Genomic DNA, 49,692 nt, shown 5'->3' with positions numbered 1-49,692 from the left:
GATACAAGCCTCCCGCGCCAGAGGTCTTCATCCCCGCCATGACCGCGAGGGCGGCTGCGCAACCCGGACCAGCTACGCCGCCCGCGCTGGTGTCGAGACCAACCGTCCACTAACAATCACCTTGGACCAGCCGGCGGGGGCGGATCAGTAGCATCCGCCCTTTGTAAGCTCGGGATGCCAAAGAATTATTTTAAAACGGCAGCCATTAAATGTCGTAACTCCTGTACCGTGTTGACTTGGCCATGATTTTAAGCAAACATATCGCTAATTAATAATAGATGTTACAGGGAGGATATTATGCCGGATGCTCTAATTATAATGAAACATAATTCATCTTCTCGCGAAAATTATTCGCAAGAGGATGAATTTGAGAGAGACGCCGAAGCAATCAACTTTTACATATTGATATGGCGCTCGACGCTTGCCGTAGCCCTCATCGGTCTTGTTTATATTCTTCTAAAACAGTGACTCGACGAAACGAAGCCCAAGCCCCATTTCTCTGAGCAATCATAGGAGGGCGCCGTTCAGCCTACTATTGGACAGCCTTCGGCCGGCGTATTGGTCGCCTTGTACTCTCCACTTCGTTGTTAGTGGGGAGGATGACTCTCGCGAATTCATGGGACATTCTCAGCAAGCTCGGCGCAATCGAGGCAAAATCCCTCGTTCCCGAGTTAGTCATGACCCGAACCAGTTCATCAACCAGTATCTCCAGAGCTCGTTGCGCACCGTCTTCACCTGCAGCGCCCACCCCAAACAATGTGGACTTGCCGGTCATGACAGCCTTGGCCCCTAGGGCCAAAGCCTTCAGAATGTCACTGCCGCGCGAGATTCCGCTGTCCAGGAGGATCGTTGTCTTGTGACCCACCTTATCGGCAATCTCCGGCAGCATACGAATGGGCGCAATCGCCGCGTCTAGGTTGCGCCCGCCGTGGTTCGAGACAATGATCCCGTCACAGCCAGCGTCGACGGCGAGGGCTGCATCTTCGGGATGCAGAATGCCCTTCAGGATGAGCGGCCCATCCCAGAGCTTGCGGAACTCCTTAATGTCCTCCCAGCTGACGTTATCGCAAAACGGCAGATTGAATTTTCCTGGTTTCGCGGCCGATACCGGGACGCGCAGCTGCTCCGGATAGTTCTCCGCGACCATAGGCCCGGATTTCATATATCGGCGGAAGACGACGTTATACAGCCACCGCGGATGGGATGCGATGTCCAGAAAGTTCCGACTAGACACCTTGAAGGGGATGCTGAAGCCGTTTTTCAGGTTGTACGGCCGGAACGGGGCCACAGGCGTGTCGACGGTAATGATCAGGGCCTCATATCGAGCACGCTTCGCTCTCGCGATCAGTTCTCGCGTCATTTCACGCTGAGGCCAGACGTATAGTTGCAGCCACAGGCGACCGTCGACCGCGTCCCTAATTTGCTCCATGGGGGTTATGGATCCCGTCGATAAAGCAAATGGTACTCCGGCCCGGGCCGCAGCCCGGGCCGAGCCTACTTCACCATCCAGCCAGAGCAGACTGGCGAAGCCCGTCGGCGACACCGCGATGGGTGCCGCGCTCGGTTGGCCGAACAAGGTGCACGATGTATCGGGCGCGGACACGTCTCGAACGACCCGAGGAACTATGTCGATCTCGTCAAAAGCGTGGGAATTTCCAGTGAGGCTCCGATCCTCATCGATCCCCCGCGCGACGTATTCGAAAATGCCTCGCGGCAGGTGCTCACGAGCCATTTCACGCAAATCAGCGATCGACAGAGCCTTAGCGCGAAGCTTCTCGATACTCATGCTGGCCAACCCCGGAATCAAAAACCGGAAAACATGCGCTTGCCGGGGTGTGGCATTTCAGCCTTGAGGATCACCCCTGCATCGCACTCCGTGAAGTACGCAGTTTTGCGCTCAGGCCCGCCATAGGCGACGTTTGTCACCTGGCGCCCAGTTCCGGCATCGACGCGCAAGATGGGTTCGCCTTGAGGGTTGAACAGCCACAAGGCTCCGAGGCCAATTTGGCAGACGACAAGGTTGCCCGCCTCGTCAATGGTGATGCCGTCTGGACCGCCACCACCAGTCATCTGGATGAAGTTGCCGACCTTCGCGACAGTGCCGTCGTCGGAGAACGGGACGCGCCAAATGGCATTGGCCCGTGTAACGGCGACGTAAAGCACCCGTTCGTCGAGCGACAGCACCAGCCCGTTCGGGCTTGGAACATTGTCGAGCAGGCAATCCACCTGCCCGTTCTGCCGGACGCGGAAGACGCGCCCGGTCGGGTCATGAAGGCCAGTTAGCCCCTGGTCGGTGAAATACAGATCGCCGTTCTGGCCAAAATAGAGATCGTTGACTGCCTTGAGGTGCTCAAGCCGCACGCGCTCCAGGAAGGGCGTGATCTTGCCTGTGTCCGGGTCGAGCGTGACGATCCCGTATTTGTGGTCCGCGACAAAGATCCGGCCATCCTGGTGGACGCGAAGGCCATTCGGCCAACCGTCATACTCCGCGATCACCTTGAAATTGCCCTTCGGGTCGATCCTGAAGATCCGGCCCCAAGGGATGTCGACGCAATAGAGATTCCCGTCGCCGTCGAAAGACAATCCCTCTAGCACCGAATGGTGGTTCCCCATCGCGGGCTGATGCCCAAACCACTCGCCGCCACGATCGGACTTACGAAGATCGTCGGGAAGACGGGCAAAAACCTCAGCGGTCACTCTCGGAGGAGCAGCGTACATTTTATTCTCCAGCGCGGATTATCGCATCGTCTTTGGCAGCCACAGGACGATGTCCGGCACCAAATAGATCAGGAAAGCGAAGGCGATGATGATGAAGCAGTAGGGCAACGACGACCACGCAATCGTCGCCAGGCTCGTTTGCGGCGATATCGATTGTATGGCGAAGAGATTGAGGCCGACTGGCGGGTGAATTTGTCCCAACTCGATGAAGAGGATCAGAAGGATCCCCAGCCAGACCCCGTCAAACCCCATCGCGATCATCGGCGCGTAGATCAATGGCACTGTCACGAGCATCATGGACAAGCCTTCCATCAGCATCCCGAGCACGATGTAGATACCGAGCAGAATAAGAAAGAAGACGAACGGGCTTAGATGCAGACCGGTGATGAATTTGGCGACGCCGGCGCCAAAACCCGTGATGACGATGCCGTATTGCAGGATTTGAGCGCAGATGGTGATGAACATGATCACTGCGCTCGAAATCACGGTGTTCTCGAAAGAGACCTTGACCGCGTTCCAGGTCAACCCGCCATAGTAGTAGGCAATGATTGCCGCGAGAACGACGCCCGTGGCAGAGGCCTCGGTGGCCGTAAACGCCCCCGTGTACATTCCGAGAATGACACCGCCGACAAGGATAATGATCGGCAGGGAGTCCCTTACTGGGTTTCCGGCTACCTCATCAGTAAAGCTATCCTTGGCGGGCACCAGGCCCGGGTTCAGGGTCGCCTTGATTGCCACATACAGGCAGAAGAAGAAGGCCAGTAGAATGCCTGGGATGATGCCGGCCATGAGAAGGTCGATGACCGATTCATGGGTCATCGACGCATAGACGATCATCGGAATGCTCGGCGGGATCAGAATGCCCAAGCTGCCGCCGGCGGTCAGAGTGCCCATGGTGAGGCTATCTTTGTAGCCGCGCTTCCGCATCTCGCCGACTGCCACGGAACCCACCGTCATGGCCGTGGCCACCGAAGAACCACTGACTGCAGAAAAGACAGCGCAACCAGCGATGTTAGTCTGCGCGAGGCCCCCCGGCACATGCCGAAACACTCGGGCTAATCCGGTGTAAAATCGTGAGGCCACCCCGCCTTGGAGAATGATCTCTCCCATCAAAATGAAGAGCGGAATTGCGACCAGGGTGAAGTTGGTCGAGTTGTTCCAGACGATGCCGCCGATCGATTCCCAGAGGTTGGTGCCTGAGACCGCCGTGATGCCGACGAGACCGGTCAATCCCATTGCTACGCCGATGTAGACGCCACCAGCAAGGCAACCGACGACGACCAGCGAGTAAAGGATGACGAGTTCATTCCATGACATTTTCTTCCTCCTTCACCAGCGAGGCGTCGCCGTGCCAGAGGGATTTTCCAACGATCACAGCTCGGTAAAGCATCCCGAAGGTGAGAAGCGCCCAGGCAGCCGGTAGAAGGATTTGCGGATACATGAGGGGCGTGGCCGAGTACTGCTCGGAGACGCTCCCGAATTCCCAGCTGGTCGTGAACAGAGCCCAGGTCTGGAGCGTGACGATGCCGCAAAAAATGGCTGACAATATTCCGATGGCAAGTTCCCAGACCGCGCGGGGCTTGAGCGGAATGCGCGAGACCAGGGCCGAAATGCGCAGGAATCGTCCTCGCATCAGAGCGGGGTAAAATCCGAGCATGGTCGCGGCGGCGAATAGGTATCCCGAATACTCCTCGGAAATCTTGATCGATATCGAGAACGTATAGCGAAGAAAGACCTCGACGTTCATGAGAACGACCATCGCGGCAATCAGCATGGACGCGAGTCCGACGAATATTTTCTCAAGGCTGCTCATCAACTCGGATCCAGTTGCACACGGCAGATCACGCCCACAGGGCAATTCCTGTGGGCGTAGACGTCGTCAGTTGCAGCCTTCGGTAAGCCCCGCGAGGATCTTCTGACCGACCTCGCCGTTGGCCTTCGCCCACTTCACGCCGATTTCCGACGTGACGTCGCGCAGCTTCTTCGCATCGTCGGGGGTCGGCTCAGTTAGAGTCATGCCCTTACCGACCAGCGCTGACTTTGCCTCGCCATCCAGCTTGAAGACCTCCTCACGGAACTTCTTTTCCCAGCGGGCAGAAACCTCGGTGAATGCGTTCCGGACGTCGGCGGGAAGCTCGGCAAGCGCCTGGTTGTTCACGGAGATGATTTCATGGGAGAGCGTGATGTTGAACATGTAGCCGTTCTTGAGGATGCGCACCCAATCCCAGTAGTTCACGTTGATCGCGGCGGTGATCGCCCCGTCAACGGTGCCCAGCTGGAGCGCTTGCGTTACCTCTGCGGTCGTAATGGACGCGCTGGTGGCGCCCAGCTTGTCGAGCGTTTCGACCTGCTCGCGATTCCAGGTCCGGATCTTCTTGCCCTTCAGATCGGCCAGGGCCTTGATCGGCGGAACGGACCAGATCTGCTGGCCAGGCATAGCCCAATGCATGATGGGCGTGGCCTTGAACTTGTCCACGATAGCCTTGTCCATCAGCGCCTGCACCTTGGGCAGCCCACCGCTGAAGAACTTCGTCATATCAGTGCATACGAACGGCATTGCTGTTGCGCCGACGACTGGCAGATCGGAAGCAATGAAGCCAGAGGGAGAATGACCGATCTCAATCTGACGGCGGCTGATTGCGCGGTAGACGTCCACGCCCTTGTAGGGAAGCTCGCTGCCAGCGAACACACGAATGTTCAGACGCCCCTTCGTCGCCTCCGCCACGTCCTTCGCGAAGCCGCGCGCCCACTCCGTTTGCTTGTCGGCAACGTCGTAAATCGTGAACATTTTCCATTCGAAGTCGGCAGCCAAAGCCGTGCATTGGCCGGCGGCCCAGATCGCAGCAATTGACGCAAAGCGGCCCAGTGACTTGAGCATGTCTTCCTCCCTTGTGTTTCCATCTGCGATCTCCGCGCTTTCGAGTCTGAGGACCTGAACCGCTCGAAGTACCGCCCTATCGGCCCCGCATTTGTCAGCGAAGCTCAATTATTCTCTGTGTGAATTCTTATTTCAGCAGCTGAGAAATTACTGACTCCTCTCGGGGGTGTCAATCGGCGCCAGCACAGAACCGTGCCGGTTTGATCGGATCAAAATGGTGCCGCCGCCGAGAGGGTATTCAGCCCACTGACTTCGGGGCTTCCTTCGGTTGGTTGGCTGTGGCGGCTGCCCGAAATGCACGCGAAAGCGCGCCTTAGCCCGGCCGGCTTAGGCGGCTCGATCTTATGAAGGGTGATTGTTGCGCGCCGAGCTTAGACGGCGTCTTCGACGGCCTTAGCTCGTCGTCCCCCACGGCCCGCCGATGTAGAACGACGTGGTGCACTATCCAGCATACCAGCGTCCTCAGCCAAACGATCCGCAATAGCCTGCGTAGCCCGCTTGAGCGGCGGCAGCACCTTCGCCATCATCCGGCTCTGTGGCCCCGCGCTGCTCAGGATCAAGCTGCTCAAACAGGCAATCACTTTGTCCCCGACAATCACGGGGACGGCTACGGCCCAAATCCTCGAATGGTAGATCTCGTCGAGATAAGCCTGTTCGGCGAGCGCGTAACCATTCCTCCGGACTTCATCGAGGCGTTCGTCCAAGCCCTCCAACATCCGCGGGTTTGTGTCCCACCGACTGTCTGACGTGCTGAGTTGTGTCAGCACACGCTTGAGCTCGTCCGGCGGCAGATGCGCGAGGTAGGCTATTCCGACGCCGGTCACGAGAACGGGAATGCGCGCACCGAGTCGGCTTGAGATGGACATGCCATGCTCACTTCGATTGGTGTACGCGATGGACATCTGGCCCTGCTCATAGGTGGCAAGGTTGGATGGCCAGCCTATCTCCGTCCGCAGTTCCTCGATGATCGGCGTGGCCAGCTGAACGAGACGAGACGTTGCGGCGAAGCCTTTGCTGAGCGTCAAAGTTCTGGCCGTGACTCCATATAGCGCCGACCGTTCGAGACGATAGATGTAGCCGGCGCTGGTGAGCGTCTCCAAAATTCTAACGATTGTCGGCTGAGGGAGATGTACCCGCTTGCCGATATCAAGCGCCGCGAGTGGCCCATCCTCGCTAATGACCCTCAGAACCTGCAATCCGCGAATAATCGCGCGAACGGGTTCGAACGATGGCATTCAACAGCTCTCCCAACCGCTTTTAGCTTCCTGCTCACGGCAGTCCCGTGGTGACGACCCTTCGTCACCACGGCCCGCATATATGCATTTATTTCAGCAGGTGAATGCAAGCGAATTCGCGGCGGCTCACAGAATTGACCTCATGGGGGTCGGAAAGGAAACTAGATTCAATCCTGCAAGAGGCGCTCAAAGAGCTCCTTCTGCTCCCGTTCGTGCCGTTCGATCGAACCGGCTGCGGTGACCGCCATGGACGGGCGCGCAACGAGCTTCACTCCTTGCGAATCAAAGCCCAGAGTGGCGGCCAGTTGATCGCGTAGATATGGCCAACCGCCTTGATTCTCTGCTTCCTCCTGAAGCCAGAACACTCGCTCGACGTTACTGTATTGGTCGATCGCGTTCTTCAATTCCGGGGCGGGGAAAGGATAGATCTGCTCGATTCGGATGACCTGGAACCGGTCCTTGTGGGGATGCCCTTCAAGTTCGCTCTGGAGGGCATAGAAGATTTTGCCAGAGCACATGATGACCGTTCTGACAGCGTCCGGATTTCCGATGGGCTCGACTATGACGGGCTTGAAGCTCGTTCCCGCAACCATATCATCAAGGCGAGAGACCGCGGCTTTTGCTCTCAACAATGATTTCGGAGCGATCAGGAACAGCGGCTTTCGCCACGGAGCGATTACCTGGCGCCGGAGCAGATGGAACAGATTTGACGGCGTGCTGGGCTGAGCGACGATCAGATTGCCGCCGGCGCAGAGTTGTGTCAGTCGCTCTATCCGCGCGGAGGAATGGTCCGGCCCCTGCCCCTCCAGGCCATGAGGCAGCATGATCGTCAGACCGGATTTCAGCCTCCACTTGGCTTCGGCCGACGCGATATATTGATCGACGACAATCTGGGCCCCGTTCACGAAGTCGCCGAACTGAGCCTCCCACATTGTCAACTGACGGGGATCGACCAGACTAAACCCGTATTCGAAGGCCAGCACGCCATACTCTGAAAGCGGGCTGTTGACGATTTCGAGGCGCCCAGCTGCTTCGAGACCGTCCCGAAGGGGCACATAGCGCGCCCCGCTGACTGTGTCGTGGACGGCCAGATGGCGTTGAGTGAAGGTACCACGCTCAGAATCCTGGCCGGAAAGGCGGACACCGGCCCCCTCCGCAAGCAGCGATGCGAAAGCCAGGGCCTCTGCGGTGGCAAAGTTGATGCCCTCACCCCGGGAAATGGTCGTTGCTCGTGCTTCATAGAACTGCCGAACTTTAGGATTTGCGGTGATAGTTTCCGGGATGGCACTTGTCTGAAGGCCGATTTTTGCTAGCGCAACCTGATCAACGCCGGTCTCCACAGAGCGCAGAATGTCAGCTTCATCGCTCTGCTGGACGTGATTCCAGGCATCGCTCTGCATGGGTTCGTCATTTGGCGCGATATCGGCGGCAGACTCGAAGCCAGCCTGTAGCCTTGCTCGGAAATCCTTCGAGATCTCGGCGGCGTTCGCTTCAAATTCGGGATGCTCGGCAAGCACGTACTCAGAGAAGCTCTTGCGGATCGAAGGATGATTTTCGATCTTTTCCCAAGTCGACGGCTGCGTGAACCGCGGCTCGTCCAGCTCGTTGTGCCCGAACCGCCGATAGCACACGAGGTCGATCAGAATGTCGCGCTGGAAGGCGATCCTCCAATCGACAGCGAGGCGTGCTACGCGCGCAGCCGCGATAGGGTCATCGCCGTTCACATGCAGGATCGGCGCAGCGACCATCTTGCCCACGTCCGTGCAATATCGGGCACTCCGTCCTTCGGACGGCAGCGTCGTAAAGCCGATCTGGTTATTGACGATGAGGTGAATCGAACCAGATGCCGAATAGCTCTTCAGCCCCCCGAGCTGAAGGAGCTCTGCCGTCACGCCCTGACCGGAAAAGGCCGCGTCAGTATGCAACAGGAAGCAGAGCGTCTTACCCGCCTCGGTTCCATCGACCTTGCCAGTGGCGCGCGCGAGCCCGAGGGCTACCGGTGCGACTACCATCAGGTGCGAGGGATGAGGCAACAGGGTGAGATTGACGGTCTTGCCTTCGACCTCGAGGGCACTCGTATATCCTAGGTGGTAGGGCACGTCGCCGGTATAGATTGCGCCCTCGGAGAGGTCGCGGCCCATAAGTTCCGCAGCTAAGGTCGCCGGATTTTTCCGTAGAGCCGCAGCAAGGGTCGCGAGGCGACCGCGGTGCATGCCGCCCATAACGACGTTCTCGATCCCTTGTTTAGGGGCGGATCGAAGAACCTCCCGCAGAAGCGCGATAGCGCTTTCCGCGCCCTCGCTTCCAAACCGCTTTTTTGTTGGAAACTTGATCCTCATGAAGGATTCGAATTCGTCCACGAGGATAATTGACTCCAACGTGTCGATTTTGGTCTGGGGATCGATCTCGCTCGAAAAAGACCTTTCGAACACTTCGTACCACCAGCTACGCTCTTCCTCTTTTTCGAGATGCGCGACTTCCAGACCCACGGTCCTGGCGTATGTCGATTTCAGCAAGCTGCCGGCTTCTTCCGCGAGCATCCGCCGTGTCTCGCCACCGAATGAGAGATCAACCTGGTGCCCGGCGAATTCGGCCACCCGCGCCCGAAGTGCGTTCAGAGTCTCGACGTTCTCGGTTGGCTCAGTCGACAGTGGATCTGTCGTCGCCTCAAGGTGACCGTACCAGCGATAACCTTGCTGCAATGCCTCGATAGCCGCCTGGGCGGTAGATCGTGATCGAACGTTCTCGCCATCCTCCAGCCCTTCGAAATGGAACGCCCAGTCGGCTGGAACGGAACTCGGATCGCGCCGGTACCTGGAGTACAGGTGGATGAAGTAGGCGCTGTCGCCGCCAATCGGAAAATTCATGGAGATTAAGCCTCACAGCCCCTCAAGCGGCAGCGACCTCGTAACGCGGTCCGGTCCATGGATTTCTCTGCCGCGGCCGCCTTAGTGCGATTATTCTCTAGATGAATAATCATTTCAATACAGATTCGACAATCGTCCAACCCTTGCTCAGTTCGAAGAAACTGAAGGCGGGGTTGATCTGCGAGGGCCAGTGCACCCTCGCATTCAGGTTCGATGTCGAAAGACAGCTCTGCGGCTAGCGAGCGAACGACGCCTTCGCTTGAGCTCCCGCAGCCCACACGTCGGCAATTGACTTGCCGGCCTCGATAGCGGCAACGCACGCGTCATCGCGAGCGACAATGCCCTTGGCGATCTCCAAGATCTCTACAATGCGGCCTTTAGGAACAGCTACCGCACCGGTGTCATCGGCGAAAATGAGGTCGCCGGGATGCACCGTGACGCTACCCAGAGTGATGGGCTGCTGCGTGCTTTCCACGCCGATGCGATTCTTGCCCGTCCGCATAAAGGTACCCCGACTGAACATCGGGTAATTCAGCGACCTTGTTCCGTCGATGTCGCGGCAAACCCCATCGATAATGGTTCCGGCAAAGCCGTGCCGAACGGCAAAAAGGGACAGCGTGTCGCCCCACACGGAGCACTCGGTCCGGGCTCGATTGTTGATCGCGCAAATCGCGCCTTCTGGAACCTCGTCCAAAAAATCGGCGAACCGGCCAAGCGTCGATTCCGAGATTGAGTACTGGACCGTAAATGCCGGCCCACACATTTTCCTTCCAGGAACCTGTGAGACGAGATCGTTGATCGTTCCATGAATTCCGATCACGTCCAACGCATCGGAAATAATGGACGAGCTCAGCTCTTTGTACTGGTTCAGGACCGATTCTTTGATCGACTTGCTCGGCATATCCAACTCCCTAGATAGCGTTATTTTCATTCACCACATCTGCCAATCGGCTAGCCCAGGCAGACATTCCGTTTGGCGAAGTGCAACGCTTTTTCGCGCATTCCGCGCGAGCGTCCCACGCCGCTGTCCTACACTGAAACCTAGTCCCTCCCGGCTGAGACCATCGCATCCGCGGCGGTTCCCATCGAGCGAAAAGTGAACTCATTATTCTCTTGATGAATTCAGAATTCAAGAATAAAGATGCGCCCACTTCGCCAACGTCGAGACCGGCGCCAAGCCGGCAGGAAACGCAGCCAATCGAGAAGGCGCCGGGACCCAGGCTCACAAAGAGCGGCACCGCGCCCGGCAATGGGAGCAACGCGTGCACCGTTTGCAGCTGAACCGACGAACTACCTCCTATCTTCCACAGCCGTCTGTCCGCTCCGCAGCAGCTTTGGGAGCTGCAATGTCGATCTTCTCCCTCCCGAGGCTGTAATGCACTCGCTGCTGACTGATTTGAGGGTTGTCGAAGCGTCCTCGTTTGTCGCCGCTCCTTCATGCGGCCTGCACCTGGCCCAGCTCGGGGCGACCGTGATTCGCCTTGATATGATCGGCGGTGGCCCAGATTTTCGGCGTTGGCCGCAGTCGGACACCGGGACCAGCTTGTTCTGGGAAGGGCTGAACAAGGGAAAGAAGTCAGTCGCAATCGATCTGCGACAGCCGCAGGGTCGAGAACTGGCCGCCCGCATAGTAACCGCTCCCGGTGAGGGCGCCGGTCTCTTCGTTACGAACTTTCCCGTTTCCGGCTTTCTCGCGCATGATCGGTTGGCCGCGCATCGACCCGATCTCGTCACAGTGCGGGTCATGGGTCACGCGAGCGGGCAGCAGGCTGTCGATTACACGGTCAATAACGCCGTGGGGCTTCCGTCGATGACTGGCCCTGCCGATCCCGGAGCTGAGCCAGTCAACCACGTCTTGCCTGCATGGGATCTGCTCGCAGGATCCCACGCAACCTTTGCTCTGCTGGCCGCTGAGCGCCATCGCCAAGCCACGGGACAGGGACAGGAGGTTCGACTACCGCTTTACGACCTGGCCGCATCGACGTTGGGCCATCTGGGCCAGATTGCCGAGGTTACCGCGCAGCGAAGCAGCAGGCCTCGATACGGCAACGCTCTCTACGGAGCCTTCGGTCGTGACTTCCTCACCGCCGATGGCGAGCGGATTATGGCCGTAGCAATCACGGAGGGGCAATGGTCGAGCCTGATCCGGGCGCTCAAGATCGAGACCGAGGTCGCGCGGATTGAACAACTCCGAGGCGTTTCCTTCAAGTCCGACGAGGGCATTCGCTTCATTTATCGAGACGAGCTTTTCGCACTCGTCGAGTCGCAGATTCGGTCCCGCCCCTATTCCGAACTCGCCCGCGCTTTCGATGAGCTGGGTGTCTGCTGGTCTTTATACCGCGACCTGAAGGAGGCTCTGGACGAAGATCCGGAATTCTCCAGCGACAACCCGGTGTTCTCAATCATCAAACATCCCAGTGGCCTGACATACCTGACGCCGGGTAGTGCCACCGCTTTCTCCGGACTGACCAGGCAGGATCCGGTCCGTGCGCCGAAGCTCGGAGAGCACACCGAGGAGATTCTGGCGAACGTCCTCGGCCTCACCGGCGGCGAGATCGCAAAACTCCACGATCTCGGAACTGTCGCCTCCGCCTAAAATTCAGCAGTTCAGGAATTTTCTGATGTCCGTCGTAGATGTGGAACTCAGCTCCGAGGATCGCGAGCTTCGAGCCGTCGCTGAGGCGGCCAAGGCGGCCGCGTCGTTTCGGATGCGCGCCGTGCGTGCGGTGTCTGATCAACTGGCCCCGGATGGCAAGCTGGACACTGCAGCCGCCAATCGGGCCCAGCGCGCGATTCACGGACTCGCCTGGATTGCGACAGTCAGCGAATCCCTTACTCAGGTGGCGACCTGGGCCGTCGAGCTGAACACCCGGGGCGCCTTGACTGTGTTTGACCGGCTAGCGGTGCAAATTCTTTTCGGCGAGTACCTCAATCAATTGGTCCATGGCATTCCCATGAGCCAAAATGAGATCGTCCGCCCCGGTGAGCTCGGCCTCGAGGCATCGGTCTCGGAGCTCGTCTCGGTACCAGCCGTCGATGATTTGCTGAAGCGGGGCAATAATCGCGAGAATCGCGAGCAGCTGATCCTCGCATATCGCGAGGGTAGCTCGCTTACGGAAAGCCTTGGAGATGAGACGCTCGATCTAATCCGGGAACAGTATCGCCGGTTTGCAGCCGAGCGGATCACTCCGAACGCCCACGCCTGGCACCTGAAAGACGAACTAATTCCAGACGGCGTCGTCGCCGAGCTCGCGGAGATGGGGACGTTCGGCGTCTGCATCTCGCCCGATTTTGGCGGGTTGGGCCTAGGCAAGACGGCTATGTGCGTGGTCACGGAAGAGCTAAGCCGCGCCTGGATTGCCGCCGGTTCGCTTGGCACACGATCGGAGATCGCCGGTGAGCTGATCAGCATCGCAGGCACCCCCGAGCAAAAGCAGGAATGGCTTCCGGCAATCGCTTCCGGTTCTGTACTGCCCACGGCGGTCTTCACGGAGCCTGACACTGGTTCGGATCTGGCCAGCCTGAAAACGCGCGCCACCAAGTTGGTCGATGGGGGCTGGCGCCTTTCGGGCAACAAGACCTGGATTACACACGCATCCAGAAGCGATCTGATGACTGTCTTGGCGCGAAGCGACGCTTCAGCCCCAGGGTACAAGGGACTCTCCATGTTTCTCGTCCCCAAGACCCGGGGGACGGAGACGGACGCGTTCCCAGATCAGGGCTTGTCGGGCGGAGAAATCCCGGTTCTGGGCTATCGCGGCATGCGCGAATACGAGCTCTCCCTCAATGACGTGGCTGTACCTTCGACAGGCTTGCTCGGGGGAGTTGAAGGAGCCGGCTTTAAACAACTCATGCAGACGTTTGAAGGCGCGCGAATCCAGACCGCAGCGCGCGCACTCGGCGTCGCCTGGCGAGCGTTCGAGCTCGGCTGGAAATACTCGGAGGAGCGAAAGCAGTTCGGCGAGCCGCTCAACCGGTTCCCACGGGTCTCCGACAAGCTGGCTCTGATGATTGCCGAAATTCTGGCCGCCAGGTCGATCACGTATTACGCCGCGCAGCAAAAGGATCTCGATCGGCGTTGCGACGTCGAAGCAGGAATGGCGAAGCTCCTAGCCGCGCGAGTCGCTTGGGCAAACGCCGACAACAGCCTGCAGATCCATGGCGGCAACGGCTACGCTCTTGAGTATGAAATCAGTAGAGTTCTATGCGACGCGAGAATATTAAACATATTCGAAGGCGCAGCGGAAATTCAGGCTCACGTAATTGGTAGAGGCTTAATTTCGAAATCGGCCAATTAGATCAAGTCGTCGAACCAATTTCATTGATTGTAAATGGTCCCACGGACCGAGCTCCAGAGATTTTGCATGAGTGACGCTCCGATCGCCGAATTGGATCTGGCCCATCTGCGCAAATGGATCGGACAAACCTCGACTGTCGCTGACGTTTTGAGCGGCGGACTTGCTGAAAAATACCATGCGACGTTCGATCATCGTGGGCCGCCTCCGCAGATCGGCGAAAGCGTTCCGCCGCTCTTCCATTTTTGCCTGGCGCAGCCTGCTGCTCCAACGGCAAACCTCGGCTCGGACGGCCATCCTGGTCGTGGCGGCTTCCTACCTCCAGTTCCTCTTCCCCGTCGAATGTGGGCCGGTGGAAACCTGACCTTCCATCGTCCCCTGGGCGTGGGGGATCACGTCCGGCGCACGTCACGCGTTTCCGATGTCGCAATAAAAGAAGGGCGCTCAGGTCCGCTATGCTTCGTCACTGTCGACCACAAGATTGAGGCGAACAGCATGCTTGCGATCGAAGAGCGACAGGACATCGTGTACTTGGGAATCGATCCATCGCCACGGCCACCGGCTGCTCCAGCGTCGACCACTTCGAAGGGCGAGTTTGTCAGGCCGATGAAAGTCGGCGCCACGCATCTGTTTCGCTATTCCGCTCTCACCTTCAATAGCCACCGAATTCATTACGATCGGCAATATGCCGTGGAGGTCGAGGATTATCCCGGCCTCGTGGTCCACGGCCCCTTGCAGGCGGCCCTGCTCGGCGACTTTGCCCTTGAGATAAAGGGTTCCTGGCCGGCGCGCTTCAAGTTTCGCGGCCTTTCTCCCCTTTTGGACGAGGATTCGTTCTCGTTAAACGCAGCCTCTGACGGAGCTGGATTGAAGCTCTGGACAGCGAAAGAAAGCGGGGCCGTTTGCATGACCGCCGAGGCGCACTGGTCATGATCGAAGCGCTCGACTTCAACATTCCTCTTTTCGTGCCCGGGAATAGGCCTGAACGCTTTGCAAAGGCAGCTCGAAGCGGAGCCGATGCGATCATCATCGACCTTGAGGACGCGGTCGCTCCAGAGTTGAAGATCGGGGCTCGGGAGAGCCTTTCCGCGGTTAGCGCCGAAGTTCCGGCATTGGTACGGATTAATGCGCTTGGCACGCCCTGGAACCTTGAGGATCAGGCCGCTGTCAAGGATGGTTCATTCGCCGGCGTGGTCGTGCCTAAGGCGGAAGCGACAGAGCCCTTTGAAAACCTATGCAACAATCTTGGGATGCCCGTTGTCGCCTTGATCGAGTCGGCACAAGGCCTGGCGGATGCAAGGAAGCTGGCTGCGGTCCCCAACGTGCACCGCTTGGCGTTCGGAAGCATCGACTTCTGTGCCGACGTCGGCTGCGCCCATGATTATGATGCGTTGCTCCTCGCGCGCAGCGAGATCGTGTTGGCCTCCCGCCTGGCAGGTCTCTCCGCTCCCATCGATGGTGTCACGACCTCGATCGACGATTACGAAATGATCCGCGGCGATGCTCGGAATGCGCGCCGCTTGGGCTTCAGCGGCAAGCTATGCATCCATCCTCGTCAGATCCCCTCTATTCAGGCGGGCTTCGCACCTGACGAAGCCGAGCTGATTTGGGCGTGCAAGGTGCTCAATAGCGACGAAGGTGCTGTCGCTGTTGACGGCGCCATGGTCGACGAGCCTGTACGCCTAAGGGCGCGCGCCATCCTAAAGCGGGCGGGAGCGAACGCTCCCCTTCTGGTCATTCCAAGGGAGCGTACGCAATGAAGATCTTGGTGCCCGTAAAGCGGGTCGTCGACTACAACGTGAAGATCCGCGTGAAGGCGGACGGTTCGGGCGTCGAGCTCGCCAATGTGAAAATGTCGATGAACCCCTTCGACGAGATCGCGGTCGAAGAGGCACTGCGCCTGAAGGAAGCGGGCAAGGCGACCGAAGTGGTCGTGGTCTCGATCGGCCCGGCCCAGGCCGCCGAGACGATCCGCACCGGCCTCGCCATGGGCGCTGACCGCGGCATCCTCGTGAAAGTTGACGGCACGACCGAGCCGCTGGCCGTCGCCAAGCTGCTCAGGAAGGTCGTCGAGCAGGAGGCACCCGGCCTCGTCATCCTCGGCAAGCAGGCCATCGACGACGACTGCAACCAGACCGGCCAGATGCTCGCCGCCCTTCTCGGCTGGCCGCAGGGCACCTTCGCTTCCAAGGTCGCCATCGGTGACGGCTCTGTCGACGTCACCCGCGAGGTCGATGGCGGCCTGCAGACGGTCGCGCTGAAGCTGCCGGCGATCGTCACCACCGATCTGCGCCTCAACGAGCCGCGCTACGCCTCGCTGCCCAACATCATGAAGGCAAAGAAGAAGCCCCTCGACGAGACCACGGCCGAGACGCTCGGCGTCGATGTCACCCCGCGCCTCAAGGTGCTGAAGACGGCCGAGCCCACCGGCCGCTCCGCCGGCGTCAAGGTGGCCAACGCCGCCGAACTCGTCTCCAAGCTCAAGACCGCCGGGGTGATCTGATGACCACGCTGCTGATCGCCGAACACGACAACGCCTCGGTCAAGGACGCCACCGCCAAGGCGCTGAGCGCGGCGCAGGCGCTGGGCGCCCCCGTCCACATCCTCGTCGCCGGCCAGGGCGCCAAGGCTGCCGCCGATGCCGCAGCCTCGCTCGCCGGCGTCGAGAAGGTGCTGCTCGCGGATGACGCCGCTTACGGCCATGCGCTGGCGGAGCCGCTCGCGGCGCTGATCGTCAAGCTCGCGGACGGCTACGACGCCATCGTCGCGCCCTCCACCACCACGGGCAAGAATGTCCTGCCGCGCGTCGCCGCCCTGCTCGACGTGATGCAGGTCTCGGACGTCACCAAGGTCGTCTCGCCCGACACCTTCGAGCGCCCGGTCTATGCCGGAAACGCAATCCAGACCGTGCAGTCCGGCGACGCCAAGAAGCTGCTCACCATCCGCACGGCCTCCTTCCAGGCTGTCGGCGAAGGCGGCTCGGCCTCGGTCGAGAGCGTCTCTGCCGCCGAGAATCCCGGCTCCTCCAGCTTCAAGGGCGAGGAGGTCGCGAAGTCCGACCGCCCGGAACTGGCCTCCGCCAAGATAATCATTTCGGGCGGCCGCGCGCTGGCCTCGGCCGAGAACTTCACCAAGGTGATCGAGCCCGTCGCCGACAAACTCGGCGCCGCCATGGGCGCCTCACGCGCAGCCGTCGATGCCGGCTACGCCCCGAACGACTGGCAGGTCGGCCAGACCGGCAAGGTGGTCGCCCCCGAGCTTTACATCGCGGTCGGCATTTCCGGGGCGATCCAGCATCTGGCCGGCATGAAGGACTCCAAGGTCATCGTCGCCATCAACAAGGACGAGGAAGCCCCGATCTTCCAGGTGGCCGACTACGGCCTCGTCGGCGACCTCTTCTCGGTCCTGCCCGAGCTCGACGCCGAGCTCGATTGACGGCCCAAAATTAGCGCAGGCGAACTCCCGGAAAGCGAGCCCGCTTCCTGAACGAGAAAGCTGCAAGTCGCCGGGCCGCCGCATAGGCGGCCTGAACGAAGCTACCTGTGACGAGCCCATGACATGCCCACCATCAGCAAGATCCTGGTCGCCAATCGTTCGGAAATTGCGATCCGCATTTTCCGCGCCGCTAACGAGCTCGGCCTGAAGACCGTCGCGGTCTGGGCAGAGGAAGATAAACTGGCTCTACATCGCTTCAAGGCAGACGAAAGCTATCGCATTGGCCGAGGCCCGCAACTTGCCCGGGATCTGGGGCCAATCGAGAGTTATCTCTCGATTGACGAGGTCATGCGCGTCGCGAAGATCTCGGGCGCCGACGCGATTCATCCGGGTTACGGGCTGCTTTCGGAAAGCCCAGAATTTGCGGAAGCCTGCGCACAGAACGGCTTCACTTTCATCGGCCCGACCGCGGAGACGATGCGACAACTGGGAAACAAGGTCGCGGCCCGAAACCTGGCCGTTTCCCTAGGCGTTCCGGTTGTTCCCGCTACAGAGCCGCTCCCGGAGGATCTCGCCGAAATCGCCAAGATGGCGGAGACAATCGGCTACCCCGTTATGCTCAAGGCTTCATGGGGCGGCGGCGGCCGTGGCATGCGCGTCATCCGTGAGCGCGCTGATCTCGCTCGCGAGGTGACGGAGGCAAGGCGCGAAGCTAAGGCCGCCTTCGGCAAGGACGAAGTCTACCTCGAAAGGCTCGTCGAGCGGGCGCGCCATGTCGAAAGTCAGATTCTTGGCGACACCCATGGTCACGTCGTGCATCTCTTCGAGCGGGACTGCTCTATCCAGCGACGAAACCAGAAGGTCGTCGAGCGAGCACCGGCTCCATATCTGAGCGAGGCGCAGCGTGCCGAGCTCGCTGAATACTCACTGCGCATTGCCCAAGCGACGAGCTATGTCGGCGCCGGCACGGTCGAGTACCTAATGGATGCGGATAGCGGCAAATTCTACTTCATCGAGGTCAACCCGCGGATTCAAGTCGAGCACACCGTCACCGAACTCGTTACCGGTATCGATATCGTCAAGGCACAAATCCATATCCTTGAAGGCCACGCCATCGGCACCGAGGCCTCCGGCGTGCCTCATCAGGCAGCGATCCGTCTAAACGGCCATGCCCTGCAATGCCGGATCACCACGGAGGATCCCGAGCAGAATTTCATTCCGGATTACGGCCGCATTACCGGCTATCGCGCGGCTTCGGGCTTCGGCATTCGGCTTGATGGCGGCACAGCCTATCCTGGTGCCGTCATCACCCGCTGTTACGATCCACTGCTGGAGAAGGTCACGGCCTGGGCTCCTACGCCGAAGGAGGCGATCGCTCGCATGGACCGCGCGCTGCGCGAGTTCCGCATCCGCGGTGTCGCAACAAACCTAACCTTCCTCGAGGCGATCGTGGGTCACCCCACCTTCGCGGAGATGAGCTACACGACACGCTTCATCGATACCACACCGGAGCTGTTCCGGCAGGTGAAGCGGCAGGACCGCGCAACCAAGCTGCTGACTTATCTTGCGGATGTCACCGTCAATGGCCATCCCGAAACGCGTGACCGAACTCGACCACTTGCGAGCGCCGTCACGCCCGTTGTGCCTCTGGCGAACCTACCCGTTCCACCGGGCACCCGTCAGATGCTCGAAAAGCTTGGTCCGACTGGTTTCTCCCGCTGGGTGCGAGAGCAAAAGCCCGTCCTCTTCACAGACACGACCATGCGCGACGCACACCAGTCGCTCCTTGCGACGCGCATGCGAACATACGACCTTGCTCGCATCGCTCCGACCTATGCGCGCGCGCTGCCGAACTTGTTCTCGCTCGAATGCTGGGGTGGAGCGACATTCGACGTCGCGATGCGCTTCCTGACCGAAGACCCATGGGAACGCTTGGCGAAGATCCGGGAAGGCGCACCGAACATTTTGCTCCAGATGCTGCTGCGTGGGGCGAATGGCGTCGGGTACAGGAATTATCCCGACAATGTTGTGCGTCTCTTCATCCGCGAAGCCGCGAAGGGAGGTATTGATGTCTTTCGTGTCTTCGATTGCCTGAACTGGGTCGAGAACATGCGCGTCGCCATGGACGCGGTCGTGGCACAAGGCAAGCTCTGCGAGGCCGCGATCTGCTACACTGGCGATCTCTTCGACGCCGCGCGGTCGAAGTATGATCTCAAGTATTACGCCGACCTAGCAGCTCAGCTCGAAAAAGCCGGGGCCCATCTGATCGCCGTCAAGGACATGGCAGGTCTGCTCCGACCGGCGGCGGCCCGTCAGCTGTTTCGAGCTTTGCGCGACGCCACCGATCTGCCGATCCATTTCCACACCCACGATACGTCGGGCATTTCAGCCGCCACTGTCCTGGCAGCGGTGGAAGCGGGCGTCGACATCGTCGACGCTGCGATGGATGCCCTCTCCGGCGGCACGTCGCAGCCATGCCTCGGTTCGATCGTGGAGGCACTTAGCCGATCCGAGCGCGATCCAGGCCTTGACCCTGCTTGGATCAGGCGAATCTCATTCTATTGGGAGGCCGTGCGGTCCCAATACGCCGCCTTCGAGAGCGACCTGAAGGGGCCGGCGTCGGAAGTTTATCTTCACGAAATGCCGGGTGGGCAATTCACCAATCTCAAGGAGCAAGCCCGCTCGCTGGGATTGGAGTTGCGCTGGCATCAGGTGGCACAGGCCTACGCCGACGCCAACCGGATGTTCGGCGACATCGTCAAGGTTACGCCGTCCTCCAAGGTTGTTGGAGACATGGCGTTGATGATGGTCACCCAGGACCTTGCCGTCGCAGATGTCGAGAATCCGGAGAGGGATATTGCCTTCCCAGATTCGGTCGTATCGATGCTCAAGGGTGATCTGGGTCAGCCGCCCGGCGGTTGGCCAGCCGCGCTACAGAAGAAAGCGCTGAAGGGCGAGACGCCGTACGTCGAGCGCCCAGGCTCGCTTCTGTCGGACGCCGACCTTTCGGCCGAGCGCGTCACCGTCGAGGAAAAGCTCGCCCGTCCGGTGAGCGATGCGGAATTCGCTTCCTATCTCATGTACCCAAAGGTCTTCACCGACTTCGCCCTCGCGGCGGAGACCTATGGACCGGTCAGCACCTTACCTACACCCGCTTATTTCTATGGCTTAGCGGTTGGCGAAGAAGTGCTTCCTGAAATCGAGATCGGCAAGATGCTGGTTATCCAGCACCAGGCTACGTCCGAGCCCGACGAGCAGGCGATGGTAAAGGTCTTTTTCGAGCTCAACGGCCAACCTCGCATGGTGAAGGTACCTGACCGCAATCGCGTCGCCAGCCGCCCTGTGCGGCGTAAGGCCGAAACCGGCCAGCCTGGCCAGGTCGGTGCGCCAATGCCGGGAGTGGTCTCGACGATCGGCATCTCTGTCGGACAGATGGTCAAAGCGGGCGACGTCCTGCTCTCGATCGAAGCGATGAAGATGGAAACGGCACTTCACGCGGACCGCGATGGCACGATCAGCGAAATTCTCGTCAAAGCAGGCGATCAGATCGACACAAAGGATCTGCTTGTGTCGCTGATTTAAGGCTTTGCTTCATGCTGCCCACGCTTATCCTCATCCCAGGCCTCCTTAACGACGCAGAGCTGTGGCGCGACCAAGTGGACGCGCTATCCGATGTGGCCGACTGCCAGGTCGCCGACATCACAGCCGATGCCAGCCTTGAAGCGATGGCTCATAATGTGCTCGCCAAGGCTCCTGCACGTTTTGCCTTGGCCGGCTTCTCGCTGGGCGGCTTCGTGGCAATTGAGATCGCGCGTATGGCGCCGGAGAGAATCGACCGGCTGGCTCTTCTCGACACGTCGATCAAAGCTGATAGCCCAAGCCGGGCAGCCTCGAGGTCTGCGCTGAACGAAGTGGCAAGATCACCGGGCAAGTTCCATGGCTTCGGCCACGGACTCCTTAAGGCCTATCTCGCCCCTAAACATATAAATGATGAGAGGATCGTGGCCCGGATCCGCGGCATGACGGAAAGGTTGGGCCCGGAGGTCTTCGTCCGCCAGAACAATGTTATTCGCAAGGATGGCGCCGACGTTTTGGCAGCGCTTCGGTGCCCTCTGCTTATTCTCGCCGGAGAGTTCGACGAGATCACACGCTTGCGGGATCATGAGGCCATGGTGGCGATCGCGCCGGGTGCTCGGCTCGTAACGATTTCCAATGCCGGCCACATGACGCCGATCGAGAATGCCGATGCGGTATCCGCAGCCATGCGCGAATGGCTGACTGCCGCCTCCCCAATCTGAGGGCGTAGGCTCGTCAGCTGCCGGCAGAATTGCCGGGAGCGTCGGCCACTCGCTCCCGAACCAGACCGATGCAAACCAGTAAGCGCCCCAAGCCGTTCAGCTCGCCATTGACACGCATAGAAATTGCGTTTTGAATAAAACAATCACGAGGTGAATACAAATGCACCGCGATAACGTGGCCCAGCTTAAGGGCCAGCTTCAGGAAACGCTCGGCCCCAAGGGCATCGTCGAGGATCCAGGTCAGCTTGAGGGCATGACCACGCCTTGGCGCGACAAATGGACATCCGAACCTGCTCTCGTGGTGCAACCTGCGACGACGGGGGAGGTCCAGGCCGTTGTTCAGCTTTGCCGTAGCCTGGGTTTCCCGATCGTCCCCCAAGGGGGGAACACTGGCGTCACTGGCGCCGCGCTTTGTCGTGAAGGCGGCACCGAGGTCCTTCTCTCGTTGCGCCGGATGAATCAGATCCGCGAGCTCGATGTCGATGACGACATGCTGATTGCTGAAGCGGGCTGCGTTCTGAACGATGTGAAGGCCGCAGCTGCGAAAGTCGGACGGCTCTTTCCGCTCTCCCTGGGAGCTCAGGGCAGCTGCATGATCGGCGGCAACATCGCCACCAACGCGGGAGGGATCAACGCCCTCCGCTATGGGCCAATGCGCAATATGGTTGCCGGCCTCGAGGTCGTGACCGCCAACGGCGAACTTTGGAGTTCGCTGAAGCTGCTGCGCAAAGACAACTCCGGCTACGACCTCAAGCAACTCTTCATCGGTTCAGAAGGGACGCTTGGCATCATTACTGCCGCTGCGCTCAAGCTCTCCATGCTGCCTTCGCGTTCGGCGACGGCGATTGTCGCGGTCAAGAGCCCGACCGAAGCGATCGCCTGGTTCCGGAAGGTCAAGGAGGCGTTTGGTGGCCAATTGACCGCCTGCGAACTGATCGAACGTATTTGTATCGACGTAACGGTTCGGCGGATCCCCAATATCGTCGACCCGCTGCAGACGAAATACCCTTGGTACGTCCTGCTTGAAGTCGATTCTCTGGACCCTGAAGCTGACCTCGAAAGCCGCCTCGGATCGCTCTTCGAAGAGGCGTACCAGGAGGGCGTTGTTCTCGATGGCGCGATCGCGTCCTCAGGAGCTCAGGCCCAAGCTTTGTGGCATTTGCGCGAGTCGATCGGCGAAGCGCACCGGCACGAAGGCGTGTCGTTCAAACACGACATTTCTGTTCCAGTTTCCAAAGTTCCCGCCTTCATCGAAGAAGCGCAGGCACGGCTGTCCGAGCTTCATCCCGGCATTCGTTCGTTCGCCTTCGGGCACATAGGTGATGGCAACATCCACTTTAACCCCGTCCAGTCTGACAAGGAGCCGGCGGAAGCTTGGGCGGGGAGGCTCGCCGGCATCAATCGCATTGTCCACGACATCACCGTGAAGCTGGGTGGCTCGATCACCGCAGAACACGGAGTGGGCCAGCTGCGGCGCAGCGAGTTGGTTCACTATAAAGATCCGCTTGAAATCCGGATGATGCAGTCGATCAAGAACGTCCTTGACCCCACCGGCCTGTTTAACCCGGGGAAACTACTTCCATAAAATTCACTCGAAGCTAGGCGCGAGCACCCTGTTCGGACCTAAACCGGCCAAAAAATAAAATAAAATTGGCCTAAATCTTGGGAGGAAAAAGTGAATATGAATAATTCCGTAAGCGTTACTTCGCCTTCGCGCGAAGAAGTTCCCACGGAACTGACGCGTCGCTCTGTATTGGGCTATGCCGCTGCCGTCGGCACTGCGCTGGCTCTTCCGTCCGCGGGCGCCTTTGCTCAGGACGCAACGCCTGGCATCGACGCGGCTTCCAAAACGATCACGATTGGTGCCTTCACTCCGGTGACCGGCCCTGTTCCATTTTACGCTCTGATCTCTCACGGCGCGGATGCCTATTTCAAATACCTGAATGACAACGGCGGCATCCAGGGCTGGAAAATCAACTACATCCTGAAGGACGACGGCTACGAGCCTTCCCGGAGCGTGGCGGCGGCTCGACGTCTCGTCGAAGATGACAAGATCTTCGCTCTGGTTGCCAGCATCGGCACCGCCCAGAACATCGCAGTCATTCCTTATGCCAAGTCGGTCAACATTCCGATGGTTTCCCCGGTCGGGGGCTCTCCAAAGCTGGTCGCCGAGCCAAACATCTTTCCGCTATTGCCCGACTACGCCCTTTCGGGCTCCGCCAGCGCCGAGTTTGCGATCAATGATCTGAAGAAGAAAAAGATCGCTCTTCTTTGGGTGAATGACGAGGTCGGCCGGGGCGCCAAGCGCGGTATCGATCTCTATCTCGGTTCGCAGAAACTTGAGACGGCGGTAGCAACCTCCTTCGATTACTCCACGGCGGATTTTTCACCTCACGTGCGGCGCGCGGCCGAAGCGAATGCCGATGTGGTCATCCTATTCGGCTCGAATGCCAACCTAGCCGGCGCCTTGCGCGCAGCAGACAAGCAGGGCTTCAAGGCCGAGTGGATCGCCCCGTTCTTTACCGCCGATCCGGCTACCTACAGCCTGGCGAAATCGCTTCTGGACGGGGTCTATTTCTCCTCCTGGCTGCTGCCAGTCGATTCGGACGATGATTCCGTCAAGCAGTACCGCGCAGCTCTCCAGAAGTATTATCCACGTGACCCAATCGGCATCTTCGGCCTTAACGGTTGGACAAGCGCCGCGTTGTTCCGCGTAGCCTTCGAAAAAATGCTGAACTCGAAGGCCCCCTTGACCCGAGAGAGCCTAGTGGAGGCCCTTAACTCGATCAACAATGAGAAGGTGGGAGGGGTCAAGACGGTCACGTTTAGCAAGGACGACCATCGCGGGATCCGTCAGGAGACGATTATCCAGGCGAAGGACGGCAAGTATGTCGCGATCCGTGATTACACTCCCTATCCGGATGTAGTCTTCAACGCGAACCCGGGTTGATCGTATATGCTTTCGCTGATCTGGCAGGGCGCCATCACCGGCTTGTTGTACGCTATCGCGTCGCTCGGGCTGGTGATGGTATTCAAGAGCTCGCACATGGTGAACTTCGCACATGGAAGCATGGCGGGGTTCTGCGCCTTCATCGTTTATATGATCACGAGCGGTCTGGAGTGGCCTTGGCTCGTCGGCGTCCTTGCGGCGCTGGTCACTGCCGTAGGCCTCGCCGCGATTGCTTACTTCGCGATCGCGCCTCTGATCACGAAAGAAGGCACCACGGCGACAATTGCCACCCTTGGTCTCGGCCTAATGCTGCAGGGTCTGATCCTCAGCTTTTTCGGGGCGAACATCGTCAATCTCGATCTTCCGCTTCCGTCATGGTCGATGCAGATCCTCGGGTTCCGGGTCACGCTTTACGAGCTAGTGATCCTAGCTGTCGCCACCTTCATTGTAGTCTTCCTCTTCCTGCTCATCGATCGGACCCGCCTCGGGATCGCCTTTAGGACCGTGTCGACCCACGCCTTCGCAGCAGAAGTGTGTGGCTTGAGCATCCGACGAGTTCATCTCTTTGCCTGGATCGCTTCTGCTATCCTCGGCGTCATCGCCGCCGTGCTCATCGTCCCAACGACGTTCTTGAGCTCGACCACGGTTACGACTTTCATGCTCCAGGCATTTGCGGCGACGGTGATCGGGGGCTTTGATAGCCTGCCCGGTAGCATCATTGGCGGAATTCTGGTCGGCATCGCGACGAACTTGTTCGCCTTTTATGTCGCCCCGGAATTCATGAACACGTTCCTGCTCGTTTTCATCTTCACGTCGCTGACGATTTTCCCTGGCGGCATTCTCTCGCGTAGGGCTGGTGGCCGTGTCTGAAAGCACTCTTTCCAGTTCGGTCGGTTCCACGTCGAATGTAGGCCTCAGTGACAGGTTGAGCCGACTGCTCGATGCGACGCTGCTGCTGCTGCTGATTGTCGTTCCGTGGGTGGCTCCAAGCTTCTGGACCTACATATTGGCGTTGTCGCTTGCGAATGCGATCGGGGTCCTCTCCGTGAGCGTCGTCATTCGCTACGCCGGCGAGGTCTCGATCGGCCAGAACTTCTTCATCGCCGTCGGCGCCTACGCCGTGGCGATCTTGCAAGCCCGGCTCGGTGTGCCCTTCCCTGTGGGCGCTGCAATCGGCGCGCTTCTCGGGTGCCTGATGGGTCTGGCCTTCGCCTGGCCGTCGCGCAAGTTGTCGGGCGTCTATCTCAGCGTCGCGACGCTCGCCCTGGGCCTGTGCGTACCAGAGCTGCTCTTGCACTGGACCGAGATCACCGGCGGTTTCGAGGGCTTGAACGTCAAGCCGAACCTCGTTGCTGGCGTGCCTGGTGGCATTCAGCAGTTTTACGTAGCCCTCGTTGGATTTGCGATCGTCGTCATCGCCTTGGCCCGCTTCCGGCACTCGCGGTTCGGAATTGCATTGCTGACGGCCCGTCACCACGCCAAGGCAGCCGAGGCGTTCGGTATGCCGCTGGCTTCCGTGAGGCTCTTGGTTTTCGCACTCAGCGCCGGCATAGCCGGGTTTGGCGGCAGCGTTCTGGCTTTCGCCTCATCCACGGTCTCACCCAACAGCTTCACGTTCTGGTCTTCCGTCTATCTGCTCGTCGGATCGGTGGTCTGTCTCTATTCGACCAAACCAGCAGCCGCGTTCTTCGGCGGGCTGTTTATCACCGTCCTTCCTCAGCTGCTGTCCGACTACGGGGAGCTCGTCGAGATCATCTACGGCTTTACGCTTTTCGTTGTGATCTACATCTTCAACATTGCCCTTCCCCATCTTCGAGCAGCCGTTCGGCGAAAGCAGGCCCGCAATGGACATGTCTAATCATGGCGCGGGCCTGGTTGCGAAGGACGTCAATCTGGCCTTCGGCGGTCTTCAGGTCCTGAAGAATGTCAGCGTCGCGTTTCCACCCGGTGTGGTTACCGGCCTTATCGGCCCGAACGGCGCCGGCAAGACCAGCTTCTTCAACTGCCTCACCGGACTCTATCGCCCGAACTCCGGCGATATCTCACTCGATGGTCGCGAGCTCAAAGGTGTCTCCGCCTCGCGGCGTGCTCGCCTGGGGATCTCGCGTACTTTCCAGCATGTCGCTCTTTCTCCGGAATTAAGCGTCGAGGAGAACGTCCAGTTCGGACTCCATGCGTCGCGGACGAGCGGTCTGGCCGATGCGTTGCTTCCCTTACCAAGCGCGTGGAGCGATCGTGAGGAGAGCCGGCATAAGGCGATCGAGGCTCTCTCGCTCGTTGGCCTGGGCCATTTGGCCGACGTTCCCGCCGGCGGGGTTGCGCCTGGAACCCTGCGCCTCGTGGAGCTGGCACGGGCGATGGTCGGCCGTCCCCGTGCCTTGCTCCTCGATGAGCCTGCGGCAGGTCTGAATTCCTCGGAAACTAAGGACCTCGTGCACACGCTTCGACAGATCGCATCGAGCGACCTCGTCATGATCGTCGTCGAACACGACATGGATTTGATCATGCAGATCTGCGACGTCATCAACGTTCTGAATTTCGGGTCATTGATCGCTGCCGGGACGCCCGCGGAAGTTCAAGCGAACCCGCTAGTGGCTGAAGTCTATTTGGGAGCAGCAGATGACTGACATGCTCCTCGTTGAGAATCTGTCCGCCGGCTATCACGGAAGCCCGGCGATCGAGAAAGTGAACCTGCGCGTCGAAACCGGCACCGTGTTCGCGCTTCTCGGCGCGAACGGCGCTGGCAAATCCACGCTGCTCAAGTGTATCGCAGGGCTGATGCCAGCCTACTCCGGGCGCATTGTCTACAAAGGCAAGGACGTCACGACTGAGACGGCCAGGACGCGCGTTAGAGGCGGCATCTCCTACGTGCCCGAGGGGCGCGCTATCGTCACGAGCCTCAGCGTCGACGAAAACCTCCTCCTGGGCGGGCTCCACGTTGAGCGGGCGACGGTGCGCCAACGTCGAGAACTGGTCCTGGGGCTGTTCCCGGAAATCGGGGAACGGCTGACCTCCCCCGCGTGGCAGCTCAGCGGCGGCCAGCAGCAGATGCTCGCGATCGGGCGCGCGCTGATGTCCGGTCCGGAGTTACTACTCCTTGACGAGCCGTCGCTGGGGCTTTCGCCGCTCCTGGTAAAACGCGTCTTCAACCAGCTAGGCGAACTGCAGAAGCAGTTCGCTCTCACCGTTGTCCTGGTTGAGCAGAACTATCGGCTCACTCTGAAAGTGGCCCAGGCTGCTAGCTTCATGCGCAATGGCAGGATCGTCGGGCACCATAATGCCGCGGACCTGCGGACGCCGGAAGCTTACCAGAACATCATCTCAGCCTATTTCGGCTCGCCCTCCGAAGGGACGACAACCGAGGCTGCCGTGTCGCACTGAAGGATATGCCAATGAACACCAGCCAAGCCGCGGCGACGTATGACGTCTATGCGATCAAGTACGCGACGAATCCCAATCGGACTCGGGGACATAACTTCATCAAGGACGCTGATCCGATGGCGCCCTTCACTATGGACTTCTTCTGCTGGGTGATTATCGGCGACGGCAAGGCCATCGTCGTGGACACCGGCATGGCTCCGGAAAAGGCCGGCCGCCATGGGCATCAGTTCATCGCAAGCCCGGTCGAGACGCTGAAGAAGCTCGGCGTCGAGCCGGCCTCGGTCGAAACCGTGATCATGACCCATCTGCATTACGACCACACCGGTCACACCGAGGACTTTCCGAACGCCAAGTTCCTGCTGCAGCACGAAGAAATGGCGCATGTTACTGGGCCGTATATGGAAACGCCGTTCTTTCGGCACGCATATGAGGTCGACGAAATTCAGAAATTCCTCGGCTACCTCCACAGCGGACGGCTGAAACTTCACGGCCGAGACTTCCAGGTTGCCGACGGCATTTCAGTACACTGGGTCGGCGGTCACACGGCCGGGCAAGAGGTTGTCCGGGTTCGCACTAAGCGAGGCTGGGTCGTGCTCGCCTCCGACGCCCTCCATTACGAGGAAGAGCTCACGAGAGGCGTTCCGTTCGCAATCGTTTTCAACGTCGCGGACATGATCAAATCGCACGAGCGCATCCGAGAGCTGGCTGATAGCGACGATCACATCGTGGCGGCTCACGATCCGAAGGTCCTAGACCTTTACCCGGCTGCCTCTCCGGAGTTGGCCGGTTTGGCTGTGAAGGTTGACGAGGCTCCGACCAAAGAATTTTAGCCTCGGCGCGGCCAGTAGCCGAGCTTGAGCACATTGAGTTTTCGGCGACCGGCGATGCCGTAAACGCTGACCGCGCGGAGTGCCGCGCGGTCCAACACAAGCCTTCAATAACACACTGGGAGGTACAGCCTTGTTCAAGCGAGTTAAGGCCGCGATTGCCGCAGCGGCATTCGTCGTCGTCCTCGCGCCCTCCTTGGGCGCAGCACAACCGGCTGACTCAAAGGCGGCGACGATCATTGTGCCGTACTCGGCTGGATCGGCGTCCGACATTCTCGCCAGGCGAGTCGCGGAAGGCATGTCGAAAGCGCTGAACAGCCCATTCATCGTTGAAAACGTAGTAGGCGCCGGGGGGATTGTAGGAACGTTGCGAGCCCAGAAGGCGCCGGCCGACGGGCGAACCCTGGTCATAGGGACCCAGGGAACGCTCCTGATGAACAAGTTCATCTACAAGACGCTGAAATACGACCCGGGCAAGGATTTCATCCCGGTGATCAATCTCGTCTCGTACCCCAACCTCGTGCTCGTTCCCAAATCGCTCAACGTGAAGACACTCGACGATTTCCTTGCTCTGGCAAAGTCGCGAGCGGCGGATAAACGGCCGCTCAACTATGGCTCGGGAGGTGTCGGCTCGTCATCGCATCTGGGCGCGGAATTGCTGAAGCTCGAGGCGGGGATCGATCTCGTTCACGTACCCTACAAGTCGATCGCCGACACCTCGTCCGACATCCTGAGCGGCCGGTTGGATGTGATCTTCGGCAGCGTGAGCACATTCGCGCCGTTTGTCGCCAGCGGGGATCTGGTCGCGCTGGCGGTCACCTCGGCCGTGAGGTCGCCCGTTCTCCCGAACGTTCCGACCATCGCAGAGCGCGGTTATCCTGCGTCCGAGTTCTCCGCCTGGAATGGTTTGTTCGCTCCGGCAGGAACGCCCGACCAGATAGTCGAAAAGCTGCGAGAAGCCGCCATCAGGGCAACGACTTCTGTACGGGAGACATTCGCCTCAGAGGGCACCGACGTTCAGGCAGATGCCCCCGTTGCCTTCAAAGACTTCATCTCGCGTGAAGGCGAAAAGTGGGAGCCGGTCATCCGGAAACTCAACATCACTCTAGACTAGTTGCCGCGCACAGCCGCGAAGCACCTTTCAGCGGAACGGCGCGCGCAGGCACCGCGGGCGCCGCTTTTTTGTGGTGCCTGTCATACAGCGCGGATTGAGTTGGGGGGCCACGTGTTCGTGGCAATCGAGCCGCCCGTGCGCTATGCTCGATTTTCGTTCACAAGATAGATTTTGACGGACGCATGCCTAAGGAAATTGATGCGGTTAAGCAGCATTCGGGCCCGAGATCGGTGCTTCGAGTTTTAGAGCTGCTCCAGATGATCGCGGGCAGCGTTGATGGCTCAACATTGACAGAGCTTACCGTCAAACTCGACCTTCCGAAGACAAGCACCTTTAGCCTTCTCAAGGCGTTGGAATCGGGCGGCTATATTGCTCAACGCGCCGGGAGATATGTTCTCGGGCTCCAGGCCTTCCGCCTTGGGGTGAGTCTCAACCAGACCAGTTCGCTTGCACCGCACGTTCGCCCAGTTGTCGAGTGGCTGGCGGAAGAAACCCAAGAGACAATCCTTCTGGCGGTTGTGGCACCGGATGGTCGAGAGTTGAGCTATGTCGATGTCATCGACGCGGACCATCCGCAGCGATTCACGGTCAGGGTCGGAAATCGGCGTCCGTTCTACTGTGCCGCGGCCGGTCTGGCATTGCTCGCCTTCCTCCCGCTTGAATTCCAGCAGCGCTATATCGCCGAGACGACTTTCGTTAAGTTCACGAACGATACGGCCGACCGAGACACCTTGATCGCTCTACTGCCGGAGATTCGTCGTCAAGGGGTCGTTTTGGATGCCAACGGTATCATCGATGGGACTGCTGCGGCTGCAAGCCCAGGGTTTGATAGCGCAGGACAGGTCGTTTGCGCGGTTTCGATCGCAGGCCCTGCAACCCGTCTGGTCTCTGAAAGAGCTAGGTTTGAGGATCTCGCGATTGAAGCCGGTCGACGGATATCGGAGCGTCTCGGCTACCGGGGAGACTTTCCCGCTAAATGGCCGATCTAAAGGCCGATGCAACCCGCGAGGGCTGCACCGGCCGAGAGCATCCTAGGCATCTCGCCAAGTTTTATCGTGCTGCTCAATGCCGGCTGCTTTCACCGCGGCCGCCATATTGAGAATCTCGAACAGGGATTCTCCAGACTTGATCCGCTCACGAATGGCGACCTCACGGTTTGCCCGCTCGCGTGCACCTTCGACAGCTCGCCTCAGCTGAGCCTGAGGGATCACAAGGACGCCGTCATCGTCTGCGACGACGACGTCGCCGGGCTCGACAAGGACGCGATCGACGACGACCGGAACGTTGACGCAACCAGGTCCTCGCTTCTCGGGATGCTCCGGTGAGATTGCAGTAGCCCAGACCGGGAAATCGAGATCGCGGAGCGCTTCGACGTCGCGAACAGCACCATCCGCAACAACGCCCGCGATGCCCTTCTCCACTGCGAAGGTACAAGCGACATCTCCCCACAGGGCCCCCTGACTGCCGCCCCCGTTGGTCAGCACCAGGATCTGGCCGCGCTTTGCCACGTTGAGTGCGACATGGATCATCAGGTTATCGCCTGGATAGTTGTAGCCGGTGACCGCCGCGCCGCTGATCCGCTTGCCCTGAAGCAAGGGCCGCATGCGTGGGCCCATGAGCGACATTCGACCGGCAACGGGTCCAAGCGCTTCGTGAAGGTCCGCAATGGCGTACTTTGCGGCCTCTGCAACGAGCTCGGGATCCGGCTCGGGGATACGGGTATAGATGACAGGCTTCATCGCGTTTCTCCAAAGACTTCGCGGTTGAGGAGGGTGGCGGGGGCACCGCCGGCAAGGACAGTCTCGACGACCTCAGCGACCGCCAGTGCCATCCCTTTCATGCTGCCGCTGGTGACTCCTGCGACGTGCGGGCTGAGCACCACATTCGGGAGTGCCAAGAGCGGATTGTCGGTAGGGGGCGGCTCAACGTCGAACACATCGATGCCCGCGCCTCGGATGCGCCCCTGTTTGAGAGCCTCCGCCAACGCCACCTCGTCGATCAAACCGCCACGCGCCGTGTTCACGATGATCGAGGCGGTCGGCATAGCCGCCAGCTCTGCCTTGCCGACGATGTTTCTCGTCTTGTCGCTCAAGGGCACATGGACCGAGATCACGTCATGGCGCATGAGTTCCAGCAGATCGTCGACCTTGCGGACGCCAACCGCGTTCATCTGCTCCGTAGAAACAAAAGGATCATAGGCACTCACCTGCATTCCGAAGCCGGCGCCACAAATCTTGGCTACATAACGTGCGATTTGGCCGAAGCCCAAAAGGCCGAGAGTTCCTCCCGTCAGGTCCCCGAGCTCGATCGACCAACGTTGGTCGAAGCTCCCGGTGCGCATCAAAGCGTCCATCTCTCGTACACGCCGCAGCACCGCGAGCATGAGAGTTACCGCTCCTTCAGCAACCGCTGTAGAGTTGGTGCCCCCGGGCGTGTTGGCTACGAGGATGCCCCGTTGCGTCGCGCTGGAAATATCAATGTTATCTACGCCGGAACCGTGCTTTGCGATCAGTCTGAGCTTCGGCCGTGCTTCGATCCAATCCTTAGTGATCGGGAAAGTCCGCACGACGGCAACACTGGTCTGGCAATGCCGCGGATCGTCGGCAGCCGCGGCTGGCAAGATGAGGTCGAACGTCTGAGCGAGCCGCTCGATTCCAGCTGGATGAATTGGATCGAGGATGACGGCGACGGGCTTGCCACCTTTGTCAGGGTTCATATTGGGCATCCTGAAATTGGAAAGTGACGGACGGTCTTCGCGCTCACCCCGAGCCGAGATAGATGTCGCGGACCATGGGGTCGCCGCGCAGCTTCGCAGCTTCGGCAGCCAGTAGGCATGAGCCGGATTCCAGCACGAACCCGTGCTGGGCTACTTGAAGCGCGATGCTGGCGTTTTGTTCGACGAGTAGAATCGTAAGGCCGGTCTCCCGCAGCCCTGCGATGACCTCGAAGATCGACTGCACGATCTTCGGCGCCAGTCCGAACGAAGGCTCATCAAGTATCAGCAGCCGAGGCCGGCTCATGAGCGCGCGCCCAATGACGAGCATTTGCTGCTCACCACCGCTGAGCGTTCCCGCGACTTGCTCGCGTCTCTCAGCCAGAATGGGGAACATCGTAAAAACGCGGTCGATGTCTTCGTGTATCGACGCGTCTCCGCGACGCACGTATGCGCCCATTCGCAGGTTGTCGTTGACCGAAAGACGCGGCAGGACGCCCCTGCCCTCTGGAACGACAGCAAGGCCTCGTTCGATCCTCGAGGCCGTGCTCTGCGACGTGATGTCTTCGTTACCGAACCGGACTGAGCCTTCGCGGGCGGGCACCACTCCGAGGATCGCACGGATCAATGTGGTCTTGCCCGCTCCGTTCGCACCGATCAGACAGGCGATCTCGCCCTTCTTCACGCTCAAGTCGACGCCGTGGATAACCTCGCTGCGCCCGTAGCCGCAACGCAAGCCGCTCACGGCCAGCATGACCTCTGCTGAGGTGTTTACGCTCTCAATCATGTTGGGCCTGTGCTCCGAGATAGGCCTCGATCACGGCCTCATTTGTTCGGATCTCGGAAGGCGTGCCCTGCGCGAGCAGACGTCCGAAGTTCATCACCCAGATCCGCTTGGCCACCGACATGACAAGCTTCATGTCGTGTTCGACAACCACCACTCGGCAACCCGAAGTTTGAGCGAGCGTCTCGAACAACGCGCAAAGCCGCTGCTTCTCAACCGTGTTTAGGCCAGCGGCGGGTTCGTCGAGCAGCATGACAAGGGGCTTGGCCGTCATAGCCCGGGCCATCTCGACAAGGCGTTGCTCAAGCAACGTCAATCGATCGGGCCACAAGGACCACAGCCTCGGTTCGACCCCAGTGGCTTCAAGGCAGGCTTTTGCTCGATCCTCCGCCTCCCCAGCCCCGGAAAACCAGGCCCGGGCTCCTCGAGGCAGCGCGGAACGTGCGGCCAGGGCCACATTCTCAAGGACGCTCAGGTGTGCAAAGAGGCGCACGCCCTGGAATGTTCTTGAAACGCCTGTCCGAAAGATCTCGTCGGGTCGCAATCCGGTCACGTCGCGATCGGCAATACGGATAGCGCCTTGGGATGGCCTGATGATACCAGTCAGAACGTTGAAGAGCGTCGTCTTGCCAGCGCCGTTGGGGCCGATGATGGCGCTAACCCCGGGACCCGGCGGGATTTCGAGACTGACCTCGCTGAGTGCCCTCACCCCGCCGAAGCGAACATGCACGTCCTGGAGCGCAAGGACCGGCGCCACAGGTGCCGATTTCACGACTGCTAGGCTCATAGCACCGTCCTCGCTGCCCGAGATGGACGTCCGATCATCCGCAGCAGACGGTCTTTGACCGATGCGATGGTAGCGTGGGTAATGAGGCCAGAGGGGCGTAGGAGCAGCACGCAGAGTGTTACGCTTGCCACGAAAAGCAGCCGGTACTGAGCAAGCCCGCGAATGAGCTCGGGAACATACCCGAGCACCAGAATACCCAGGATGGCGCCATAGAAGCGATCCAACCCGCCGAACACAATCGGGAGCTGAAGCGCGATGAGTAGCGCGAACCCGAAATCATCGGGCCGGATGAACAGCACGTAGTGGGCATATAGTCCGCCGGCGAGACCGCCGAGGCCTCCACCCAGCGCAAAGACCGTCAGTTTCGCGGCAATCAGCCGTACGCCGAAGACGGGCACGATAAACTCGTCGTCTGCTATAGCGGTTCGAAGTTGGCCGAGCCTGCTGCGGTCCATCCACCAAAAGCCCAGCACGACAATTGCCGCGATCGAAGCGACCATGCCCAGCGTGGTATGGGAAGGGATGCCGACCATGCCCCCTGAGCTGCCGACCGCCTCAACATTGTTGAGGATGATGCGCAGCGATTCCGCAAAGCTCAGGCTGAAGATCGCATAGGCGAACCCGGTCAGTCGAACACGTGTCGCTAGCGCGTCGACCATAAACGCGCCACCAGCGGCGGCCAGAGCCCCCGCGGCCAGAGCAATCGGAAAGGCCACGTCACAATCGCGCGTCAGATAGGCGCTGACATAAGCGCCGATCGCAAAATAGCCGGCGATGCCAACATCGAGCTGGCGCATGGACAGGGGCAGATAATGTCCAAGTGCCGCGATCAGATAGATCAGCTGGATGATAGTGAAGGCCTCGAGGGCGCTTAGGCTCATGTCAGACGCGCTCCGCTGACTTCTGGCCAAGGAGACCGGCCGGGCGGAAGAACAGGATCACGACCATGGTCATGAAGGCGAAGAGATCGCGATAGGAGGTCGCGAGATACCCGGCCGCGATAGCCTCGACCAACCCGAGTAAGAGACCGCCAACAATGGCGCCTGGCATGCTCCCGAGCCCGCCGAACAAGACGATTGCTAGTGCCTTGAACTGCAGATGCTCTCCGACATACGGATCGATCGCGGGTATCGTCAGCCCGAGCAAAACTCCGGCGACACCCGCGAATGCCGAGGCCAACCCGACGGTCTGAGCTGAGATCGTATTGACCCGCACGCCCAGCAGGGACGCGATCAACGGAGCATCGGCGACCGCCCTGATCGCAAGGCCAAGCCAGCTGCGTTGGATGAGGACAGTCAACGCAATGACAAGAACGCAGGCGACGACGACGACCACCGCTTGGCCGACGGTGACATGCAACGTCACTCCGCCGAACTCGCCTCGCAGGAGCGTCGAGGCAATGCTGTCCGGGTATGAGATCGGCTGCCCCTGCTGCACTGAAAGACGCAGGATCTCCTGGATGATCGTTGCGATCGAGATCGTGGTCACCAAGGCAATGAGGTGGTTTTGGTCTCGGACGGGACGCAAGGCGACAAGCTCTACAGCCAGACCGAGAACAGCAGCGCCGAGGCTACCGAGAACTAGCGCGACGAGAACGCTGCCGGACCACTGAAGCGCGAAAAGCCCGATGTACGCGCCACATACGAGCACTGCGCCGTGAGCGAGATAGACAACGCGCAGGACGCCGAAGATCAACGTGAAGCCGACAGCCACTAGGGCGTAGCTCCCGCCAATGGTGAGACCGTTCACAACTTGCTGTAGAAAAATCTGCATCCGAGCGCCTTGGATCCTGAGAGTCGAGTACTCAGCGCTTCCGCAACCCGATCCGCGGTTCGCTGCACGACAGCACGGCTAGGGGTGTGCGTGCGGGAGCGGATTGGGCGCTCCCGCCGGATACAATGCGCTAGTTCGCCACGCGCGTCGGCTTCCCATCCCGGAATACCAGGACTGTAACCGGCTTGATCGCGTAGCCGCCAGGTGCGATCGACATCGGACCTGAGATGCTCTGCCAGTCCTTTAGTCCCGCAAGCTTATCGCTAAACGCCTGGCGCTCCGCGCCGCGCTTTTCCGCCGAGCCGCTGGCACCCGCGTTCTCGATTAACGCCTTGACCAAGAAGATTAGGTCGTAGGTCTGCGTGCTGAGCTGCGTCGGAGCTCTGCCGTTGTTGCGGCTGGAGAACGTCTCGACGAAGCGCTTGACCCGCGGATCGTCGGACGACGAAGGGTCGAACTCCGTATAACGATAAACACCTTCCAAAGCTTCCGGACCTGCAGCCATGACAAGCGGCGTAAAGGCCGACTGCGTGATGAGCATCGCAGCCTTGGAGTGGGTGCGCTTCATCTCCTTCATCACGCCGACGGCGCCCTTGTCAGTCGTCGACAAGATAACCAAGTCGGGATTAAGCCCGGCGATCCGCGTGACGATCGGCCCGAATTCGAGGTCTGTACTGCTTATGGTCAGGACTTCGGTAGGGACGCCCTTGGCTTTGAGCGTATTCAGCGAAACCGCACCCTGATCGTTCGCAGCAGCATCGCCACGATCGATAACGACCACGGCTCGACTGGGCTTGAGTTTCTGCACCAGCAACTCGACAGCCTGCGGAGTGATGACCGAAGCCGGACTGGCATAAGTGAAGGTCCAAGGCCGATTCTTGTCCGTCAGACCGCTGGCAGCTGCTGACGACGAGATCGCGGGGCATTCGATCTTGTTGGCAATCGGAAAGGCGACCTGCGCCTCGTTCGACATGCTGGGTCCCAGGACCGCGAACGCGTCCTGGCACGCCTGCCGCATCAGGCTCACGACCTGACCGTTGTTGCTCTGAGTGTCGAGAATGGAGAGGTCGATCTTGCGACCCGCAATCCCGCCAGCGGCGTTGATCTCGTCTCGCGCAATCTCCATTCCAAGTTTGAATTCGACCGCGTAATTAGCGTACGGCCCGGTGACAGGTAGTAGCGTTGCCAGTTTCCAGTCCGTAGTCTGCGCAGCGCTGGGCATCCCCGATAGTAATGACACAGCAATAGCGCAAACCACGCCTTTGAAGACGAACTTCGCTTCCATAATTCCCTCCCTGAAGCTTGTTATTTTTTTTAGCTTAGAAGATTTTCGCGGAACGTCGTGCCGCGATATGAAGTCCTGTAAACTCCACGGCGTTGGAGGATCGGGACAACCTCATCCACAAAGTGCTCGATGCTGGTCGGCGTCACGGTCGGCGTGACGTTGAAACCATGACAGCCAGACTCTCGCCAGAAGGTCTCCAGCTGGTCTGCAACCTGGTCGGGAGTTCCAACGAGCTGCGGCACGCCGACGGATTTCCCCCAGTGCATCGCGACGTCACGAAGCGTAACCGGCCGGTCTCCGAAATTAGCAGACATCGCAGCCATCAAACCGCGCGAGCCCTGGGTGTCGATTTCGACCAGAGGCTTATCGAGCTCCATCTGGCTGAAATCGACGCCGAGCGAACCGGACAGGCGGCTGAGCGCAGCATCCAGCGGAATGCGCTCGACGAGTTCCTCCTGATGACGCTTGGCTTCGGCCTCGGTGCCACCCAGGATCGGTTGAATTCCGAACGTAACGCGCGGAGCTTCGGTGCCGGCGTCAGCTGCGGCTCCATTGAGCTGACGCATGAATTTCTGCATCCCCTGGAGATGCGGTTGGATGCCGAACACGACGTCCGCATGCTTCAGAGCGAATTGCTGGCCTCGCCCCGACGAGCCCGCTTGGAAGATTACCGGTCGACCTTGAGGCGAAGGAAGCGTTGGGGAGGTCGTGTGGCACTTGTAATAGGCGCCTTCGTGCTTGATGACGTCGACCTTTGATGGGTCAGCGAAAACCCCGTTCTTCCGATCGGCCAGAATGGCGCCATCCTTGATGCCATTCCAGAGCGCGTAGCAGACATCCATGAACTCATCCGCTTTGTCGTAGCGAACATCGTGGTCGAGTTGCTCCACACCCAATGCTCGGTGTTCGCCTCGCAGATGGCCCGTAACCACATTCCATCCTACGCGACCGCCGCTCAGATAATCGAGAGTCGAGAGAGTTCGAACCGCCATGTAGGGCTGGATTGCCGACACGGATAGCGTAGCCGCCAGCCCGAGATTTTCGGTCACCGCAGCCAGGGCGCTCAGCAGAACGACCGGGTCGTGCGAAGGCCAGGACACTCCGTACCGAACAGCCTCATCGGTGCGCTCGTGGAAGCGATCGAATGTTCCGGGCGTATCCCCAAAGAAGATCCCATCAAACAAGCCCCGTTCCGTTGTCCGCGCGAGGTCTTGCCACATCTTGAGGTTGCCTAGCGTTTCGAGACGCTGGTCGTCAGGGTGAGCCCAACTCAAAATCGTATGATTGATCGGCGAATGGATCAGGAAACTGATCAGGTGCATGCCGCTGGTCACAATCGTCCACCCTTTCCTGCCAGCCGACGTCACGCCCTACCGGTCATGCGTTAGCCACGTCAGTGCGTTTCCGAGAAATTTTGTTCTTGTATCGGAACGTCAGTTCCTATTAAAGAACTGACTATAAGGATTGATCCATGTCAAGGGTCACAAGGGAGGAATGATGTATCCTGCGCCGCCGACCGTCGATGCGACGATCTTCACCCAGATTCCCGATAAGTTTTTCAAGACCGGTCAGAGGTCGGAATGGGCGGAGGTCCAGTTCAACGGAGCTCCGACACCAACCTTCCTCGAAGGGCCGTCATTCGATCGAAACGGCGATCTGTGGGTCGTGGACATCCCCTGGGGCCGGTTGTTCCGCATCACGCCCGGCGGAGAGGTGTTTGTTGGAGCAGAATACGACGGCGAGCCGAATGGGCTGAAATTCCATAAGGACGGCCGTGGCTTTATTACCGATCATCGTCGAGGAATCATGGTCCTTGACCCGATCAGCGGCCTCGTCGAGCCGTTTCTTGAGCGGGTTAATCTTCAAAGCTTCAAAGGGGTGAACGACCTCATCTTCGCATCAAACGGAGATATGTACTTCACCGACCAGGGTCAGACGGGGCATCACGACCCGAGTGGGCGTCTTTATAGGCTGAATTCCGCCGGGAAGCTTGAATGCATCCTCGATGGTATTCCAAGTCCAAATGGACTGGTCCTTAACAAGAGCGAGACAGCTGTCTTCCTCGCAGTCACGCGGGCTAACGCTGTTTGGCGTGTGCCTTTGATGCGTGATGGATCAGCCAGCAAAGTGGGAACCTTTATCCAGATGACAGGCGGCAGCGGACCCGATGGGTTAGCTATCGACGAGGATGACAACCTGGCGGTCTGCCATGTCGGTCTGGGAAGCGTTTGGCTGTTCAATGCGCTGGGAGAGCCGATCCTGCGCATCAAATCGCCGGTCGGTCCGTTGACGACGAACTGCGCCTACGGCGGACCGGATCGCAGAACCCTCTTCATCACCGAATCCAAGAGCGGAACCATCCTAACAGCCCAGATGCCGGTCCCTGGTCGGACAATGTTCTCTCATCACGGCTGAAATCCGCCAACGTTTCCGGAAAGGACAGTTCATGAGCCCATTGCTCAGTCAGCAGCCGACGGAAGTTGGCGATCCAGCCGCCGATCCAGCCTCGTTCCGGCGCTGCCTTGGCCAGTTTGCGACTGGAGTGACGGTGATCACGGCCTCCGGCGCCGAGAGCCTCGTCGGAATGACAGCAAATTCGTTCTCGTCGGTATCGCTCGACCCTCCTCTTGTCTTGTGGTCAGCGAAACAAGGCAGCCCGAGCTTTCCGGCATTTGAGTCCGCTTCACATTTTGCGATCAACATCCTGTCGGACGATCAAATTCACCTATCGAAGCACTTCGGGAAATCGGGTCCGGACAAGTTCGAGGAGGTCGCCTGGGAACCTGGTGCTGGAGGCGCACCTCTGTTGCATGGCGTCCTCGCAAGCCTCGAATGTCGGCGAGTAGCTAGCTACCCCGGAGGCGATCACACCATATTCGTGGGCCAAGTCGAGCGATTCACCCGTTTCGATCGCTCCGCGCTCCTCTTCGTCCAGGGCCGCTATGGGATCGCCGCAGATCACCCGGAAGCCGGGACGCAGCAATCGTCTCATCCAGGCGTGGCCGCGGGGCCGATGAACGAATTCCTCACGGCGCTTCTCTATCGGGCACATGGCTCTCTTTCGGCCGCGCTTGAGGAAGGCCGCAAGGCCGAGGGCCTGAGCCTGCTTCAGACACGATTGATGTCGGCGATCGAGACGCTGCCGAACAGAAACCTCGAGGATCTGCTTCCGCATCTGTTTTTGGGGGCCAACGCTGCTCAGGGAACCGTGGAAGAGCTGAAGGCGATGGGGATCGTTGCTATCTCGAACAAGGGATTGCTGACGCTCACCGCCTACGGCATCGACAGAAGCAGGGCCCTGCTGGCTCGGGCCAGAGACATTGAAGCCCGCAATATCGCTGATCTGCCTGCCGCAGACGTTGCGGCGTGCAGGCGAGTGCTCAATCGCCTGATCAGCCGCGACGACGAGCAGCCCCTTTCCGTGGGCTCAGCAAGACAGGCCGGTTGAGATCGGATGAGAGCCCTCGCTCATCCGATGCGAGATCCGGACGCTTGTTCTCGTGGCGGGAATCAGCGCACGAAGCGTTCCTGCCACGATTTCATTTCGTCTGTACGATCCAGCTTTCTAAGCTGCTCAGACGAAGCGGACTGCTCAAGCAGATGATCGACAGACGGCAAGCTCTGCAGGTTGCGATATGCGTCATCGATCGCCTTGACCGCCATCCTGTACGGCAAGTGCGGCAAGAACCGGATACGAACCCGGGACCTAGCTAGCACGGCCTCGTCCTGGATCACCTCCGGTGACAATCCCAAGACGAAGATCGGCAACTGCGTTGCAGACGCAATGTCGACGAGGTCCTGCCGCTCGTTGGGAAGCTCGGGAAACATCAAAGCTTGAGCGCCTGTGTCCGAGTAAGCCTTAAGGCGCCGGAGCGCTTCGTCGCGGGGCAGCTCGGAAAGCGCGCTTGTACGAGCGACGATGACCGTATCCTGGTCACGCCTTGCGGCGACGGCCGCCCGCAATTTCCCAACTTGCTCCTCCTCGGAGAGCATCAGCGAATGGCGACGGATTGCTTCGCCAAACGATCGCGGCACAGCATTGTCCTCAATCTCTACCGCGCAGACGCCCGCGGCCTCCAGCTCGCGAACGGTCCGGGCAACATTGAGAGCGTTACCACCACCGTCATCCGCGTCGACGATCAAGCAGTTATCGCTGACCCGGGTGATCCGCTGACATATATCCACCAGATCGCTCATGTTCGACAAGTTAACGCCATCAGGGACGGCGAGATTGGCGAATTTTCCGAAGGAACCCGATAGCTTTGATACTTCCCAACCCTGCATATCGGCAATTCTGGCCGACAGGGGGTCAAAAATAGGGGCGGCCGCAACGCATGAATTCCGGCACAATATGTCGTTAAACTTCTTTCGAGTTGACAACATAGCTTGCTCCAAGCGGTTTCTGCATGGCTGAACGACCGCTCCAGCTCGGTCGGACCATGGCGTCGAAAAACTTCGCTACGGCCAAGCCGTATCTCAGGCCAGTCACTGGCTCAGGTTACGGCGTTAACCTGCTAATCGCTTCAAGCCTGGATGCTCAAGCGCTCAGCCATCTCAGGGAGGCAGGCTAATTCGTCGCAGTACTGCATTAAGCGCACGCGAGCCCATGAGGGCCGCGGCGCTGTGACGCTCGACCTAGCCTTTACGCGGGATGGTGAGACAGCGACCACCGTCCAATCAATCGGCGAGGATGCCGCTCTTCTTTGCGGTCCACGTCGCCAGATAGTCCATCAGCGCCGGCGATAAGCAATCGTAGGGCGCCAGGCCAATGTCTTCCAGGTTGGCGCGAATACCATCCATCTCGGACGGATGGACGCCACCTTCTATAACGGAGGACACAAAGGCCGCGAAACCGGGCTCCGGCCAATTGTCGGTATCGAAGAGCTCCGGATGGATGAACGTCAGGCCTTTGAATGCATGGTCCCGTTCCACAGGGCCATGCATATGGGTCCCACAGCTGTCGCAGGCAAAGCGTTGAATGAGCGCTGTGGGATCGACGACGGCTAGTTTGTCGCCGTTCTCGGCGACGGAAACTGTCTCCGTCGGCGCCACGGCTACGACCGAAAATGCCGCCCCCTCAGGCTTCCAGCATTTGGTGCATCCGCAGGCATGATTGTGGGCAATGCCACCTGAGATCTTCACCTTAACGGGACGGTCGGCGCATTTGCAGGTCAATACACCACCGGCAAAGCTGCCATCGCTCTTTTCGACCCCGTTCTGGATCAATGGGTGAAGCAAAACGCTCATTGTCTCCTCCTCTTTTGTAATTCGGCACCAACCGGTCAGTAAACCACGACGCTGCGGATGGACTTGCCCTCATGCATGAGGTCGAAGCCGTGGTTGATCTCGTCGAGGGTCAATTTGTGGGTGATCAGGTCGTCGATGTTGATCTTGCCCTCCATGTACCAGTCGACGATCTTGGGCACATCGGTGCGGCCGCGCGCCCCGCCGAAGGCGGTGCCGCGCCAGACCCGGCCGGTGACGAGCTGGAAGGGCCGTGTCGCGATCTCCTTGCCGGCCTCCGCGACGCCGATGATGATCGATTCACCCCAGCCGCGATGGCAGCACTCCAGCGCCTGACGCATGACGTTGACGTTGCCGGTGGCGTCGAAAGAGAAATCGGCGCCGCCGCCGGCAGGTCGACGATCGCCTGCACGACCTTGTCGTTGCCGATCTCGGCCGGGTTGATGAAGTCGGTCATGCCGAACTTCTTCGCCATCTCGCGCTTGGCCGGGTTGATGTCGACGCCGATGATCTTGTCGGCCCCGACCATACGGGCGCCCTGGATGACGTTGAGGCCGATGCCGCCGAGCCCGAAGACCACGACATTGGCGCCCGGCCAGACCTTGGCCGTGTAGATCACCGCGCCGATGCCGGTGGTGACGCCGCAGCCGATGTAGCAGATCTTGTCGAAGGGCGCGTCCTCGCGGACCTTGGCGAGCGCGATCTCGGGCAGCACGGTGAAGTTCGCGAAGGTCGAACAGCCCATGTAGTGGAAGACCTCGCCGCCATCGCAGGAGAAGCGCGAGGTTCCATCGGGCATTAGCCCTTGCCCCTGCGTCGAGCGGATCGACGTGCAGAGATTGGTGCGGCGCGACAGGCAAGACTTACAGTTGCGGCATTCCGGCGTGTAGAGCGGGATGACGTGATCGCCGACCTTCAGCGTGGTGACGCCGGCGCCGACCTCGCGGACGATGCCGGCGCCCTCATGGCCGAGGATCGCGGGGAACTTGCCCTCGGAGTCCAAGCCAGACAGCGTGTAGGCGTCGGTGTGGCAGATGCCGGTCGCCATCACCTCGATGAGGACCTCGCCGGCCTTCGGCCCGCCGATGTCGATGGTCTCGATGGTGAGCGGCTTGCCAGCCTCCCAGGCGACGGCTGCTCTCGACTTCATGACGCTTCCCCTCAAGGCGCAAACGGCGCCTATTTGAGGTAGGCGCGCAGAATTTTCATGATCTCATCCATCGCGTCGTTGGCGACGGACGGGTCTGTCTCGCTCGGTGCGGGAGCCACTGTTTCCCGCAGGTATATTTCGACAACCTCGGCCATCAGGCCACCTGCCGCACCACGCATCGCCGCGATCTGCTGGAGCAGCAGTCGGCAATCGGTGCCGGCCTCAACCGCCTTCTCAAGCGCGACCACCTGGCCTTTGATACGCCGAAGTCGCGTTGTGGCGCGCCTCTTGTCCTCTACCGAATATGGCATCGTGCCTCGTTGGTTTGGATCACATACTGGTGGCAGTATGTCAATATACTACCGGGGGTATCGAGGTGTGGCTGCGAGTGATCGCTCTAGCATTCCTCTGTCCCTTCCTTAACGGATCCGAGTCTGCGCAAATAGGACCAGCAACCGTCTCGGGTTCACGGCTCATCCGAACGGCGCCGTGCCCGACCCAGCGAATGGCAGCTTGAACCAGTATGTGCTGGTCGATGATTACCACAGAAGACTTCGAGCCAGGATTCCAGAGCGACCAGAAGGGATAAGTCGACCGGCATCAATGCGCGTTCAGTATCGGCGCACCGAATGAGCCGGTTCGGGCGTCACCTGCCCTTGAGACCAGGAGCCACCCACCGCTCGTGACCGGTCACGCACCTGTCAGAGCCGCCTGCCGGCCCGTCCAACGCCTTCGCCCCTCACCGTCATGCCTCAAATGCGGCTGCTAACGGACTGTTCGGAATTAGAAGGACCTGGATAGCGGCTCGGTCAATTCATCAATGATTTCCGCGGATGAACTCGGATGCTCGCTCACCGATCATCAGCGCCGGAGCGTGGAGAGCAGCATTAGGCAAGACCGGCATGATTGACGTGTCGGCCACGCGCAGGCCATCGACACCGCGGACGCGCAATTGCAGATCGAGGACGGCACTGTCGCCCGGGCCGATCGCACATGTCCCGCACTGGTGATACGAGGTGCCAGCGTTGCGCCTGATCTCCTCGATCAGTTCGCTCCGTGACTTCACCGTGGGTCCGGGCGCGATCTCCGATGCGATGTACTTCGCGATCGGACGCTGGCGGGTTAGATCGCGCATGCGCTCCACGCCTGCAGCGAGGATATCGATGTCGCGAGGATCGCTGAAATAGCCGGTCTCGACGACCGGTGCCTCGTCCGGGTTGGATGACCGCAAGCGAACTGTCCCCCTGCTATGCGGGCTGCCCTGATAAATCGTCATCCCGAAACCTTGCTGCCTCGGCAGCAGGTCCCAGAAGCTCTGGCCGCCGCTCGGCGGCAACGCCGAAAGCATGACGACCTGCATGTCCGCCATTGGCAAGCTTTGGTCGCTCTTGAAGAAGCCGCCTGCGGACGCGAAGCTTTCCGCGAGCGCTCCTCCGCGACGAGTGAGGTACGAGAGCCCGGTCTTGATGGCCCCGCCGACTGTCAGGTGATTGCGGGCGGTAACGGGATGCGAGCAGAGAAAGCGCGGCCGGTAACACGGGTGGTTCTGTAGATTCTTGCCCACGTTCGGCGAATCCGCGATCACAGGGATGCCGAGTTTGCGAAGGTCCTCCGCTGGCCCGACGCCCGACTGCAGCAAGACCGCCGGGCTCATGATCGCACCACCGCAGAGAACAATTTCCTGTTCGGCTCGGAAGTCGATCTGCTTCCCGTCCGTGTCGACCGACACAGAAACGGCCCGTCCGGCCTCAAAACCGATCCGCCGAACGCGCGACCGAGACAGGATGGTCAGATTTCGCCGACGCGCTGCAGGTCGCAAGAAAGTGCGAGCCGAACTTGCGCGTAGCCCGCGATCAATGTTGACGTCGTACCAGCCTAGTCCTTCGCGATGATTGGCGTTGAGGTCGTCAACAACCGGCAATCCCATGGCCTCTGCAGCCTCGAGGAAAGCATCACAGATCGGCAGATCCGGCTTGGCCTGACGCAAACGCATCGGGCCCGAGGATCCGTGCCATTCCCCCTCCCCGCGGGCATTATTCTCGGACTTGAGAAAGAACGGTTTGAGATCCGAGAAGCCCCACCCCTGGCAGCCCATTTCGGCCCATCGATCATATTCCGAGGAATGGCCTCGGGTGTAGATCATGCCATTCATGCTGCTCGACCCGCCGATGACCTTGCCCTGCAGCAGGGTCATCTTCCGATGGTTCAACGCCGGAATCGGCTCACTGACGAAGCTCCAGTTGAGCGATGGAATGGTCCCAGCCGCGAAGCCCAGTCCTGGTATCCTCAGGAGCGGGTTGCGGTCGTCCGGGCCCGCCTCAAGCAAAAGGACGCTCGCAGCCGGGTCCTCCGAAAGACGCGAGGCCACCACGCAGCCTGTCGCGCCAGCGCCGACCACGATATAATCGTAAACGGCTTGGTTGTTTCCGCTCACCGCTGCCCCCCGATGATCTGGCAGAGTACCCGCTGGGTGGTCCTGAGATCGTCTTGAGAAATGTCGCGGAAGAGCACCGCTTCGTTCATGCGCGTGTGATCCACGATCGAATCGATTAGGTTTTCCCCTGCCTGCGTCAGCTGCAGACGCTGGGCGCCATCCACCACCAAAAGCCCAAGCTCGACGACGGTCTTCAGAACGTCCTGGCTCGCATCGAAATGCAGCAGCAATTCCGGCTGCAGCTCTTCCAGGGTGCTGTTCGGATTCGACTGAGCGGCTTTAAGCAATCGCGCCTGCATGAGCGTCAGACCAAGGCCGGCGGCCTGACGGCTTTTCTCCAGCTGCGAGGCTATGGCGCCATAAGCGCGAACAAGAAGCGAGGTGAGCAGCCGGTTGTCGATCTCCGGCAGTGAAAGCTCGGACTTCGTATTCGCAAGTGAGCGGACGTCTGGATGGTCGACGGCAACCGCGTAGCGGCCCTTGGAAAACAACAATGGCTGGCGGTCGCAACGCGAATAGCCCTCCACCTGACCGATCAGGATCACATGGTCGCCGCCGTCCACGGTCTGGATCAGGCGGCACTCGAAGATGGCCGCGACATCGCTCAACAGCGGCGCCCGCCCTGCCCCCGATGCCCAGGCAATCCCGTCGAACTTGTTCGGTCCCGATTTGGCAAAGCGCTGCGATAAGGCAACCTGGTCATAAGCCAACACGTTGACCGCAAAATGCGTGCAGGACTGGAATGCCGCAAAGCTCTGGCTCTCTCGACGTATCGACCACAAAACCAGCGGCGGCTTCAGGGAAACTGACGCGAAGGAATTCGACGTCACGCCGTACTGGACGCCGTCCACCGCCGTGGTGATCACCGTGACACCGGTCGCAAACTCGCCGAGCGAACGGCGGAACCCATCGGTGTCCAGCAACGGATCACCGTTCTCAAGCGAACGACGCATGGAAACTCCCTTTACGGGAGGCTTCGCGCTCCTCCCGGCAAACGTCTGGACTTGACTTGGCATTCGGAGCGCGGGGCTATCCGCCAGTCAGGCGCGGCAAGATCAACGTGATCGATGGGAAGACCGCGATGATGAGCAGCCCGATCACGAGCACTATCAGGAAGGGCCGCATCGAACGCGCAGCATCCCCGATCGTGGCCTGAGCCACGCCGCAGGTGATCAGGAACGCGATCCCAATCGGGGGCAGGAACACGCCGATGCCCATCGCGATCAGCAGAACGATCACATAGTGCACCGGGTCGATGCCGAGTTGCAAAGCGGCCGGCATCAGCAGCGGCGACATGATGAGAAGCGCCGGCAGCCCCTCGAGGAGACACGAGACCACGATCATCAGCACGATCGACGCGAGCATGAAGACCAGGACGTGCCCGCCATGAACATGTGTGAGCGCCTCCGCCAGGCGTTGCGGAAGGTCTGCGATCGTCAACGTCCAGGCGAAGGCTGCTGCGGCAGCCAGGACGAAAAGGACCATGCCGGACAGCACGGAGGTCTCGATTGCTCCCTGGATGAATTCGCGAAGCGACAGTTCCCGATAGACGAAGACCGCCAGCACCAGGCCGAAGACGACAGCAACGCCTGAGACCTCTGTGGGAGTGGCGACCCCGAACCGAATGCCGAGCATCAGCATGACCGGCATAAGGAGCGGTAGGAAGGCGCCAGCAGCAGCGGCACCGATTTCCCGCAGCGGAGCGCGCGCAGCGGACCGTTCGCCGCGCAGGCGGGCCTGGATATAGATGAACGCCATGAGGCAGACGGCGAGCGCCGCCGCCGGTAGCAAGCCGGCGATGAGCAGCGCCCCGATCGAAACCGACGTGATCGCAGCGATCACGAGCATAGCGAGGCTGGGTGGGACGGTCTCAGCCATAGCGGCGGACGATGCGAGAACCGCGGCGATCTGGCCTGGCGAATAACCGCGCTTCACGAGCGTTTCACGCATCACGGAGCCAACAGCGGCAACGTCAGCCACCTTGGAGCCAGAGATGCCCGAGACAAGATAGGTCGCGACGACGACGACCTGGAGCATGCCTCCCGGCAGGTGGCCGACCAATGAGGCGGCAAAGCGCACGAAACGAGGGCTGATGCCGCCCCGCTCCATGATGACGCCGGCCCAAAGGAAAAACGGCAGCGCGAGCAGCACGAAATGTTGGGCGCTCGACGCCATATTTTGCGCTACCGCAACGAAGGGTACTGCGTCCGAGACGTATAGATAGAGGCCCGCTGCGAGCATAAGCGCGAAGCCGACGGGAAGGCCGAGCAATACGACGATGAAGAAGAACGTCAGCATCACGTACATTGGCGCATCGCCGTCCAGCGGCCAGAGAACGAGTGCGTATCGACCTAATGCGAGCGTTGCGGCAGCGATCACCAAAGCCGGGACGAGGATGCCTCGCCGCTGCCGGGCGAGCCGCTCGAAAGCAAACAGAGAAATCAGGCTCATACCGGTGAACAACGGCAGCATCACGAGCCCGACCGGCAGTTCCAGCGCCTGTGTCCGCTGGCTCCACTGCTCGGTGACGAGTTCCCACGCCGACCGGGCCATCGCCACCGCGACGACAAATACAAACACGTCAAGAACGATCGCCAGCTTTGCTCGCGCCCGATCGCTGAGAAACCCGGTCGCTATATTGACTGCCGTGTGGCCGCCTCGGCGGTAAGCGACAGCCCCGCCGACGAACGTCAGGATCGAAATGGCGATGATGGTGACTTCGTCCGACCAGAGGAGAGCATGTCCAAAGAATGTGCGCGCAACAACATGGGCGACAACTGCCACCAGCTCGGTCATGAGCGTAAGAGCGAGAAGGCTGACAAGAAGCCCGTCAAGGCGGGAAGACCAGGCCTCCAGGTGCCGCGACCAGGTGGGCACTGTTGAAACGTCCTGCGCGGTGAGCTGCATTTCTGCCATGTCCGGGCCTCTGCGCCGATCCATGATCGGTGCTGAACAAATTGTCCGTGCGCCCTGCGAACACGGTGCATCGCAGGGCGCTGTTCAAGGGCGGTTTCAGGCTTTCGCCACGCGCAGCACCTGATCGACAAGGTCGGCGCCGACTTTCTGCTTGAACCGATCATAAACCGGAGTCAGCAGAGCCCGGAAAGCAGCAGTGTCGACCGGGATGATCTCGATGCCGCGGTCCTGTGTGAACTTCTGCGATTCCAGCGAGGTGGCCGCAACGTGCTTCCGCCACTCTGGCTGGATCTCCTTCGCGGTGTCCTGAATCACCTTGGCATGTGCGGGATCCAGGCGAGCCAGGCGGCGCTTGCTCATCGCCAGCCACACCGGGTTGTAGGCGTGGTTGGTCAAGCTGACGTACTTGACTACCTCATACCATTTGGATGCCACCAGGCTCAGGAACGGCACTTCGAATGCGTCGACCGTGCCCTGGGAAACCGCGAGGTAGAGCTCGGTCGAATCCACCACGGTTGGGATCGCTCCAAGCGTGGAGAAGGTGTCCGCGAACACGGGACCGACCGGAAGGCGGATCTTGATGCCCTGGAAGTCCTTGGGCTGACGGA

Annotated in this window: 42 protein-coding genes and 1 pseudogene (1 of these 43 cut by a window edge); 19 read left to right on the top strand and 24 right to left on the bottom strand. The window is 60.0% G+C overall.

What is annotated here, in order from left to right; all coding sequences use genetic code 11:
- Positions 1-532: 532 nt before the first annotated feature.
- The 8 genes from AC1DEZ_RS19845 to AC1DEZ_RS19810 form a co-directional block, all read right to left on the bottom strand.
- Positions 533-1,786, bottom strand: a complete 1,254-nt coding sequence (locus AC1DEZ_RS19845; RefSeq protein ID WP_476780543.1) for an alpha-hydroxy acid oxidase — start codon at positions 1,784-1,786, stop codon at positions 533-535.
- Positions 1,787-1,803: 17 nt separating this feature from the next.
- Complete coding sequence (locus AC1DEZ_RS19840; protein ID WP_476780542.1) at positions 1,804-2,718, bottom strand: SMP-30/gluconolactonase/LRE family protein; 915 nt, start codon at positions 2,716-2,718, stop codon at positions 1,804-1,806.
- A gap of 18 nt (positions 2,719-2,736) precedes the next feature.
- Positions 2,737-4,035 carry a TRAP transporter large permease gene (locus AC1DEZ_RS19835; protein WP_476780541.1) on the bottom strand — a complete coding sequence of 433 codons (1,299 nt, stop codon included), beginning with the start codon at positions 4,033-4,035 and terminating at the stop codon, positions 2,737-2,739.
- Positions 4,022-4,531, bottom strand: coding sequence for a TRAP transporter small permease (locus AC1DEZ_RS19830; RefSeq protein WP_476780540.1), 510 nt, complete (start codon positions 4,529-4,531; stop codon positions 4,022-4,024). Before AC1DEZ_RS19830 ends, AC1DEZ_RS19835 begins: the two co-directional genes overlap by 14 nt.
- Before the next feature lie 66 nt (positions 4,532-4,597).
- Entirely contained in the window at positions 4,598-5,596 is a 999-nt protein-coding gene (locus AC1DEZ_RS19825; RefSeq protein WP_476780539.1) for a TRAP transporter substrate-binding protein, read from the bottom strand.
- Positions 5,597-5,967: 371 nt separating this feature from the next.
- Positions 5,968-6,831 (bottom strand): IclR family transcriptional regulator domain-containing protein, encoded by an 864-nt coding sequence (locus AC1DEZ_RS19820; protein WP_476780538.1) that lies wholly within the window; start codon positions 6,829-6,831, stop codon positions 5,968-5,970.
- 167 nt (positions 6,832-6,998) lie between these two features.
- Positions 6,999-9,698 carry a 2-oxoglutarate dehydrogenase E1 component gene (locus AC1DEZ_RS19815; RefSeq protein WP_476780537.1) on the bottom strand — a complete coding sequence of 900 codons (2,700 nt, stop codon included), beginning with the start codon at positions 9,696-9,698 and terminating at the stop codon, positions 6,999-7,001.
- A 235-nt stretch (positions 9,699-9,933) separates the two neighbouring features.
- Entirely contained in the window at positions 9,934-10,599 is a 666-nt protein-coding gene (locus AC1DEZ_RS19810; RefSeq protein ID WP_476780536.1) for an RraA family protein, read from the bottom strand.
- A gap of 474 nt (positions 10,600-11,073) precedes the next feature.
- On the opposite strand from AC1DEZ_RS19810, the gene AC1DEZ_RS19805 reads away from it, so the two are divergent.
- The 17 genes from AC1DEZ_RS19805 (at position 11,074) to AC1DEZ_RS19725 (ending at position 30,987) form a co-directional block, all read left to right on the top strand.
- Entirely contained in the window at positions 11,074-12,294 is a 1,221-nt protein-coding gene (locus AC1DEZ_RS19805) for a CoA transferase (protein ID WP_476780535.1), read from the top strand.
- A gap of 25 nt (positions 12,295-12,319) precedes the next feature.
- The gene (locus AC1DEZ_RS19800; protein WP_476780534.1) at positions 12,320-13,996 is read left to right on the top strand and encodes an acyl-CoA dehydrogenase family protein; all 1,677 of its coding nucleotides are present in this window, start codon (positions 12,320-12,322) and stop codon (positions 13,994-13,996) included.
- 66 nt (positions 13,997-14,062) lie between these two features.
- The gene (locus tag AC1DEZ_RS19795) at positions 14,063-14,926 is read left to right on the top strand and encodes an HTD2 family dehydratase (protein ID WP_476780533.1); all 864 of its coding nucleotides are present in this window, start codon (positions 14,063-14,065) and stop codon (positions 14,924-14,926) included.
- Positions 14,923-15,753, top strand: a complete 831-nt coding sequence (locus AC1DEZ_RS19790; RefSeq protein WP_476780532.1) for an HpcH/HpaI aldolase/citrate lyase family protein — start codon at positions 14,923-14,925, stop codon at positions 15,751-15,753. Before AC1DEZ_RS19795 ends, AC1DEZ_RS19790 begins: the two co-directional genes overlap by 4 nt.
- A complete protein-coding gene (locus tag AC1DEZ_RS19785; protein ID WP_476780531.1) occupies positions 15,750-16,496 on the top strand; it encodes an electron transfer flavoprotein subunit beta/FixA family protein in 747 nt (248 codons plus the stop codon). Before AC1DEZ_RS19790 ends, AC1DEZ_RS19785 begins: the two co-directional genes overlap by 4 nt.
- Entirely contained in the window at positions 16,496-17,428 is a 933-nt protein-coding gene (locus AC1DEZ_RS19780) for an electron transfer flavoprotein subunit alpha/FixB family protein (protein ID WP_476780530.1), read from the top strand. The genes AC1DEZ_RS19785 and AC1DEZ_RS19780 overlap by 1 nt, the downstream gene beginning before the upstream one ends.
- A 123-nt stretch (positions 17,429-17,551) precedes the next feature.
- Positions 17,552-21,010 carry a pyruvate carboxylase gene (pyc, locus tag AC1DEZ_RS19775; protein WP_476780529.1) on the top strand — a complete coding sequence of 1,153 codons (3,459 nt, stop codon included), beginning with the start codon at positions 17,552-17,554 and terminating at the stop codon, positions 21,008-21,010.
- Between the two features lie 11 nt (positions 21,011-21,021).
- Positions 21,022-21,726, top strand: coding sequence for an alpha/beta fold hydrolase (locus AC1DEZ_RS19770; protein ID WP_476780528.1), 705 nt, complete (start codon positions 21,022-21,024; stop codon positions 21,724-21,726).
- A gap of 160 nt (positions 21,727-21,886) precedes the next feature.
- Complete coding sequence (locus AC1DEZ_RS19765; RefSeq protein ID WP_476780527.1) at positions 21,887-23,311, top strand: FAD-binding oxidoreductase; 1,425 nt, start codon at positions 21,887-21,889, stop codon at positions 23,309-23,311.
- Positions 23,312-23,407: 96 nt separating this feature from the next.
- The gene (locus tag AC1DEZ_RS19760; RefSeq protein WP_476780526.1) at positions 23,408-24,676 is read left to right on the top strand and encodes an ABC transporter substrate-binding protein; all 1,269 of its coding nucleotides are present in this window, start codon (positions 23,408-23,410) and stop codon (positions 24,674-24,676) included.
- A gap of 6 nt (positions 24,677-24,682) precedes the next feature.
- A complete protein-coding gene (locus AC1DEZ_RS19755) occupies positions 24,683-25,546 on the top strand; it encodes a branched-chain amino acid ABC transporter permease (RefSeq protein ID WP_476780525.1) in 864 nt (287 codons plus the stop codon).
- A gap of 55 nt (positions 25,547-25,601) precedes the next feature.
- Entirely contained in the window at positions 25,602-26,534 is a 933-nt protein-coding gene (locus AC1DEZ_RS19750; RefSeq protein ID WP_476780524.1) for a branched-chain amino acid ABC transporter permease, read from the top strand.
- A complete protein-coding gene (locus AC1DEZ_RS19745; RefSeq protein WP_476780523.1) occupies positions 26,521-27,303 on the top strand; it encodes an ABC transporter ATP-binding protein in 783 nt (260 codons plus the stop codon). Before AC1DEZ_RS19750 ends, AC1DEZ_RS19745 begins: the two co-directional genes overlap by 14 nt.
- Entirely contained in the window at positions 27,296-28,057 is a 762-nt protein-coding gene (locus AC1DEZ_RS19740) for an ABC transporter ATP-binding protein (RefSeq protein WP_476780522.1), read from the top strand. The genes AC1DEZ_RS19745 and AC1DEZ_RS19740 overlap by 8 nt, the downstream gene beginning before the upstream one ends.
- 11 nt (positions 28,058-28,068) lie before the next feature.
- On the top strand, positions 28,069-28,887 hold the full coding sequence (locus tag AC1DEZ_RS19735; RefSeq protein ID WP_476780521.1) for an N-acyl homoserine lactonase family protein: 819 nt from the start codon (positions 28,069-28,071) through the stop codon (positions 28,885-28,887).
- Positions 28,888-29,017: 130 nt separating this feature from the next.
- On the top strand, positions 29,018-29,998 hold the full coding sequence (locus tag AC1DEZ_RS19730; protein ID WP_476780520.1) for a Bug family tripartite tricarboxylate transporter substrate binding protein: 981 nt from the start codon (positions 29,018-29,020) through the stop codon (positions 29,996-29,998).
- A 182-nt stretch (positions 29,999-30,180) separates the two neighbouring features.
- Positions 30,181-30,987 carry an IclR family transcriptional regulator gene (locus AC1DEZ_RS19725; RefSeq protein WP_476780519.1) on the top strand — a complete coding sequence of 269 codons (807 nt, stop codon included), beginning with the start codon at positions 30,181-30,183 and terminating at the stop codon, positions 30,985-30,987.
- Between the two features lie 42 nt (positions 30,988-31,029).
- On the opposite strand, the gene AC1DEZ_RS19720 is transcribed toward AC1DEZ_RS19725, so the two are convergent.
- From AC1DEZ_RS19720 to AC1DEZ_RS19685, 8 genes are all read right to left on the bottom strand, one after another.
- Positions 31,030-31,737: a 4-carboxy-4-hydroxy-2-oxoadipate aldolase/oxaloacetate decarboxylase gene (locus AC1DEZ_RS19720; protein ID WP_476780518.1), complete on the bottom strand. Its 708-nt coding sequence runs from the start codon at positions 31,735-31,737 to the stop codon at positions 31,030-31,032.
- On the bottom strand, positions 31,734-32,714 hold the full coding sequence (locus AC1DEZ_RS19715) for an NAD(P)-dependent oxidoreductase (protein WP_476780517.1): 981 nt from the start codon (positions 32,712-32,714) through the stop codon (positions 31,734-31,736). Before AC1DEZ_RS19715 ends, AC1DEZ_RS19720 begins: the two co-directional genes overlap by 4 nt.
- Before the next feature lie 43 nt (positions 32,715-32,757).
- Positions 32,758-33,465, bottom strand: coding sequence for an ABC transporter ATP-binding protein (locus AC1DEZ_RS19710; protein WP_476780516.1), 708 nt, complete (start codon positions 33,463-33,465; stop codon positions 32,758-32,760).
- A 25-nt stretch (positions 33,466-33,490) separates the two neighbouring features.
- Positions 33,491-34,282, bottom strand: a complete 792-nt coding sequence (locus AC1DEZ_RS19705; RefSeq protein ID WP_476780515.1) for an ABC transporter ATP-binding protein — start codon at positions 34,280-34,282, stop codon at positions 33,491-33,493.
- On the bottom strand, positions 34,279-35,163 hold the full coding sequence (locus tag AC1DEZ_RS19700; protein ID WP_476780514.1) for a branched-chain amino acid ABC transporter permease: 885 nt from the start codon (positions 35,161-35,163) through the stop codon (positions 34,279-34,281). The genes AC1DEZ_RS19705 and AC1DEZ_RS19700 overlap by 4 nt, the downstream gene beginning before the upstream one ends.
- 1 nt (position 35,164) lies before the next feature.
- Entirely contained in the window at positions 35,165-36,055 is an 891-nt protein-coding gene (locus AC1DEZ_RS19695; protein ID WP_476780513.1) for a branched-chain amino acid ABC transporter permease, read from the bottom strand.
- Positions 36,056-36,185: 130 nt separating this feature from the next.
- Positions 36,186-37,340, bottom strand: a complete 1,155-nt coding sequence (locus AC1DEZ_RS19690) for an ABC transporter substrate-binding protein (protein WP_476780512.1) — start codon at positions 37,338-37,340, stop codon at positions 36,186-36,188.
- Positions 37,341-37,369: 29 nt separating this feature from the next.
- The gene (locus AC1DEZ_RS19685; RefSeq protein ID WP_476780511.1) at positions 37,370-38,662 is read right to left on the bottom strand and encodes an NtaA/DmoA family FMN-dependent monooxygenase; all 1,293 of its coding nucleotides are present in this window, start codon (positions 38,660-38,662) and stop codon (positions 37,370-37,372) included.
- Positions 38,663-38,834: 172 nt separating this feature from the next.
- Between AC1DEZ_RS19685 and AC1DEZ_RS19680 the strand changes: the two genes are divergently transcribed.
- Both AC1DEZ_RS19680 and AC1DEZ_RS19675 read left to right on the top strand, forming a co-directional pair.
- A complete protein-coding gene (locus tag AC1DEZ_RS19680; protein WP_476780510.1) occupies positions 38,835-39,755 on the top strand; it encodes an SMP-30/gluconolactonase/LRE family protein in 921 nt (306 codons plus the stop codon).
- A 31-nt stretch (positions 39,756-39,786) separates the two neighbouring features.
- A complete protein-coding gene (locus AC1DEZ_RS19675; protein ID WP_476780509.1) occupies positions 39,787-40,788 on the top strand; it encodes a flavin reductase in 1,002 nt (333 codons plus the stop codon).
- Positions 40,789-40,850: 62 nt separating this feature from the next.
- Here the strand turns inward: AC1DEZ_RS19675 and AC1DEZ_RS19670 are convergent, their stop codons facing one another.
- From AC1DEZ_RS19670 to AC1DEZ_RS19635, 8 genes and pseudogenes are all read right to left on the bottom strand, one after another.
- Positions 40,851-41,723, bottom strand: a complete 873-nt coding sequence (locus tag AC1DEZ_RS19670; RefSeq protein ID WP_476780508.1) for an isocitrate lyase/PEP mutase family protein — start codon at positions 41,721-41,723, stop codon at positions 40,851-40,853.
- 294 nt (positions 41,724-42,017) lie between these two features.
- On the bottom strand, positions 42,018-42,587 hold the full coding sequence (gene gfa, locus AC1DEZ_RS19665) for an S-(hydroxymethyl)glutathione synthase (protein ID WP_476780507.1): 570 nt from the start codon (positions 42,585-42,587) through the stop codon (positions 42,018-42,020).
- Between the two features lie 35 nt (positions 42,588-42,622).
- A pseudogene (locus AC1DEZ_RS19660) lies at positions 42,623-43,734 on the bottom strand (S-(hydroxymethyl)glutathione dehydrogenase/class III alcohol dehydrogenase).
- A 29-nt stretch (positions 43,735-43,763) separates the two neighbouring features.
- Positions 43,764-44,045 carry a metal/formaldehyde-sensitive transcriptional repressor gene (locus tag AC1DEZ_RS19655; protein WP_476780506.1) on the bottom strand — a complete coding sequence of 94 codons (282 nt, stop codon included), beginning with the start codon at positions 44,043-44,045 and terminating at the stop codon, positions 43,764-43,766.
- Between the two features lie 506 nt (positions 44,046-44,551).
- Entirely contained in the window at positions 44,552-46,168 is a 1,617-nt protein-coding gene (locus AC1DEZ_RS19650; protein WP_476780505.1) for a GMC family oxidoreductase, read from the bottom strand.
- Positions 46,165-47,121: a flavin reductase gene (locus tag AC1DEZ_RS19645; RefSeq protein ID WP_476780504.1), complete on the bottom strand. Its 957-nt coding sequence runs from the start codon at positions 47,119-47,121 to the stop codon at positions 46,165-46,167. The genes AC1DEZ_RS19650 and AC1DEZ_RS19645 overlap by 4 nt, the downstream gene beginning before the upstream one ends.
- Before the next feature lie 76 nt (positions 47,122-47,197).
- Positions 47,198-49,084: a TRAP transporter large permease gene (locus AC1DEZ_RS19640; protein WP_476780503.1), complete on the bottom strand. Its 1,887-nt coding sequence runs from the start codon at positions 49,082-49,084 to the stop codon at positions 47,198-47,200.
- A 96-nt stretch (positions 49,085-49,180) separates the two neighbouring features.
- Positions 49,181-49,692: the 3' portion of a TRAP transporter substrate-binding protein gene (locus AC1DEZ_RS19635; protein WP_476780502.1), read on the bottom strand. It continues 487 nt past the right edge of the window; only the last 512 of its 999 coding nucleotides appear in the window; the start codon falls outside the window, past its right edge — the gene reads right to left on this strand; its stop codon occupies positions 49,181-49,183.

The sequence above is a fragment of the Allobosea sp. 10L422 genome (assembly GCF_056395345.1).
This window is presented reverse-complemented; position numbering and strand designations above follow the sequence as displayed.

Coding starts and splice junctions, on each gene's coding strand:
- AC1DEZ_RS19845 (WP_476780543.1), bottom strand. CDS start 1,786: ATGAGTATCGAGAAGCTTCGCGCTAAGGCTCTGTCGATCGCTGATTTG.
- AC1DEZ_RS19840 (WP_476780542.1), bottom strand. CDS start 2,718: ATGTACGCTGCTCCTCCGAGAGTGACCGCTGAGGTTTTTGCCCGTCTT.
- AC1DEZ_RS19835 (WP_476780541.1), bottom strand. CDS start 4,035: ATGTCATGGAATGAACTCGTCATCCTTTACTCGCTGGTCGTCGTCGGT.
- AC1DEZ_RS19830 (WP_476780540.1), bottom strand. CDS start 4,531: ATGAGCAGCCTTGAGAAAATATTCGTCGGACTCGCGTCCATGCTGATT.
- AC1DEZ_RS19825 (WP_476780539.1), bottom strand. CDS start 5,596: ATGCTCAAGTCACTGGGCCGCTTTGCGTCAATTGCTGCGATCTGGGCC.
- AC1DEZ_RS19820 (WP_476780538.1), bottom strand. CDS start 6,831: ATGCCATCGTTCGAACCCGTTCGCGCGATTATTCGCGGATTGCAGGTT.
- AC1DEZ_RS19815 (WP_476780537.1), bottom strand. CDS start 9,698: ATGAATTTTCCGATTGGCGGCGACAGCGCCTACTTCATCCACCTGTAC.
- AC1DEZ_RS19810 (WP_476780536.1), bottom strand. CDS start 10,599: ATGCCGAGCAAGTCGATCAAAGAATCGGTCCTGAACCAGTACAAAGAG.
- AC1DEZ_RS19805 (WP_476780535.1), top strand. CDS start 11,074: ATGCACTCGCTGCTGACTGATTTGAGGGTTGTCGAAGCGTCCTCGTTT.
- AC1DEZ_RS19800 (WP_476780534.1), top strand. CDS start 12,320: ATGTCCGTCGTAGATGTGGAACTCAGCTCCGAGGATCGCGAGCTTCGA.
- AC1DEZ_RS19795 (WP_476780533.1), top strand. CDS start 14,063: ATGAGTGACGCTCCGATCGCCGAATTGGATCTGGCCCATCTGCGCAAA.
- AC1DEZ_RS19790 (WP_476780532.1), top strand. CDS start 14,923: ATGATCGAAGCGCTCGACTTCAACATTCCTCTTTTCGTGCCCGGGAAT.
- AC1DEZ_RS19785 (WP_476780531.1), top strand. CDS start 15,750: ATGAAGATCTTGGTGCCCGTAAAGCGGGTCGTCGACTACAACGTGAAG.
- AC1DEZ_RS19780 (WP_476780530.1), top strand. CDS start 16,496: ATGACCACGCTGCTGATCGCCGAACACGACAACGCCTCGGTCAAGGAC.
- pyc (WP_476780529.1), top strand. CDS start 17,552: ATGCCCACCATCAGCAAGATCCTGGTCGCCAATCGTTCGGAAATTGCG.
- AC1DEZ_RS19770 (WP_476780528.1), top strand. CDS start 21,022: ATGCTGCCCACGCTTATCCTCATCCCAGGCCTCCTTAACGACGCAGAG.
- AC1DEZ_RS19765 (WP_476780527.1), top strand. CDS start 21,887: ATGCACCGCGATAACGTGGCCCAGCTTAAGGGCCAGCTTCAGGAAACG.
- AC1DEZ_RS19760 (WP_476780526.1), top strand. CDS start 23,408: ATGAATAATTCCGTAAGCGTTACTTCGCCTTCGCGCGAAGAAGTTCCC.
- AC1DEZ_RS19755 (WP_476780525.1), top strand. CDS start 24,683: ATGCTTTCGCTGATCTGGCAGGGCGCCATCACCGGCTTGTTGTACGCT.
- AC1DEZ_RS19745 (WP_476780523.1), top strand. CDS start 26,521: ATGGACATGTCTAATCATGGCGCGGGCCTGGTTGCGAAGGACGTCAAT.
- AC1DEZ_RS19740 (WP_476780522.1), top strand. CDS start 27,296: ATGACTGACATGCTCCTCGTTGAGAATCTGTCCGCCGGCTATCACGGA.
- AC1DEZ_RS19735 (WP_476780521.1), top strand. CDS start 28,069: ATGAACACCAGCCAAGCCGCGGCGACGTATGACGTCTATGCGATCAAG.
- AC1DEZ_RS19725 (WP_476780519.1), top strand. CDS start 30,181: ATGCCTAAGGAAATTGATGCGGTTAAGCAGCATTCGGGCCCGAGATCG.
- AC1DEZ_RS19720 (WP_476780518.1), bottom strand. CDS start 31,737: ATGAAGCCTGTCATCTATACCCGTATCCCCGAGCCGGATCCCGAGCTC.
- AC1DEZ_RS19715 (WP_476780517.1), bottom strand. CDS start 32,714: ATGAACCCTGACAAAGGTGGCAAGCCCGTCGCCGTCATCCTCGATCCA.
- AC1DEZ_RS19710 (WP_476780516.1), bottom strand. CDS start 33,465: ATGCTGGCCGTGAGCGGCTTGCGTTGCGGCTACGGGCGCAGCGAGGTT.
- AC1DEZ_RS19705 (WP_476780515.1), bottom strand. CDS start 34,282: ATGAGCCTAGCAGTCGTGAAATCGGCACCTGTGGCGCCGGTCCTTGCG.
- AC1DEZ_RS19700 (WP_476780514.1), bottom strand. CDS start 35,163: ATGAGCCTAAGCGCCCTCGAGGCCTTCACTATCATCCAGCTGATCTAT.
- AC1DEZ_RS19695 (WP_476780513.1), bottom strand. CDS start 36,055: ATGCAGATTTTTCTACAGCAAGTTGTGAACGGTCTCACCATTGGCGGG.
- AC1DEZ_RS19690 (WP_476780512.1), bottom strand. CDS start 37,340: ATGGAAGCGAAGTTCGTCTTCAAAGGCGTGGTTTGCGCTATTGCTGTG.
- AC1DEZ_RS19685 (WP_476780511.1), bottom strand. CDS start 38,662: ATGCACCTGATCAGTTTCCTGATCCATTCGCCGATCAATCATACGATT.
- AC1DEZ_RS19680 (WP_476780510.1), top strand. CDS start 38,835: ATGATGTATCCTGCGCCGCCGACCGTCGATGCGACGATCTTCACCCAG.
- AC1DEZ_RS19675 (WP_476780509.1), top strand. CDS start 39,787: ATGAGCCCATTGCTCAGTCAGCAGCCGACGGAAGTTGGCGATCCAGCC.
- AC1DEZ_RS19670 (WP_476780508.1), bottom strand. CDS start 41,723: ATGTTGTCAACTCGAAAGAAGTTTAACGACATATTGTGCCGGAATTCA.
- gfa (WP_476780507.1), bottom strand. CDS start 42,587: ATGAGCGTTTTGCTTCACCCATTGATCCAGAACGGGGTCGAAAAGAGC.
- AC1DEZ_RS19655 (WP_476780506.1), bottom strand. CDS start 44,045: ATGCCATATTCGGTAGAGGACAAGAGGCGCGCCACAACGCGACTTCGG.
- AC1DEZ_RS19645 (WP_476780504.1), bottom strand. CDS start 47,121: ATGCGTCGTTCGCTTGAGAACGGTGATCCGTTGCTGGACACCGATGGG.
- AC1DEZ_RS19640 (WP_476780503.1), bottom strand. CDS start 49,084: ATGGCAGAAATGCAGCTCACCGCGCAGGACGTTTCAACAGTGCCCACC.